Genomic DNA, 55,034 nt, shown 5'->3' with positions numbered 1-55,034 from the left:
AAGCCCGCCTGCGCAGATGGTACTGCATTTTGTGGGAGAGTATGTCGCCGCCTTCTTTTGAAAACCCTTCATCAATCGATGAAGGGTTTTTTGTTTTATCTGAACTTGATTCAGATTCTTTTGTTTTGCCTCAAAGTTAAGAAGGCACGAAGATTTGGCAAAAAATTAAATAGATTTGAATGGATACTGACAATCTTTCATGATAGTGCATTGATTACATTTTGGATTGGTTGGGCGACAGATTTCTCTTCCAAGAAATGAAATTGCCATTCCGATTTCGTTCCAGATTTCAAGAGGAAGGATTTTCATGAGTTGTTTTTCGATTTTGATGCCATCTTTACTGTTGTCAGTTAGGCCAATTCTTGGAGCAACTCGGATGACATGTAAATCCGCTACGATTCCTTCTGCATTTTGGTTAGTTTCGCGAAGAATTACATTGGCCGATTTTCTACCGATGCCTTTCAGAGCAATTAGATTTTCAAGATTTTTTGGTATATTTTTATCTTCTTTGACGGTTTTAGCGATTTCAATAAGCCAATTAGCTTTTGTTCCAAAATTTCTCACTTTACTAATGAAAGGAAACAACGATTCTACATTTGAAGCGGCTAATACTTCCATATTCGGAAAGTTTTTGAATAATTCAGGTGCAATTTTGTTGATATTGGCATCTGAATCTTGAGCAGAAAGCACAACCATGACCAGTAATTGATAAGGATTTTGGTAGTCCAATGGATGTTTTTTTCCTTTGTATTGGTTAATTAAAGGAGTTAGTTTTTCTTTCCAATTAGGTGTTTCTTCAAAAAGATTCATAGTTTACTCTTTAAAATCTATCGATAGCGAATTCACACAGTAACGTATTCCGGTTTCAGTTGGGCCATCATCGAAGACATGACCAAGATGACCGCCGCAGGTTGAACAAAGAATTTCGGTACGAATCATTCCGAGGGAAGTGTCTTTGATGTATTCAACTTTTCCTGGAATGGATTGATCGAAAGATGGCCAACCACAATGTGCGTTAAATTTTGTTGAACTTTCAAATAGAGCTTCTCCGCAACCGGCACAACAATAAGTACCTTTTTCAAAATGAAGGTTATATTGTCCGGTGTGTGGGAATTCTGTTCCTTTTTTGCGAAGAATTTTATATTTTTCTAATCCTAATTGAGATTTCCATTCTTCTTCTGTTTTTTGGACTTTGTAACTCATTTGGTTTTAGGTTTAAATTTAACAGAAACGGAATTGGTACAAAAACGTTTTCCGGTTGTTTCTTTTGGACCGTCGTTAAAAACGTGACCGAGGTGACCGCCACAGTTAGCACACATGACTTCAACTCGAGACATGCCAAAACTATAGTCATTTTCATAGATTACAGAACCTTTAATGGCTTGATCAAAAGAAGGCCAACCGCAGTCGGAATCGAATTTGGTTTCAGAGGTAAATAATGGATTTTCACAGGCTGCACAAACGTATTGTCCCTCTTCAAAATGATTCCAATATTCACCGGTGAAAGCACGTTCTGTTCCTTTTTTACGCAATACTTCGTATTGTTCGGGGGTGAGTTCGGCTTTCCAATCGGCTTCGGATTTTACAACTTTAAATGGTTTTTTAGTTTCCTTTTTTTGGCCTTGACAGGCGGTTAAAGTAAAAATTGACAGGATTAACATTAATTTTTTCATAGTTTTTTATTTTTTGCCACGGATTACACAGATTAGCACAGATTTATTAAATTTACTTTGAATAATCAAAACTTTGAATAACTATTTGACTATTCACTCTTTGTTAGCACTTATTTCTAGCCCGGATAGTAGCGGAAACCCCGCAGGACTGAAAGCTAATTTTTCTTCGCTTTTTGGGGCGACCAACGGAAGCCACGAAAAAGTGGTAGAAAAATAGCTTGAAGGCCGAGGAGTTGCAGCGAATAGCCGGATTAGCTCCTGATAAATGAAATTATTTCTTCGATTACTTTTTCGTTTCCAAGTATTTTTCGATGTCCTAATTTTTTGGTTATCATTAGTTTACTGTTTTTTAGATGACTGTGAATACTGTGTGCACATTTTACATTTACATCTGAATCGTCTTCGTCATGAATGATTAAAACCGGTGTTTCAAAATTTTTTGCTACCACTGAAGTGGAATAATTGTTCATGGATTCGCCGAATTTCTGTTCAAAATGTTCACGCATTCGATTGCCGATTTCGGGTTTGAGCTGTAATTTTTCAATAAAATCGGTTATAATATCCTGAATCAAATCGCCGCTTCCTATAATTACGGCTTTTTTGACATTCAGGTTTTGTTTAATAGCATTGATAATGGACATGCCACCTAACGAATGACCGATGGCATATTCAAAAGGTCCGAATTGTTTGTCTAGTTCATGAATACTCGCAATAAATTCGGTCATAATCGACGAATTGCCTTTGCTTTTTCCGTGTGCCGGAGCATCGAAACTGATGATTGAATAGCCATTTTCGATGAGATGATCGGCAATTTTGACTAATTGTGTGCCACGACCTGACCAACCATGAACCAATAAAATTTTTTTTGAACTGTTCCCGTATTGGTATGTTTTGATGGTTTTATTGATAGACGGAATCAAAACATCGTTTTGAACACTTTGTTTGTCCATTTGAAATTCGCGTTTCGGAATCTTATATTTTATGGGAGTTGTAAAAAGTTTTGCTGCAAAACGAGTAGCCAATTTTGGTGAAATTGCTTGTAAAAATTTAGCGGTTAATAGAATTGGTTTCGGAATCTGCAAGGATTGATTGTCAGATTTGGTTTTTTTTGACATTTCAATAAATTTTATGGCAAGGTATGATTTAAAATTATTTTTTATAAATTTAGAGTTCATAAAAATTACTTAAAATGCAAAATCAGACGCGTATCATTATTGAAAGTGTGAAGCCTCAGTTAGATGGAGGTTCTTTTTATATTAAACGTATTGTAAATCAAAAAGTTATTGTATCAGCTCACGTTTTTGCCGACGGTCACGATGTAGTCGAATGTTGTGTGAAATTTAAGCATGAAAAGGATAAAAAGTGGAGTGAAGTACGCATGATTCCTACTGAAAATGACGAATGGGAAGCCGAATTTACGGTTGAAAAGCAAGGTTATTATTCCTATTTTATTGAAGGTTGGGTAGATTATGCGTTAAATTGGCAGCATGGAACGGAACGAAAGATAAATGATAATCAGCATGTAAAATCGGAGTTGTTGGAAGGTGCAGAGTACTGCCAAGCGATTTTGAAAGAGGTAACAAAAGAGGAAAAAGCATATTTGAATTCCGCCATTAAAGCGTTTCAAGATGCCAAATTATATGATTCAGCGATAGCCATTGCGTTATCGGATGAATTGCATCAGATTTTTAAAAAATATCCGACTAGAACGTTGGCGAATTCTTCTGCGGAATTGAAGGTGTATGTAGATAGAAAAAAAGCGTTGTTTAGCACTTGGTATGAATTTTTTCCACGTTCGGCTTCGGAAACACCCGGAAAACACGGAACGTTTAAGGATTGTGAGCGATTATTGCCACGTGTAGGCGAAATGGGTTTTGATACGTTGTATTTTCCGCCGATTCATCCGATTGGAGAAGTAAATCGCAAAGGAAAAAACAATGCTACAACGGCTGAAAAAGGAGATGTCGGTTCGCCTTGGGGAATTGGTTCCAAACATGGCGGACATAAATCAACGCATCCGGAATTGGGAACAATTGATGATTTTAAATCATTGGTTAAAAAAGCCCAATCGATGGGAATTGAAGTAGCGATGGATTATGCATTGCAAGCCGCTCCCGATCATCCGTATGTGAAAGATTTTCCGCAATGGTTTAAATGGCGACCGGACGGAACGGTTCAATATGCTGAAAATCCACCAAAAAAATACCAAGATATTCAACCGATTTATTTTGAAAGCGGCGATTGGAAAAATTTGTGGAAAGAGTTGTTAGACGTTGCTTTATTTTGGGTTGAGGAATGTGGAATTCGTGTTTTCCGTGTCGATAATCCGCACACGAAACCCTTTTATTTTTGGGGATGGTTGATTGGCGAGATTAAGAAAAAACATCCGGATGTGTTGTTTTTGTCGGAAGCTTTTACGCGTCCGAAAATCATGAATGAATTGGCAAAACAAGGTTTTACTCAATCGTATACTTATTTTACATGGCGAAATACAAAAGCGGAATTGATTGAATACGTAACCGAATTAACCCAAACGGAACAAAAAGAGTTTTTCCGTCCGAATTTCTGGCCCAATACTCCGGATATTTTGCCTTTTGCATTGCAAACCGGAAATGAATCGGTTTATTTACAGAAATACTTTTTAGCCGCAACATTGAGTTCAAGTGTTGGAATTTATGGTCCGGCTTATGAATATTTGGTTCATCAACCAATGGCAAAAGGTAAAGAAGAATATTTGAATTCTGAGAAATACGAAGTATATCATTGGGATTGGGAAGCGAAAAATAAGTTGACAACGTTAATTACACGTATCAATCATATCAGAAAACAACTGGAGTCGTTACAACAGACGAATAACATTGTTTTTTGTAAAACGGATAACGAACAATTGATTGCGTATTATAAATTTAATGATGCTAAAACCGATCATACGTTGATGGTTTGTAGTTTGAATGCACAAAATCCATTGCAAGCCGTTGTTCGTTTGCCTTTGGAAGAAATTGGTAATCAACCGGTTAAAGTAACCGATTTAATTACCGGAAACAGTTATGTTTGGGACAGAGAATGGAATTTCGTGGAATTACATCCTGCTTTACCTTTTCATTTATTTAAAATTGAACGCTAATGAATACCACTAACCAAGATACTTTTACGAGTACATTTGAATTTAAAACCGAGTGGGCCACTTGCTTTGAAGACGATGATTTTATCAAGGTTTTTTCATCGGATATTTTAGAAAATTATATCATCAACAAAAGGTGGTATGGCGGAAAAGCGAGTACGTTAAAGTACATCGAGGTGGTGGATCAGTTTAAGATAACTTCAAAGAAAAATACCTATTATGGCGTTTTGTTGGAAGTAAATTTCAAAGAAGCTTTTTACCAACATTATTTTATGCCTTTGGCTTTTATGGCTAAAGAAGAATTAGATACAAGCACTGTTATTGCTCCTGTTGTGATGGGAAAACAAACCGGTTATTTAGTTGATGCTTTACATCAAGAAGATTTCCGTAAATTGTTGTTTGATAATATTGTAAAGTCAAAAGAAACACCCGGATTGAAATTGGTTTTTCACAAAGGTTCATCCATTGAAAAAGAAGAATATCAATCTTCTCGTTTTATGGGATTGGAGCAAAGTAACACATCAATCATTTACAACGATTCGTTTGTGTTGAAGATTTTCAGAAGAATTTATGTCAGCACAAATCCCGATTATGAAATCAGTCGTTTTTTAACGGAACGAATGCATTTTGAAAATACACCACGCTATACCGGAAGTATTAATTTGGCTTTGGCCGAAGGAAATATTACGCTCGGTTTGATGCAAGAATTGGTTTCCAATCAAGGTGATGCGTGGAAATTTATGCTCGAACAAATTGACGGTGTTTTTGATAATTTGAAACGCAAAAAAATCAAAATCGATAAATTGCCCGATATAGTGATGTTTAAGCGGTTGCGAATTAATGAAATTCCGCCCGAAATTATTGATTGGGTAGGGTTGAGTCTGTTTTTGCGTATTCAAACATTGGCTTTGCGAACGGCAGAAATGCATATTGCTTTGGGAAGCGATATTCATGAAACCGCATTTACACCTACCACTTACAATGGCGATTATACCGTTTGGTTGAAAAACCGAATGTTGTATCAATTTCAAAACCGATTGAATATCATTGAAAACAGTTTGCATAAATTGGACGGATTGGCGTTGGAATTGGCTCATCAATTTATGGAAAATAAAAAGTTAGTCCGAAAACATTTTGTCGATTTCGATTGGACGAAGATGAAATCAGAGCGAATTCGCATTCACGGCGATTATCATTTGGGACAAGTCTTAGTGAATGGCGATGATTTTTATATTTTAGATTTTGAAGGTGAACCGGAAAGCACCATCCGTGACCGAAAAGTAAAACAACCACCGTTGAAAGATGTAGCCGGAATGTTTCGTTCGTTTCATTATGCTATTTATGCGACGATTTTTAACAACAAAGAAAAATATCCGTTTGAACAAGAAGAGTTGTTTAAAGCCGGAGAAATTTTGTATAAATATTTTGTGGGAATCTTTTTGGAAACCTACATTGAAAAAGCTCAATCCGGCAATTTAAACATAGGTTATAACCACGAAATCGACTTCTTGTTGAGGTATTGTTTATTGGAAAAAGCAGTTTACGAGTTGGGTTACGAATTGAATTCAAGACCGAGATGGGCGGTGATTCCGTTGAGGGGGATTCAGAGTATTATGAATTATTAAAGAAAATATGGAAGAAAAAATAAAAGACATTTTTAATAACATTAAAGAACGACTTTCAAATCCATTTTTGTTTTCTTTTTTAATTGCATTCTTGGTTTGTAATTGGGAGATTACTCTATCAATATTTTACAACGATTATAATCAAATTAAAGCTGAGGGCTGTAAATCAATTTTTGAATTTGTTAGAAATAGATGGGATAATAATGGAAAATTATTAATTCCAATTGTTGTTGCTTTAGGTTATACTTTTGTTTTTCCAATATTCAGAAATCTTGTGAATGCTTTTCAAACTTGGATTATTAAATGGGGTGAAGAATGGAATTTAAAAATTTCTAAAAACAGTAAAATTGGAATTGATAAGTACTTAACTTTAAGAGATAATTATATTGAAAAAACAAAAAGTTTAGAAGAAATTATAGAGAGCGAAAGTAAATTTTTAATTGAATTAGATGCTAAAAATAAAGAAGTTGATAAATTAAAAAATGAAAATTCATTAATTCAACAGAGAATTAATGAAGCAAATACTTTCTTATCTACATATAAAAACACCCAAATTATTAGAGGGAATTGGAATTTTACAAAGTTTGATAATGATAATAAAGTTGTAGAAAGTTATAAATACCAAATTAATGAAGATAAAATCTTAATAATAAACAATAAATCTAGTTATTTTCAATTTGAAATACTACATTTTTATTATTTACCATTTGAAAAAAAGATTCAGTTTATTAAGAAAGTTCGTAATTTTAATGAATTAAAAATTAAAGAAAAAGATGAATATTTCGTTTGCGATTTAACATATTCAAATTCACAAAAACTTACTGGTACCGAAAATGGTTTTAAAGTAGAATATGTCAAAATTAAAAATGAAACCCAATTCTAAAAAAATAAATATGAACCAAGTACAACCACATTCCTTATTCACCGATTTTGACATCGCCTTATTCAAAGCCGGAAAACATTTTAGATTATACGAAAAATTAGGAGCTCATCTCACGGAGGTCAACGGCGTAAAAGGCGTTTATTTTGCCGTTTGGGCACCGTCGGCACGATCGGTTTCCGTGGTGGGCGATTTTAATTATTGGATTCAGGGCGAACATCCATTGAATGTGCGTTGGGATGCTTCCGGCATTTGGGAAGGGTTTATTCCCGGAGTGGATAAAGGAACGAAATACAAATATAAAATTCAGTCCAATAACAACGGAATTATCACTGAAAAAGCCGATCCGTTTGCGTTATATTGCCAAAAACCACCGGAAACGGCGTCAGTTATTTGGGATTTGGAATACAAATGGAAAGACAAAAAATGGATGGATTCCCGAAAGGATAAAAATGGGTTAGACAAACCGTATTCCGTGTATGAAGTGCATTTGGGTTCGTGGAAACGCAATTTAGAGCAAGATCGTTCGCTCACTTATTTAGAATTGGCGGAAGATTTGGTGAATTATGTCAAAGAAACCGGTTTCACACACGTGGAATTTATGCCGATTATGGAATATCCGTATGATCCTTCTTGGGGTTATCAGTTGATTGGTTATTTTGCTCCAACTTCCCGATTTGGAAAACCGCAGGATTTTATGTTTTTGGTGGATAAATTACACCAAGCCGGAATTGGCGTGATTTTAGACTGGGTTCCGTCGCATTTTCCCGACGATGCTCACGGTTTAGGATTTTTTGATGGTTCTAATTTGTATGAACATCCCGATAGAAGAAAAGGCTATCATCCCGATTGGAAAAGTTTGGTTTTTAATTACGGTAGAAATGAAGTGCGTTCGTTTTTGATTTCCAATGCCTTGTTTTGGCTCGACCATTACCATGCAGATGGGTTGCGAGTGGATGCCGTAGCTTCAATGTTGTATTTGGATTATTCCAGAAAAGACGGAGAGTGGGAGCCGAATATTTTTGGCGGAAGAGAAAATTTAGACACGATTAGTTTCTTAAAAGATTTTAATGAAGCGGTTTATTCTAATTATGAAGGAGTTCAGACGATTGCCGAAGAAAGCACATCGTTTCCGATGGTTTCCAGACCAACTTCAGTAGGCGGATTAGGCTTTGGAATGAAATGGATGATGGGATGGATGCACGACACGTTGCAGTATTTCAAACGCGAATCGATTTACCGAAAATACCATCAAAACGATTTGACATTTTCGATGACGTATGCGTTTTCTGAAAACTTTATGCTTCCGCTTTCGCACGATGAAGTAGTGTATGGTAAAAAATCCATTTTAGGACGAATGACAGGCGACGAATGGCAGCAATTTGCCAATTTACGTTTGCTTTACGGCTATATGTTCACGCATCCGGGAACGAATTTATTGTTCATGGGTGCTGAATTTGGTCAACGTTCCGAGTGGAAATTTGACGGAAGTTTAGACTGGCATTTGCTCAATTATGGCTTTCACGACGGCATCAAAAAATGTATTTCAGATTTGAATGAATTATATAAAACAAATCCGGCTTTGTCCGAAAAGCAATTTAGTCCCGAAGGATTTGAGTGGATTAACTATTCCGACCATCAAAATGCGGTGTTGAGTTACATTCGTAAAGGAAATGATGACAAAGATAATTTGATTGTAGTTTGCAATTTCACGCCGGTTGTGAGAGAGAATTATCGCATCGGATTGCCTTCCAAAGGAAAATTGACAGAAATTTTCAATTCTGATAAAGTGGAATATGGTGGAAGCGGTGTAACCAACAAAAAAGCCATCAAAATAGAAAAAGAACCTTGGAACGGAAGAGATTTTTCGGCAGAGTTGACATTGCCACCTTTGGGAGTTTCGGTTTTTAAGGTTTCTTTGAAGTAGAATATTTTTAATTATTTTGAATCATTAAACCTGACAGGTTTTTAAAACCTGTCAGGTTTAAATCCCTCTTAGCTAGAGGGATTTTCATTTTATCCATAACCGCAAACGTTTGAGTTAATAAAACCTAAAATTAAAAACAAATAAATAGGTTCAACTTTGTAAATTTGAACATTATAACCCAAAAGTATGATTACAAATACCGAACTAGAATACAAAGGTGATCAATTTCCTTCTAAGATAATTTCCTTTAACCAAGATGTTGATAACGTCTTTTTTTATACCGAAAATAATGTGGTTTTAAAGATTACGATTCTTCGCGATAGTATGATTCGTTTTCGTTATACGACCAAAGGTTATTTTAACAAAGATTTCTCGTATGCTATAGATAAAGGTCAATCGCATGGCTACAATGAATTGAATGTTGAAGAACAGAAATCTTTTTTTACCATTACCACCAGTAAAATTGTTTGTAAAATCAATAAAGAAAATGCAAAAGTTTCGATTTTTGATTTAGAAGGTTTTCAAATTTTGGATGATGAAATTGGTTTCCATTGGGAAGAAAGTTATGAATTCGGTGGAAACATCGTAAAAATGAGCAAGAAAGCCAATGATGGCGAATGTTATTATGGGATGGGCGATAAAGCCACCCATTTAAACTTAAAAGGAAAACGACTTGAAAATTGGGCTACCGACCAATATGCTTTTCATCGCGATCAAGAGCCGTTGTATAAAGTTGTACCCTTTTATATTGGATTACATCACAACAAAGCTTACGGAATCTTTTTTGATAATACGTTCCGAACGTTTTTTGATTTTTGTCATGAACGCAGAAATGTAACTAGTTTTTGGGCCGAAGGAGGGGAGATGAATTATTATTTCATTTATGGCCCGAAAATGAAAGATGTGGTCACAAATTATACTCATCTTACCGGAAAACCGGAGCTTCCGCCGATGTGGACGCTAGGTTATCATCAATGTAAATGGAGTTATTATCCGGAAAGTAAAGTCAAAGAAATTACTTCAACCTTTCGGAAATTACAAATTCCGTGTGATGCGATTTATTTGGATATTGATTATATGGAGGGCTTTCGTTGTTTTACGTGGAGCAAAGAATATTTTCCGGAACCCAAACGAATGGTAGCAGAATTAGCCAAAGACGGATTTAAAACCGTGGTAATCATTGATCCCGGGATTAAAATTGATAAAGAATATTGGGTTTATCAAGAAGCGTTAGAAAAAGATTATTTCTGCAAACGAGCCGACGGACCGTACATGAAAGGAAAAGTTTGGCCGGGTGAATGTAATTTTCCTGATTATACCAATCCTGAAGTTCGCGAATGGTGGGCCGGTTTATTCAAAGAATTGATTTCGGATATTGGCGTAAAAGGAGTGTGGAACGATATGAACGAGCCAGCCGTTATGGATGTTCCCGGAAAAACTTTCCCGATGGATGTGCGTCACGATTACGATGGAAATCCGTGTAGCCATCGAAAAGCTCATAATATTTACGGAACGCAAATGGCCAGAGCAACCTATGAAGGTGTGAAACGATTTGCTTATCCCAAACGACCTTTTATTATAACACGTTCGGCTTATTCAGGTGCTCAGCGTTATACTTCCTCTTGGACGGGTGACAACGTAGCTTCTTGGGAACATTTATGGATTGCCAATATTCAAATGCAACGCATGTCGATAAGCGGAATGGGTTTTACCGGTTCAGATATTGGTGGTTTCGCTGAACAACCTTCAGGCGAATTGTATGCTCGTTGGATACAATTAGGCGTATTTCATCCGTTTTGTAGAACACATTCCTCAGGAGATCATGGCGAACAAGAACCATGGTCATTTGGGGAGGAAGTAGTTAATATAACCCGAAAATTTGTGAATCTTCGCTACCAATTACTTCCTTATTTGTACACCATGTTTTGGAAATATGTGAACGAGGGAGAACCGATGTTAAAACCATTAGTGTACTATGATCAAGAGGATATACAAACCTTGTATCGAACAGATGAATTTATATTTGGAAATCATATTTTAGTTTGTCCGATTTTAGAGCCCAATGCTTTAGGTCGCCGAATGTATTTACCCAAAGGAAAATGGTATAATTATTGGACGAATGAATTGGTGGAAGGAAAAAGAGAATTATGGGTAGCAACCAATTATGATCAAATTCCAATTTTTATCAAAGAAGGAGCGATTATTCCAAAATATCCTGTTCAACAATACGTGGGTGAAAAAGAGTTTGAAGAAATAACTTTAGATGTTTACTATACTACCGGTAAAGAAAAAACTGTTTTATATGAAGATGCTCAAGATGGCTATGATTATAACAAAGGACGATTTTCATTACGGACATTTAATTTAACGGGGAAAGAAAAAGAGTTAATCATTCAATTGCATAAAGAAGGGGAGTTTATTACAAACTACAAACAATTCAAAATCAATTTAATAGGTTTGCCGTTTAAAGTTTCTTCAATTGAATTGGATAACGAGAAGATTTCTTTAGCATCAGTTAATTTTGATGGAAATAATAGTTTAACGGTTGATAAATTCTTTACAGAATTACACATTGTTGGCAAATAGATTACTAATTTTGTAAAATTATTAGCCTAATTAAATATAAAATGAAAAGAATTTTTGCCTTTTTTACGTTTAGTGCTTTGGTGCTAGCGATGGGATGTGCTACGAATCCCTTAACCGGAAAAAGTACGTTAGCTTTGGTGAACAACAGTTCAATTTTTCCTTCCGCATTTCAACAGTATGACACTTTTTTGAAAGAGAATAAAGTGGTTACCGGAACAACAGAGGCCAAAAGAGTTGAAGCTGTTGGTATTAAAATTAAGCAAGCTGCAGAAAAATGGCTTGCGGCAATTGGTCACTCCGATTATCTGAAAGATTATCAATGGGAATACAAATTGGTGGAGGACAACGCGGTGAATGCATGGTGCATGCCCGGAGGAAAAATAGTAGTTTATACTGGAATTTTACCTGTTACAAAAGATGAAGCCGGTTTAGCAACAGTAATGGGGCACGAAGTAGCTCATGCACTTTTAAATCACGGGCAGCAACGCATGAGTGCCGGAATATTGCAACAAGCCGGAGCAGTTGGAGTTGGTTTGGCAGTTAGTGAAAAAAATCAACAAACCCAAGCTATTGCGATGACCGCTTATGGAGCAGGTTCGCAAATGTTTGGAATGCTCCCTTTTAGCCGAAGTCACGAAAGTGAAGCCGATAAAATTGGTTTAATTTTGATGGCCATTGCAGGTTATAATCCGGAAGCATCCGTTCCTTTTTGGGAGAGAATGGGAGCGGCGTCAGGTGGTCAAGCTCCTGCAGAATTTATGAGTACTCACCCTTCGCACGACACAAGGGTTTCTAATCTAAAAAAATGGATTCCCGAGGCGAAAGCGGAAGCTGCAAAGTACGGTGTCGTTTTCAAATAAAAAATAGTATCTTCGAAGCTGTTCTGAAAAGAGCAGCTTTTTTTATGACCAAAAATTTCAATTATGGCAACACTAACAAAAGGAAGTAAGAAATTAACCAACGCTTGGGCATTTTATGACTGGGCTAATTCGGTTTATCCATTAGTTATTTCATCTTCTATTTTTCCGTTGTATTATGGCTTTTTATTTCCGAAAGAAAATCCGAATATCCTTTTTTTAGGGTATGAGTTTAAAAGTACGGCACTCATTAGTTTTGTCACAGCGTTTGCATTTTTATGTGTTGCTTTTATTTCTCCCATTTTATCAGGAATTGCAGATTTTGCAGGAAATAAGAAACGATTTATGCAGTTTTTTTGCTATTTAGGAGCCTTGTCGTGTATTGGAATGTATTGGTTTACAGAAGAGAATATCTATTTTGGAATAGTCTGTTTCTTTTTCGGATTGATTGGTTTTTGGGGGAGTCTAGTGTTTTATAATTCGTATTTACCTGATATTGCTCATAAAGAACAACAAGACAGTTTGAGTGCAAAAGGCTATTCGATGGGATATATCGGAAGTGTCATTTTATTGGTCATTAACTTGATAATGATATTAGGAAAAGAGGGAGAAGAAGCTTTACAAGCGATGCGAATGGCATTTGCGATGACCGGAGTTTGGTGGATTCTCTTCGCTCAATATGCTTTTTGGCATCTTCCGAAAGGAAATAAAAATGCAGATAAAATTACTAAAGATGTTGTTTTAAACGGATTTCGAGAGTTAAAAAAAGTTCAAAGTCAGTTGTATCAAAACCTCAGACTTTACCGTTATTTAGTTGCTTTTTTCGTCTATAGTATGGCGGTTCAAACGGTAATGTTAGTGGCTACTTATTTTGGTGAACAAGAAATCAATTGGTCAACCGATAGTGAGAAAACAACAGGATTAATCATTAGCATTTTAGTAATCCAATTGGTTGCTGTTTTGGGTGCAACTTTAACATCCAAAGCTTCTGAAAAATTCGGAAACATCACAACTTTGATTGTGGTTAACGCCATTTGGGCTATCATTTGTGTGTTTGCTTATTTTGTAACCGAACCAATTCATTTTTATGTCACAGCCGGATTTGTGGGATTAGTAATGGGCGGAATTCAAGCTCTTTCTCGTTCAACGTATTCAAAATTTTTACCAAAAACGGATGATACGGCTTCGTATTTTAGTTTTTATGATGTAGCTGAAAAAATCGGAATTGTAATTGGAATGATTATTTACGGAACAATTGATCAAATCACCGGAAGCATGCGAAATGCCATTGTGTTTTTAATGGTTTTCTTTGTAGCTGGATTATTATTGTTGCTTAGAGTACCAAAAAATACTGCTTCCGAAGTAGAATAATTTCGGAAGCAGTGATTAATTTCATATAATTAGCATTATTGGTGAAGTATAACCACGAATTCACAAATTATATTTATGGTATAAATCAATTCATCTTTGATGAAAATTCGAATTAATTGAATAAAGAGATAAACAAATTCGGGAATTCGTGGCTACTTAAAAATGATAAATTTAAATCATCTTAATTTTCCCGGAACCGGCCACTTTCGTGTCGATTTTTTTTGGATTTCCTTTGTATTCAATATCCCCTGAACCGGCTACTCTGGCTTCAATAAATTCTGAGCAGTTTGTTGAAATATTTCCTGAACCAGAAACATTTACCTTGCTGTTTTGTGTTGTTAATTCAAAGGCTTCGATGTCACCCGAACCGGCAACACTGGCCTCTAAGTTTGCGGTTTTTCCACTCAATTTTATGTCACCGGAACCCGATAAACTAGCTTCAATAGTATCGGAATCAAGGGGTAGAGTGATATCACCGGAACCTGCTAAGGATACTTTAAAATTAGTAGATTTAATTGTAAAATCCGCTACAATATCGCCTGAACCGGCTAAGCTAACAGCCGAAATATCTTTTACAGGAACAATAATTTCTATTTTTTTTCCTTTGGACGGATTGAGACTATATCCTTTTTCAGTTTTTATTTTAAGATCAGAACCATCTGTTTCAATGATAACATATTCCAGAAGATTTTCTTCCCCTTTAAGGGTAATTTTACCTTCATTTCCCTCTATTAATGTAACATGAAAAGCTCCGGCAACACCGATGGCATCGTAGTCAGCTGTTGTGACGTTTTTAGAAATTACAGTACCGTTTCCTTTGATTTTTTCTTGTCCCCATTGTGCTGAAATGAGTGAGACAGTTAGTAAAGTTACTAATGTGATTACTTTTTTCATTTTGATGATTTTTGATTGATTAATTAATTAGATAAATTTAAGTTTACATTGCCATAATTTGATGAAATTGTCATTTTATTGGCTCCGCTTTTTTTGTAATAACCTTTGTATGATTTGGACGAATGTGTTTCTACTCTCGCAGTATATTCCAAAGGAGCTTCACTATTAAAATTGGCGTATTTAGTTGAAACGTCAAAGTCAAAATGATAATTGACACTGTGATTCACTTTAATATTAGTGTAACCCGCTGCAATGGATATATTACTGGCTTTTGCTGAAATGCCGTTCAATGAAAAATTGCTGTAATTGGTTGTTAACTTCAAATTGTTTTCAATTTCATCAATTTTAATGGTGAGGTAATTTCCACTTCCTTCAACATTATTTACTTTTCCCATGGCAATTTTTCCGTAATTACTGTCGTATTTTAAATTATTGCCATTCAATACAGTCACATCGGTGTAGCTCGTATTTAAATCTAAATTGGAAAAGGAACCGATAGTTAATCCGGAGTATTTTGCATTGATTACGGCATTTTTCAAACTTTCGATGGTTGACTTTGTACAGTAATCAATTTTAATAGTATTGGAAGAATTATTCAATTTTCCCAACGAAATTTTCCCGTATTTACAGAGGATGTCACTGCTTCCATTTAAATCATGTGTAACAATGTTACCATACTGGTTTTCAATTTTCACGTTTCCGTTTTTCGGAATTTTCACTGTATAATTCACTTCCATACTGGTTCTTCTGCCGGAGCTGCTTACACTTCCAAATATAGTTTTAGCTGAATAAAGACTTTTTGTTCCACCAAATTCAATTGAAATGGAAGCTAATTTTTTATCCACCCAACTTTCACTATCACCACTCACTGTGATGACCACATCAATTTCAATTTTATCTTCGTCCCAAGTAGTTACAAATACATTTCCGTATTTGTTGTCAATATCAACAGTAGCATCTGAATTAACGATAACTGTTTTTTTAGCGTTTTTTTGTTTGGTGTATTTTCCGTTATGTTCGGTGGCAAATCCGGAAAGAGCTACAAAACAAATTAGTATAAAACTATATAGATTTTTCATTTTCTATGTTTTTTTGATGAGTAATGATTTCAATTTTTTTGATGACTTCTTCCAAGAATGAAATTCGCGTTTGAAAATTTAATATCATGGCATGAAGCAATTGTTTGGTGTCGCCGTTTTTTTGTAATTCGTTGATGATTTTTTGATAATCTTGTTCAAATACGTTCATTTGTGTGAGAGCATCGGTGATAATTTGTTCCGTTTCCGGCGTTTGTTTTGATTTTAAATCGGTCAACTCTTTTTCAACTACAGAAGCAAAGTAATCGTGGGTTTCTTTGGTCTGTGCCGATGCATTCTGCCATTGATTAGTTGGCGTATTGTCATTTTTAAGTTGATAAAAACTGATAATTCCGGCAATCAATAGGAGCGAAGCAGCCAACGATAGCGGCATCAAATTTTTCTTTTTGGTTTGAACCGGTTCTGCGTTAAGTTTCTTCAAAAACCGTTCGGAATGACCTAACCGTGGTGTTTCGGTATCCCACTGATTTTCAAATTGACTAAACAATGTTTCAATTGAATCTTTTTTCTCTTTCATAGTCTTTTATTTTAATGCTAATTGCATTCGTAAACTTTCTTTTGCTCTGCTTAAAGTTGTTCTACAGTTGGCATAACTGATGTTAATGATTTCACAAACTTCCTCTAAATCATAGCCTTCAATTAAAACCAATGTCAAAATCATCCGATAACTTTCTTTCAGTTTTTGCATGGCATTTAGAACTTCTTGAACTTTTACATTTGTGTAATCAATGTTATCATTTTCAACTTCATCTTCAATTTTATAAGCTTTAGCTTCAAAATCATCATGATTGAAAAAGCTATTTTTTTTATAAAAATCAATGCTGTAATTAATCACAATTCGTTTTAGCCAAGCTCCAAAAGCGACCTCACCTTTGAATGTTTCGAGTTTATGAAACGCTTTCAAAAAAGCTTCTTGCATCACATCTTCGGCAAAATGTTCATCTTTCACAATGCGAAGAGCCACGTTATACATCGCTTTGCAATAGCGATTATACACTTCTAATTGTGCTTTTTGGTTATTTTGCTTGCAGAGCGAAATCAGTTGCTCAATATTTTCGTTAGCTAAACTCAATCTTCTGACTTTGATTTGATATAATGACAGACAGTTTTTTGAAATGTTACAGTTTTGTAAAAATAATTTATTAAAACCTATCTATTCCTACTAAACAATTTTTATATTTGAAAAATTTAATTTTCTTAACCTATGAAAAAGCAATCGTTTCTTGTTTATCTTTTCTTATTTTTTATAGCATTTTCATCTTCATGTTCTGATGAATTTGAGCCGGTTGATCCCGCTATACAGATTCCAAGCAATGGTGGTGGAAATAACGGTGGTGGAGGTAACAACGGCGGCGGTGGTAACAACGGTGGCGGTGTTTCAACTGGCGACTATTGGCCCATGACAATTAATAATCAGTGGATTTTTTCTCAATCGGGAGTTGATCAACCACCAATGAAAATTATTGGAACGGAACAATATAATGGGAAAACATATTACACCTATGACAATTTATTTGGTGTTTCTACGGCAGGTGATGAATTTGAAGGAATTATAGCTACTAGAAAGGAAAATGGTGTTTATTATTATTTAGTAGCTGTAAACATACCTTCTGTAGACGGATCTCCTGAAATTTCTGTTTCTCCATTAGAAATTATTGTTTTAAAAGATTTTTTAGAAGTCAATGAAACATGGACGCAAAATTTAACACAAACGACAACTATAACCGGTGTTCCGCCAATTACAACTGCGGTAAATATTACTGGAAAAGTCCTTGAAAGAGATGATACTCTTGAAGTTGGTTCAACAACTTTTGAAAATGTTATCAAAGTGGAAGTAATTCAAAATACCCAAGGTCAAGTGAACACAAATTACTATTGGTTCGCTAAAGATATTGGTGTAATTAAATATCAAAATATTATTCAAGGCACTAATACAACCAGTGAATTAGTATCTTATACAATAAATTAATCTATTTACAATAAATATTTAAAACCGTTTAATTTCTATTAGACGGTTTTTTTATGGCATGTATTTTGACTATTTAAAGTAAAGAAAATGCATTTCATCGTTTTTGTAAGTTTTTATAACTCATTATCAATAAGATGAATTATATTTGATATCTTTTATTAGAAAATTATTAATGACAAATTGACCCTATTTACTATATGTCAAACCACAATATCATAACTCTTGACAAAATGTCACTTCATGATTTCGATACCGAAGCCGATTTAATTCCGCTTCTTACACCCGAGGATGAAGAAGAAATGGCCAATGAAGAATTGCCCAATTCACTTGCTATATTGCCACTCAGAAATACCGTTTTATTTCCCGGTGTTGTAATTCCAATTACAGCGGGAAGAGATAAATCCATTAAACTGATAAATGATGCCAATGCTGCTGGAAAAGTAATTGGTGTAGTCGCACAAAAAGACGAAGATATCGAAGATCCTAAAAGAGAGGATATTCATCAAATAGGAACCGTAGCTCAAATTCTTCGGGTCTTAAAAATGCCTGATGGAAATGTTACTGTTATTTTACAGGGTAAAAAACGTTTTCAAATCAGTAAAATAATTTCTGAAGAGCCTTATATCAACGCCTTGATTAAAGAAGTTCCTGAAAAAAGACCGAGTGTAACAGACACAGAATTTGGAGCTATTATTGATTCTGTCAAGGAAATTGCAATAAAAATTATAAAGGAAAGTCCAAACATTCCAACAGAAGCTACTTTCGCTATCAAAAACATTGAGAGCCAATCTTTTTTAATCAATTTTGTTTCCTCTAATATGAATTTAGATGTAAAAGAGAAACAAGATTTGCTTTCGATGAATATTTTGAAAGAAAGAGCACTTTCAACTTTGCGGTACATGAACACCGAATTACAAAAGTTGGAATTAAAGAATGATATTCAATCAAAAGTTCGTGTTGATCTAGACCAGCAACAACGTGAATATTTTTTACATCAACAGATGAAAACTATTCAAGAAGAATTGGGTGGCGTTTCCTATGATCAGGAAATTGATGAAATGCGTGCAAAAGCGAAAGGTAAAAAATGGGACGAAAAAGTAGAAAAACACTTTGAAAAAGAAATTTCAAAACTGCAACGAACCAATCCGCAATCACCTGATTTTGGAATACTTCGCAACTATTTAGAACTTTTTCTTGAATTACCGTGGAATAATTTTTCTAAAGATATTTTCGATTTAAAAAGAGCTCAAAAAATATTAGATAAAGATCATTTTGGACTGGAAGATGTCAAAAAGCGAATCATCGAGCATTTAGCAGTTCTGAAATTGCGAAATGACATGAAATCGCCAATCATTTGTTTAACCGGTCCTCCTGGAGTTGGAAAAACATCCATTGGAAAATCTATTGCTAAAGCGTTAGGTAGAGAATATGTTCGTATGTCTTTAGGCGGTTTACGTGATGAAGCCGAAATTCGTGGACACAGAAAAACCTACATAGGAGCTATGCCGGGAAGAATTTTGCAAAGTTTAAAAAAAGCAGGAACTTCCAATCCGGTTTTTGTGTTAGATGAAATTGATAAACTGTCTGTTAGTCATTCCGGTGACCCTTCATCCGCTTTGTTGGAGGTGCTTGATCCTGAGCAAAACAAAGAATTCTACGACAATTTCCTTGAAATGGGATTTGATTTGTCGAAAGTCATGTTTATTGCCACATCCAACACTATGACAACTATTCAACCTGCTTTGAAAGATAGGATGGAAGTCATCAAAATGACAGGCTATACCATTGAAGAAAAAGTAGAAATTGCTCGTCAACATTTATTTCCAAAACAATTAAAAGAGCATGGTTTAACGTCTAAACATTTAACTATCGGAAAACGTCAATTAGAAAAAATAATTGAAGGATATACGAGAGAATCCGGTGTTAGAGCTTTAGAACAAAAAATTGCACAAGTGATTCGAAATGCAGCCAAATCAGTTGCAATGGAAGAGGAGTATAATGTAAAAGTAACAGATGAGGACATCATCAAAAGCTTAGGAGCACCACGTCTGGAAAGAGATAAATCAGAAGGAAATGAAGTGGCCGGTGTAGTGACAGGTTTGGCATGGACAAGCGTTGGTGGAGATATTTTATTTATTGAATCATTGATTTCCAAAGGAAAAGGAACGCTTACCTTAACCGGAAATTTAGGCACGGTAATGAAAGAATCGGCTACGATTGCTATGGAGTACATTAAATCGAATGCAGAATTACTAGGCGTTAATCAAGAAACTCTTCAAAATTATAATATCCATATTCACGTTCCGGAAGGAGCCACCCCAAAAGACGGACCGAGTGCAGGAATCGCCATGCTAACCTCGTTAGTGTCTGTTTTAACGCAAAAAAGAGTGAAAAAGAATTTGGCGATGACCGGTGAAATTACCTTGCGAGGAAAAGTACTTCCCGTGGGCGGAATCAAAGAAAAAATCTTGGCTGCTAAAAGAGCCAACATCAAAGAAATCATTTTATGTGCCGACAACAAGCACGATATTGATGAAATCAAAGCGGATTATTTAGATGGTTTAACCTTTCATTATGTGAGAGAAATGAGTGAAGTAATTGCACTCGCCATTACCAATCAGAAAGTCAAAAATGCTAAAACGCTTTAAATAATTAAGTAATTTTTAAAAGTTGGTGTTCAAAAAAAGCACCAACTTTTTTATGGGCTAATTTTTATTTTAAGATAAATTTACTGAGCAAAAAATAATATCTTCGCATTACCGTTATCATTAAGCTAACTGAGTTCCGTTTATAATGTTTAAAAACTTTTTACGTCTTTCCATTGTTCTTTTTTGTTCTGTGAGCTACAGCCAAATTGGTGGACAATCTGTGTATCAGTTTTTAAACTTAGTCACATCGCCTAGGCAAGCAGCATTGGGTGGAAAAGTGATTACACACTTTGATTATGACGTGAATGCCGGAATCTTTAATCCTGCCAGCATTAACAACGAAATGGATAATCACCTTTCTGTTAATTACGGAAATTATTTTGGCGAAATTACTTACGGTACAGCGGCTTACGCGTATACATACGACCGCCATGTGCAAACCTTTCATGCCGGTGTAAGTTATGTAAACTACGGAACTTTTGAAGGTTATGATGAAAACGGAACACGAACAGCCGATTTTTCAGGTAGTGAGGCCGCTTTGTCTTTTGGTTATTCTTATAATTTACCTTTCACCGATTTTTACATTGGAGCAAATGCTAAATTAATCACCTCCACATTAGAAAGTTATAATTCCTTTGGCGGAGCGTTGGATATTGGTGCGTTATATATTGATGAACGAAATGATATCAATTTTGCATTAGTCATCCGAAATATTGGAACTCAGTTTACAACCTATGCCGGAACGCAAGAAAAATTACCGTTGGAAATCTTAGCCGGAATTTCTCAAGAAGTTGAAAATGTTCCGATTCGTTGGCATATTACGTTAGAAAATTTACAACAATGGAATATTGCTTTTTCCAATCCGGCCCGTGCGGAAGGTAACTTAGACGGAGGTCAACAGGAAGAAAAAGTTTCTTTTTTTAACAATGCACTTCGTCACGTAATTTTGGGAGCCGAATTATTTCCCGGAAGAGCATTTAACCTTCGTATAGGTTATAATTTTAGGAGAAGTGAAGAATTGCGAATTGTAGACCAACGCCATTTCTCCGGAATTTCTGCCGGATTTAGTCTTCGTTTTAATAAAGTACGTTTTGATTATTCTTACTCCAGGTATACTGTGGCGGCTAATACAAGTTTGTTTGGGTTGATGATTAATTTGCAGTAATACTGGTTGCGGGTTGTGGGTTACGAGTTTCGGGTTAATAAGAAGCTATTAAAATCAGCGAAAATCAGCGTTTTGCAGAGCAAATCCGTTAAATCTGCGTTCTATTTTTACATTTCGGGCAGATTATTTTTTTTTACTACTTTGTTGCACTGAATCGTGTGAGGGATAGTAGCGGAAAGCCCACAGAGAGGAGGCACGACGAACGAGGACTTGTAGCGGATAGCCCGACCCGTAGCTTGCGGAGGGGCACACCCAAATTAGTTTAAAAGTTTAAGGGTTTAAGAGTTTAAAATGTTGAGAATTTTTGATTTTTGCAATTGCTATTGATTTTTGTATTTGTCATTGCTATTGATTTTTGAAAAGAACGTATCTTAGCCACTCAGAAACTTAGCGACTCAGCATCTCAGAAAATGAACAACATTACCATTGCCATCGACGGATTTTCTTCTACAGGAAAAAGTACATTAGCCAAGCAATTAGCCAACCATTTAGGTTATGTTTATGTAGATACGGGTGCGATGTACCGTGCCGTAACTTATTTTGCCATGCAACATAATTTGGTTTCGGAGGATTTTTTAGACAAAGAAGCTTTACTAAATAAACTACCGGAAATCAAACTTCATTTTGAGTTTAATGCCGAATTGGGTTTTGCTGAAATGTTTTTGAATGATGTAAATGTGGAAAATGAAATTCGCACCATTGACGTTTCTCGTTTGGTAAGCAAAATTGCCGAAATCTCTGAAGTCAGAGCTAAATTGGTTGAGCAACAACAAACCATGGGAAAAAACAAAGGTATTGTGATGGACGGTCGGGATATTGGAACAGTCGTTTTTCCGGATGCAGAATTGAAGTTGTTCATGACTGCGAGTTCTCACACAAGAGCGAAACGCCGTTTTGATGAATTGGCAGAAAAAGGGCAATTGGTCACGTACGAAGAAGTGCTTCAAAATGTTGAAGAACGCGATTATATTGACACTCACCGTGAAGACTCACCGTTAGTAAAAGCCGAGGATGCGATTGAAATTGATAATTCTACGTTGACCAAGAAAGAACAATTTGATTTGGTGGTGGAATTAATTCACAAATTTTTTGCCTAATTCTTTTTTGGTTTCCGGATTGCCGTTAATCATAATGTATTTTAAATTGAGCATGGCTTCATTTAGCTCTTTTTTCACTTCATATTGAAAGGTATATCGACAATTTCCAAGCGTGGAGGAGCCATAACCTTGATATATCAAATTCAGTGTGTTTCCAATAATTTGAATTTCTCCCAAATAGGAATAACCACAAAAACCGGCTGCATTAAACTGAATTAAGCAGTGATTATCTTTCAATTCAATACGTTCTATTTCTAACGATTTGACTTCATCTGAAAACTCAGCTTGTAAGGGTTGAACCGTAAACGATTGAAAATGCATTCCAACATTTTTGGCTTCTCTGATTTTTTCACTATGGTGTAAAATTACATTTCCTTTTAACTCATTGTGGGAAACAAAAGCAGTAGACTGTTCTTCAAAATGGGTTTGTCCCAGACTGATGAAAGGTAAAAAAAGCACAACTAATTTAAGTAGCAATCTTCTCATTTTTAGACTTTTTACATTCAAATGTAGAAAAGCAAAATAGTAAACCCTATTTTTTTCGTTCAAGTGTCAAAATAAACGATATAACTTTCGTTGATAATCAAATCAATACTTTCCATTTTTACGTATGTGATTTTTAGGAATCAATTTGTATTTTTGAACTCATCATTTTCTCGCAAAGACGTAAAGATGCGAAGATGCAAAAAAGCGAGCCATTACTTGGCGTCTCTGCGTCTTTACGAGAAAACAAAATAAAAACCATGAAAATCGTTATATCACCCGCTAAATCATTGGATTATGAATCACCAATTCCAGTAGATAAGGCTACTCAGTTTTGTTTCTTGAAAGAAGCTCAGCAAATCAATAATCAATTAAAAAAGCAAAAGCCAAAGCAATTGATGGAATTGATGGACATCTCAGATAAATTGGCCGATTTGAACTGGCAACGCAACCAAGAACGCGATTTGGATAATTTTAATTCTGAAAACTCACGTCAAGCGATTTATGCGTTTAATGGTGATGTGTATATTGGTTTGGATATTCACACTTTACCAACCGAAAAAGTTGAAGTTTTGCAAGACAAACTTCGCATTCTTTCCGGATTATATGGTTTGTTGAAACCGTTAGATTTAATGCAGCCGTATCGATTGGAAATGGGAACAAAATTTCCGATAGGAAAAAGCAAAAACTTATACGAGTTTTGGAAAGCGAAAATCACCAAGCAATTGAACAGCGAATTGCAAAAAGACGAACTTTTTATCAATTTAGCCAGCAATGAATATTTTGATGCGATAGATGTGAAAGCCTTAAAAGTTCCCGTCATCACACCCGAATTTAAAGACTACAAAGACGGAAAATTAAAAATGATTAGTTTTTTTGCTAAAAAAGCGAGAGGCATGATGGTGCGATATATCATTGATACCAATGCCGAAACTATTGACGATTTGAAAGGATTCAATTATGAAGGCTATTCGTTTGATGCTAATTTGAGCAAAGGGAATCGGTTGGTGTTTACGAGGTAGGTTTTTATCCTCACCCCCGCCCCCTCTCCAAAGGAGAGGGGAGACGAGATGTTGAAAACACTACTAAATTAGTAATATTAATCCGCTTTTATCCTTTTACAGCGAAGCTATCAAAATCCGTAAAATCTGCGTTTGCGAAGCAATCCGTTTAATCCGTGTTCCAATTAAAAGTTATTCTTTCACCTCCAAAACATACCCAATCCCGTGCACATTTGTTAGTTTAATACTTTCATCATCACTCAATTTTTTACGTAATTTGGAAATGTATGTATCCAAACTTCTTCCCACAAAAACACCGTGATCTTCCCATACTTTTTTGGAAAGCTCTTCTCGTTTGATGATTTTGTTGGGATTTTCTATAAATAGCGAAAGCAATTCCACTTCTTTTTTGGAAAGACTGATTTCATTTGAGGCCAATAGTAATTTGCTTTCTTCAGGATAAAACTGAAATTTGCCCAACGGAATTCCATCTTCGATTGTGGAATGAGGTTGTTTTGTTTTTTTTCTTTTTGGAAAGAAGATAAAAGCAGCTATTATACTTAATGACAAAAGCACTATCCAAATAGTATTAAAACTGGAAGTTGCTGTTTTTTCTAAAAAGCGTACTTCAATTGTATAGCATTTTTGTGGCATGTTTCGTCCGCCACAAGGAATAATATCTTTTTCAACGCCGGCATTTTTTAGAAAACTATACGCCACTTCCAAATCTTTACATTGTTTCACTTCCAGTTGATAATGTGAGGGAAGGTTGGCTTTTTGAAAACTTTCTTGCACAACTTTTACCAAAGTATCCGGAAAAATAGTCAGCTCTTTCTCAAAGGAAAGTTGAAATTTTGATTCTTCTACTTTTTGAACCGGCAATATCAGCGATGTGCTGTCTTGATTGGTTAACAAAAGTTTATTGCCTACATCTCGCAAAGCTATTTTGACTAATTCAGAAAAGGTTTCGTCTTTTTTATCGGAAGTTAAAAGCATGACAATTGATAAAATTGCTAAGCAAACACTACCGTAAAAATAAATTTTTCGTTGATTCATAAGTGATGCAAATAACAAACAATTTTGTGATTTTTTAAAACTGTTGACACTTCTTTTACATTTTTTTTGCATTTCAATGAATTGATTGGACTAGTTTTACATCAAGTTTGTTCGGATAGATGAATTTTATCTTACACACATACCATAATAATAAAAATAAAAAATGAAACACATTCAACTAACTATTTTTAAAACAAAAGCAATTTGTCTTTCATTACTCTATTCGTTTGGTATGACATCGTGTGCCGGGCAAATTGAAAAAAACGCTACACTATTAAAATTTATACCGGAACAAACGAAGATACATGCCGATAGTATAAGTGTAAAAGCAGAAACTTTGCCCGAGTTTAGAGTGAGCGTACATGACCAAGACTACCAAGGTAACCAACTTAGTGGCGTAGTTCGAACTGTTTTTCAAGACAGTAAGGGAAATTTTTGGTTTGGAACACAAGACGGTCTTTGTAGAAAAGATAAAAATGGACTTGTTTATTTTGATCTTAAAAATCGTACCGGTCAGGGAGTAACGGTACATGTTATACTCGAAGACAAAGCTGGTGCGATTTGGATTGGTTATAGCGGTGGAATTGCGAAATATGACGGAACGTATTTTACCAATTATCATGAAAAAGATATCCTGACAACTGGCGGACTTTGGAGCATGCTAATGGACTCAAAAGGAACGCTTTGGGTTGGAACTACTCAAGGTGTATTTACTTTTGATGGCAAAGCATTTACACCGTTTGAAATTCCGGAAGGAAAAGTAAATCCAAACTTTGGCGTTAGTACTTCTAAAATGATACACGACATTACCGAGGACAGCAAAGGAAATATGTGGTTTGCAACCAATGGAGGTGCGTATAGGTTTGACGGAAAGACATTGACAAACGTCTCCGCGAAAGACCAATTGCTTTCCAATTTTGTAAATCAAATTATTGAAAGAGCAGATGGGACGTTTTGGATTTCCACCGTAAACGGACTTTTTCTCTACGATGGGACTTCGTTTAAAAGCATCACTGAAAAATTATTAGGTAAGGATGTAGGAGTAGGCTGCATTTTTGAAGATAATATCGGTACGATTTGGTTTACTGCGAATAAGCATGATATCTATAATTATGATGGCAAAACATTTCAGAAAATTGAAGCTAAAATTAAAATAAGCGATCATACAGTATTGCCCTTTGAAGTTAACCAAGACCAACAAAAGCAAGAAGGTCATTTTTCACCTTTCCCATTTCAAATCTACCAAGACCGACAACAGCGACTCTGGTTTGTAGGTTTTAAAGGAGCGTATCGTTTTGAAAATAATGCCTTTGTGAATGTTACTAGAAATGGACCGTGGTAACGGTAATTATAAAATCAATTTTAATTAAAAATCTTTAAAATCATCAATCATGAACAACAGTTTCTTTTTCGGATTACTCCTTCTTTCGTTCAATTATAATTGTGCGGAGGTAAACTCACAAGACATGGCTCAAAACACCAAAGCGGTTGACAGCGTATATGTTGGTCCAACTCATTTTAGCGACGATTTAGTTCGGGAAGATCCGCTTTACACCGCTATCGTTCGCGTTGACAAACAAAGCGATAAAGAACATTTACTTTCCATTCAAATGAATTTAAAGCAGCATAGCTATTTTGTTTCGCCTACAGAACCCGGTTCTTTTACAGGAAAATTTACGATTGTACTTACTGAACCGCAACATGTACAAACTTATGGAGCAATAATCGAAAACCCTTTATCAAAAGTGGATGAAAACGAAGGTTTTGTAAAATGGGTTCGCCAAAACACCCATTACAAACAATCGTTAAAAGTACTAACCAAAGAAAATTTTGAAGTATCCGGACATATTCAATTTACAATTGAGCCACGTTGTACGTTAGAGAAAATACCATTTATTCTTTCGTATGTGGATGGAAAGTTGAGTGTGAAGATGGATGGGTGTTAGGAGTTGGCAGTTGACAGTCACAGTTTTCAGTCACAGTTTTCAGTTATTAGTTATTAGTTTTCAGTGGTTTTAGATATGCATTAAATCAATCAGTAATATGAAAAAAATCATTTCTATATTTATCTTAATGTTGGTATTAGTTGGCGGAATGGTGTTTAGCTTTACTCAGTTTAACAACAACTTAATTGCTAATTGTGAAATTAAAACGGAAACTCCTAAAAAGTCAATTCCAAAGCCGATTTCTGCTGATGAAAAGAAATCTGAACAAAAACAGACTAAAGCAGAAACATTAGAAATCGGTAAATCAGCTTCTGAACTTCATACTAAAATTTGGAGAATATTTCAAGACTCAAAAGGAAAGTACTGGTTTGGAAGTGATGGAAAAGGTATCTATTATTTAAACGGAAACGAGCTGAAACAATTTACAACTGTAGACGGATTAGTGAACGATTCAATACGTGATATTCAAGAAGATGTGGACGGAACTATTTACATCGAAACACACAAAGGCATAAGCAAGTTTGACGGAAGGAAATTTACCACTTTAAAAGTAATAAGATCGTCTGATAACCAATGGAAACTTGAACCGAATGACTTGTGGTTTGGTTTCTACGATGCAAACGATTTGTACCGTTATGATGGTGATTCACTTTACGAATTAAAATTACCACGACAAGATTTAAAAAAAGCGTTTGGAATTGACACGTTAATCAGCCCTTTTAATCGTTATAATCCTTATTCCGTTTATGGTGTAAATAAAGACAAAGACGGAAACATTTGGTTTGGAACGTTTATAGCTGGTGCTTTCCGATACGATGGAAAATCGTTTTTGTGGTTTGATGAAAAAGAACTTTCCACACTTCCGGATGGAAGAGTTCCAGCAGTTCGTTCAATAATTCAAGACAAAGATGGGTATTTTTGGTTGAGCAATTTTAAAAGCAAATATAAAATCGAAGCAAGCGGATCAGCGTATAAAAAATTAAAAGGAATTGAAAAAGACCATCCTCACTATTTCAATTCCGGATTATCAGATAATAAAGGAAATTTATGGATGGCAACCTATAGCGGTGGTGTCTGGAAATATGATGGAAAAACACTATCAAAGTTTGAAATCAATAGTGAAATAGAAGATGTTTTACTAGTTTCAATCTACCAAGACAAAAAGGGTATTCTTTGGTTAGGAACAGATAATGATGGCGTTTACAAACAAAATGGGGATAAGTTTGAAAAGTTTAAAGTGAAAAATAAAAGCGGCCAGTAATTGGGGTTTGACAGTTTCTTCTAAATTATTGATGTATTTTCAGCGTATTAATATAATTTGAAAAGATGATTTGCTGCGAAGTCAGAGACGCAGAGCAGTTTGCTATCAAAGTAGATTTAAGGGAGCAGAGATTTTGGCAGTTTTGCAATCGGCTTTTATTTCTTCATTATAACTTTAGTTTTAGGAATTTTTTTCACAACATTTTTTTTTGCTTTACGTGAAGCAATAAATTCACTAATTTCAATTCTTTCTTTTTCTGTTAAAGGAGGACTTTGAATAATAAAGTCAATACCTTTAGGTTCTTTTATTAAACTCATTTTTTAGGATTTAAAATATTTTTTCACTAATTTCTTTGAAGCCTCGGGTTCTATAATCATTCTTTGGTTTTTAAAATGAATTGCACCTAAACTTTCTTCATAATGCTTGATTAAGTTTGTTTTTGCAGTAAATGCAACAAATCCATCATAACCTTTTTGAAAAAAAACTTTACAAGCAAAAGCAACTAAATTTCCTGCAACGCCTTCATAAAGTTTATTTTTTCCGATATTAAAAGGAGCACTTTCAAGAAGATTTATATAAATATAATCTTGTTCAATAGTTACACTCAATAAACCTTGAATAATTTTTGAATTATTAACTATTGTCAATTTATATACTTCTTTTTGTATATCTATAAATTCTGATTTCCAATCAAAATTCCAATTATTTTTCTTTGTAATATTTTTTAAATCAATTGATGTCAATCTACTAACTTCAGTTTGAAAACTATCTCCAGAAATAGTATTCAATATTGAATCGGTTAGTTTATCAATTATAAAACTTTGTTCTATTTGCATTTTAACACGCATATGTCAAAAATACAATTTTTATTGCTTATTTGAAGTTAGTTTTAAAGTTTTTTTTGCGTTCTAATCAGCTGTAGGACTAAGGTTTGCAGAGCAGTGTGCTATAAAAGTAGACTTAGGTGAGCCTGGAGGAGCTGGGGTGAACTGGGTATTTTTGAAAAAATTATATTTTTCTGCCTTCGCTCATGTATTCAGATATATAATTTATAACTTTAGTAGAAAGAATTACAAATTCTTGAATATAAATTTTGAATTGTAATCCAAACTGATAAATTTCATCTTCATTCAAGTCATTAATTTGTTTACTTAACAGCAGAGCATCTTTAGTTTTGTGAGCAATTGTATTATTTCTGATTTCACGTAATAAACGTTCATTATCTTTTTTAAAAGTAGAAAATTTTTTATGCATTAATTTGAATTCATCCATAAGTTCAAGCATATTATTACGCTTTAACTCTGCTAAACAATTACTACCAATCAGAACTGCAGTATTATCTAGAAAGTCTAAAATCACTATAGACATTACTCTAGCAAATAGTTTTTTTTCTTGTTTTCTTTCAGCAAATCTATACTTTTCTACAAGTATAGTTAGGTCAATGGAGACTACATCTGAAAATATGCATAAATTTAGAAAACTATCATGTTTTGAATAATTATGTTTTTTGAAATCTTCATATATTTTAGTAAAATTATCTATGCTATATTGATCATCATTAATGTTTTTATCTATCGCAAGTTTAAGCTCCTTACGTAATTTATTAGTTTCTCGTTTGATTATTTGGTCTTTAAACCATTGTGAAAATTTCATAAATTTATTGATAAAATTTTTAAAATATACTTTGACCTCTAATGTATCAGTTAATTAAGTTTCTTGTTTAGTAGATTTATTTCAGATTATCAAATATAGTCAATTGTTGTTTTTATTTACTTTTTTTAAATTATTTACTTATTCATTCATCGAAATTTAATCTAATAGGTTTTCGGGATAATTCTCATTAATAATCTCTTCAATTGATTTTGAAGTTTCTTTAGAAATAATAGTATCAATTAGTGCTAAAGTTTCTCTATATTGAATTGCATCAGTGTTCTTATTTAACTTTACTTCAATGCCTAATTCTTTTATTTTACTTTCTATTTCATCAATATGTATTTTAAAAAATTCTTTTCGATGATTCAACATATTTATTTTTTTTGTACTAAATGCTTTATGCAGTTCGTTTTCTAGATTTGGTGCATCTTCGGAATAAATCATTGCGTGAATATCAAAATGAAATGGTACGGAAGCATTTCCTAATTCGTAAACTCTTTCAAGAGGTTCAAGTCTTCGCGTCATACCTATTTTATATACATTTTCTCCGAATGCTCCTAAATTAGAAATGATGTAAACATGACCTCTTTTTGTTTGTTGAGCCATTGAAATTGCTCGTTCTTTTTTCTGAATAGCTTCTAATAACTTAATTTCTAATTCTTCAATTTGAGCAACTAATTTTTTATGTTCATCACCTTCTGTATTATCTATACGCTGTTTGATTTTATCGATTGATTTTTGATAATTTATCTCCTCAATTTCGGCCTCTTTTTGTGCTTTTTCATATTCTCTTCGTGCTTTTTCTTCTTCTCGTAGAAGTTCCTTATTTGCTCGTTCTTCTTCTTTTTCTTTTTGTTTTTTTAGTTGATATTCATGTTCTAAACTTAATTCTTTTTGTTTTAAAATTTCATATTCACTATTAAAAGTGACTGAAAATGAATTTCCTTGACCTAAATCGTTTATTTGTTTGTATAACTTTTTTATTTGTTTAGAAAGTTGATTTACATTGTTCCATTTTGCTCTTGAAATTATATTTGAAGCTCCATTATTAAAAGCTAAATGCATTAATGAAAGAATTCTAGATTTAGCTAATTCAATATCAGCATAATATATGGTTTTTTGTAAAGACATTTCAAGGGCAGATGTTGTTCTGCTAATTGTCTCAGCCTTTTCAGAAATTGCAAGTTGAAGTTGAGAAGCAATTACAAGATTTTTATTTGTCAAATATTCTATTGAATAATCAAAATTATAAACAGGTTGATAAAGACCGTATTCAATTTGATTTCCTTTATCTTCAAATAAACTTAAATCTTTAATTAATTTTAAATATGTTTCTAACGAAGATTTATATTTTGAGTTAAGTTCATTAATAGATACTTCAAGTTTATTTATTTCTTGAGTTTTATATTCAATATCTTGATTCAATTGCGAAATTTTACTATTACAGAAATTTTCTAATTCCTTTTTTTTAGTTTCTAATTCCAAATTAATATCAGTAATTGGAGAAAGCTCTTTAAGTTTATCTTTCAAAGATTGAATCTCATTAAATTCTTTCTTTTTTAAAAAATCAAAAAATCCCATAAAATTTATATTTATTTTTTAATAGCAGTTTACTACTTCGTAATTTTTAAAATTAATATAAGAATTGAACAAAATACCAAACCTAGAATATTTTACTAGACATGTAAAGTTTACAATTATTTATACCATCAAATATAGTCAAAAACCTACCTCTCCCCACCAAAAATCTCCTTCACCGCTTCCACATAACTTCTCCGATTCTGAGCTTTTTTAATTATCTTCATGCTTTTTTTGATTAAGTATACTATTTAATTATACTTTCAAACTTTACTTCTTTGCTTAACATTATATTTGTTATTCTTTCATTGTGTTTTTTTAAGAATTTTTCAACTCTTCTCTTTTTGAAGAAACTACTTGGAATATTTTGTTCTAATTCACCTACGAATTCAAGATGTGTCTTCTGAAATTCTTTAATTTTTAGATCAATTTTTTTTATTATTTCTCTTTCTTGTAATTTGTTCATTTTATTTGTTCTGCCTATTATAAATACTTTATTTCTATCAAGTCGATTAAAAAAAAGATCGGCAGTTTCAGATATTACCTCTAAAATTAAGTTTGCAATTAAATCCTCATATGTTTTAAATATTTTTTCAAATTTATTTAGCTTTTTATCTTCTAATGCTTCAATTGCAAGAACTTGAAGAATTGGACGAATATCACTCATAAATGTATGATATGATAAAATGTAATTAGCATATGCAACACTTATTTGTTTGAAATTTGGTTTTTTAATTGATGTTAAAACAATTTCTGCTGAGCTATTCTCTTTGTACTTTTCAAAGTATGCATTTTCAGCTTCTTCAAAAGTTTTAAATGATTTTAAAATAGGAATCTCAGATTTTGATGCCTCAATTAAAAAGAAAGAATTTTTTTTATTTTCACTTGACCATCTTTTTTTTACTTCCGCATTATTTTTACGAAAAGTTTCACTAAGTACTGAAATAAAATTATATTTATCTAAAACTTCATAAATTAATTCTGCTTCATTTTTAGTCAGTTCTTTATCGCTAGACATTAAAGCATGAAATTGTCCAAATTTTTTATTTGATTCAAATCCTAGTTCTTTTAATCTTAAATCATATATTAAATCAGTTATTTCAATAAGTGTAGCCCAATTGTGATGATTTCTTGTTCGTAATTGAATTTCAATTCTTTTTTTTGATATAGGATCTTTCACATACATATGAATACTCTTATAACCTATGTCTCTCTTAATTTCATTAACATAGTCTCTAGTTTTTCCGCCTAATTCAAAATAGTTTTCAATAAGAGATTTTGCTTTATATACCTCAGCTTCATTATAAAAGATGCATCGAATTCCGCCAATATCTCCCATTCTACTTAAATCCATTTCTTTTTCTCGACCAAGTTTATTAATTATAGTATCTATTCTTTTTAACCTAAAGGCCAAAATACTTGATTGATGAACTTTATCCGCTAATTCTCGGGTTATATTAAAAACATTAACTAATGGTTTAGAAAATGAAATTCTAAACTCTTGTAATTCGTCTAACTCTTCTGGGGTTATTTTTCCTCCTCGAGCAGAAATATTTTCTCCTATTTTGTTTATTCTAGTATTTGAAACCATTTTATAATTGAACTTTTTTATTTCACCTTGAACAAAATTTAGGTGTTATTGATATTGTATATTTAAAATTTTATTTATTCTTCAAATATAATTTAAGGAAAAATAAATATAAGTACTAGTAAAAAAATAATTACTAACTAATCGTATAATCACCTCTCCCCACCAAAAATCTCCTTCACCGCTTCCACATAACTTCTCGGATTTTGAGCTTTTTTAATCTTTTTCAACGTCTTTTGTGGGTTGGAGAAGGAAGTGGAAAAGTATTCCCAAAAACCTAGCATTTTCAACCAACAAAAAAAGTTAATTGAAATAATCTCCAATTAACTTTTCATATTGTGAAAGTAGAATTTTAATACATTTTAATTTTATCTAAAGCTTCATCGGCTAGACTTTCTGTTAAACCTACCGAGCCGCTTGTTTGGATTAATTTACTTTTTAAAAAGTCTGGCAATCCGTTCAATGATTTATCGTCGTCGATGATAATGAATTTTTCATCCACATTTTTCGTGTTAAACCATTGCAAAAGTTCTTCTTTTCGATTCAAATGATTCGGATTCTTTGGAAGTCGCGTGATTTTATTTACGTTGATATTTCTTCGCTTAAAAATGTTGTTCCATTCTTTCAACGTGTATTTGTATTTGTGAGAAGTAGTCAATACAATATTGGCACTTGAACTAGAAATAATTCTATCAAGCGACCGAACGGCATTTGAACTGAACGCAGGGAAACCGTCTTCTAAAATTTCGGGTTTTCGCCATGCGTTGGCAGGTACCATCACTCCATCTATGTCTAAATATAGTAACATGATGCAAATGTAAAAAGTAATTCTTAAATGAATTCCTTTTTTCTTTTCAGATATAAATAAAAATCTAGCATTTACTTTTCCCCACCAAAAATCTCCTTCACCGCTTCCACATAACTTCTCGGATTTTGAGCTTTTTTAATCTTTTTCAATGTCTTTTGTGGGTTGGAGAAGGAAGTGGAGAAGTATTCCCAAAAACCTAACATTTTCATTTTGATAGGCGTGGGGCCGGAAAGAGCGGCATCGTATTCTTGGTAAATCGTGTCGTGGAATTCCTTGAAAATTTGCCAGCGGTTGCTTGGGTAGTCTGTCGAGTTGTTTTTAATCATACTTGGCAAGAACGGGTCGGCAATCAAACCGCGGCCAATCATGAAATGATCAATACTCGGGAAACGTTCCTGCATTTCTTTAAACTTCGCTACCGAAGTAATGTCGCCGTTGTAATAGAGTTTGTGACGCGTATTTTCGGTGCAGCGTTGAAAGGCTTCTAAATTCACACCGCCGTTGTACAATTGTTTCCCAATTCGGGCGTGAATGGCGATGTTTTTGATTGGATATTGATCTAAAATGGGGAAAACATCTAAAATTTCTTCAGGATGTTCGTAACCCATTCGCATTTTCATGGAAACTATAACATCGGTTTCATTGTGAACGCGGTTTAAAATATGGTCAATCCGCTGAGGTTCGCAAATTAGCCCGGAACCCATTCCTTTTTTGGTGACCATCGGATAAGGACAACCTAAATTCCAGTTCAGTTCTTTGTAACCCAACTCTTGAATGTATTTTACGACAAACAAAAACTCATCGGCATCATTGGTCATTACTTGCGGAATCAATTCGGAGACTTTATTGTTTTCGGGCTGCAAATCACGTTGGTAGGAATTTTTAATCACCAATTTTCCATCCAAACGAATATAAGGAGCATAAAACGTATCGATGCCACCAAAATAGTGATGAAACGCATTTCGAAATCTGAAATCGGTAAAACCTTGCAAAGGCGATGAAAGTAGGGTAGGACTCATGTTTGAAATTGAGTCGTAAAGATAAGCGAAAAGGAATTAATTTTATTCCAACTCAATTTTATCCAAAACCAATTGAAAGGATTCGTTCTTTTTGTTACCGATTAAAAAGACGATTTCTTCAAAAGAGTCACTATCAAAATTCGGTAAATTCAAGGTTTGTCCTCTAAACGAAGGATACAATTCACTCAGTTTAATTTCAATGGTTTCCCAATCGCCGGAAGTTTTAAAAGTTGTGATATACGAGTAATAGGAAGTTGCTTTGTCTTTGATTCTGAATTGATAGTTTTTTCCATCGCCTTTCAAACGAATGCGAACTTTACTGTCTTTGGTCACCTTCACTTTATCACATTGATATCGAACGGAGGAAAAACCACCATAATTTTCTAATGAAACGGTTCCGGCAAAAACGCCATTTCCATCCGCATCAATAGAAAAATTCCCTTGCGATAAACCGCCCATCACACCATCGTCAATGATTCGCCAATCGCGTGGGGAGGAGTTTTGGTTGAAGTCGTATATCATAGTTGTGTTAAAAATCGCCATCAGTAAAACGAAACCTATTTTCATCTTTTATGATTTTTTTATAAAAGTAAATGTAATTGGCTTTTGGTTAAACTGATTTAACAGACTTTTGTGCGGCGTTTAACACTAAATTTATTCCATTTCTTTCAAATTTAATACTTTTCGCAAAATCATTTCAAAAGTCGGTTCTGTCGGAAATGGCATGCTTGAATTGTATATTTTACCTTCGGTATCAATTAATATGAATCTAGGAATTGATTCAATGTTATAATCTTTCCTAAGTTTTTCCATATCATTGGCATGCAACTGCAAAACAGATTTTGATTTTAATTTGGCACTTAGATACCATTTTGTAATATCTTTATCTGTACTCAACGCAATAAATTGAATGTTTTCTTTTTTATATTTAATGGCCATTTTTTCAAAATATGGCGATTGAAATAAGCATGGACCACACCAAGTTGCCCAAACATCAATTACCACATATTTTCCTTTAAAATTTGCTAAACTAATGGGTTTTGAATCTAAATTGGTGGCTAAAATTTCATCAGCTATTTTTCCTCTTCCTAATCTTTCATAGGTTTTGAAAAGATGAAGAATACTTTTATTTAGTTTTGAATCAGTTATTTTATTAGCATAATTTTCAACTAATTGCAATCTGTTTTCAGAAGAATTTGCCTCTTTAATGTTATTTTTTAAATAATAAAATAGCAATCTGTTTTTGAATTGACTTGGTTCTAAGGTTGAAATGGCATCAATTTCTTTCAGATTTTTATCAATATCACGATCATCATTTTTAGTTAGTTCATAAAGTAAGTAGATCAAATAATTTTCGTTCCCAATCAAAGTCTCATCTTGTAAAGAAATTTTTGACTTCAAAGAGGCAATATCATCCGTTAGAACTGTTTTTTCGTTTGGAAATAATGCTTTTCTTTTATCAAGAAATTGATTAAGAAGATTAAGATATTCAACTGTAATTAATTTTTTTTCTTTTTCAATAAAATCTTGCTTTGGAGTATAATTATCAGCCGTTCTAAAGGTATTTGCTGCGTTGAACTTTTCTTCCCATTCATCATATAATTCCTCTTGAATTCTCTTTGAGTTGTCTAAATTGACATTTTCATTAATTTGATAACTTAAATAACTCCAACTAATACTGTTGCTTTTTTTATAATCGTTTTCGGGAAATCGTGTACCAAATAATTCCGTTTTTAATTCATTATTTTTAAATTCAATGGAAGCAAAAATACTATCATTCGAAGCAAATAATAAATCTACTGGTAAAGAATTATCAATGATTATTTTATAATTATCCAATGGAATTTTATTGCTTAAAACAGTATGAAATTTATTGTTTTTAATTTCTAAAGCGGCAAGTGTATCTTCAATAATTGGATGAATTAGATAGGCTTTCCCAAATTGTATATCACTTTTAATTTCACCGGCAATTATTGTTTTGTCATTTAATTTTACTTGATGAGTTTGTGAGAGAAACAAATAGGAAAATAGTGTAATTAAAAGAACAAATAATGAAAGTAGTACTCTTTTTTTTGTACTAAAAAATGCTCTGAAAATCGATTTAAAGCTATACCAATAGTAACCTAAAAACAAAAAGAAAGCTGTACCAATCAAACTGTTTTTTTCTGTAAATAAAAACCAATTTCCTACTTGGCTACCCTCCGGATACTTTGAAACTCTATTTAAAATTTCAAAAGGAAACCAGTCCGGTATCGTAACTAGATTTGATATAATTAAAAATCCTATCAACAGAAAAAAACCGATTAAAACCGACCAAATATAACTTGATATTTTTACAGCTAAGAAGTATTGAAAAGCAGTTAGATAAAGACTTGCAATAAATAATCGTATAAAAATGTGTAATAAATAGGTAGAAGGTATGCTAAAATCAGCCGCTTCAGGAGCTTTTGTAAACAGATAAATTAGATAAGTAGAAATAACACTAAAAAATAAGAAAGTGGAAATAGCGATAATATTGGCAATTAAAACAATGCAAAATTTGGAAAGGTAAATGGAAGTCTTTTGCAAAGGTGTAGTTTCCATCAGTTGCCAACCACCGTTTTTATGGTCTAATTGAGCTATTTTACTTGTAATTAGAATGATTAGTAATGGAAAAATAAAAACTGTGAATGAATCCAAAATATCATCCAGGTGTTTTGTGAAAATATTAAATGAAAAGGCAATAGGTTTGCTCGGCTCTTGATTAAGAACAACAACAATTGTATAAAGTAAAGGGATAATAAGACCAAAAATAAAACTGAGCGAATACAAGCCTGTGCCGCGTTTTTTTATGTGTTCGGCTTGAATGGCAGTAAATAAATTATTTATACTATTTTTCATTGTTAATTTTCAATTAAGTTCATGAACCATTCTTCTAATCCTTCAAGTATTTTAACTTCATAAATTAATGCACCTTCTTCAATTAATTTTTTGATAAAAGTTGGAATTTCATCTTTAGAATTCAAGACAACAGCAATTTTATTAGCCTCGTTTAATTCTGTTTTAACGCCATTTTCATCTAATTTTTTTTGCCAATCTGAAGCATTGTCAATCGTTATTTCAATTTTACATGTATTAAAACTTGTGGACAATTGATTCATTGTACCTTCAAATTTTAGTTTCCCTTTTGCAATGATACCAATGTGTGTACACATTTTTTCGATTTCACTTAGCAAATGACTCGACACAAAAATAGTTACGCCTTTTTCTTTATTTATTTTGATTAAAAGTTTTCTTATTTCAACAATTCCATTTGGATCTAGTCCATTAACAGGTTCGTCTAAAAACAACAATTCGGGCTCGCCTAAGAGTGCCATTGCAATTGCTAATCGTTGTTTCATCCCAAGTGAATATTGTTTTGCTTTTTGATTTTTAGCATAGGTCAACTCAACCAATTCAAGCACTTCATCAATTTTGTCAGGATTAATGTTTTTGACTTTTGCGATATACAAAAGGTTGTTATAACCCGATAAATGAAGATATAATGCAGGACTTTCCACTAAAGCACCAATCTTGGAAAAAATAGATGGGATTTGCTCATTCAAACCTTTTCCAAAAATTTTAATTGCATTGTTATCATCAGGAATTATTCCTGTTAGTAGTCGCATCGTAGTTGACTTTCCTGCACCATTTGGACCAAGAAAACCATAAATACTTCCTTTAGGAACATTGATGGATAAGTTTTCAATAATGCTTTTATGTTTTGAATATTGAAAATTAAGGTTGGTTGTTTGAATTATAATTTCCATTAAAATTTATTGATTTATGTAAAAGTAAGAAAAAATCCCAAATTCATAGCTTAGAATTTGGGATTTATAATTAGTTACTAAATAAATTACTATTTCTCTGTATTTGGTTTAGGATCCAACGAAACATCAGTAGATTTTACATTTTCGACTTTATCTTCACCTTTTAAATACGTTGGTAAGTTCAATCCGGCCATGTTAAACAAATCATTCAACGGCGGCACGGTTTTCATCATTCCTGAAACAAAATTAGCAGTAGATCTGTTTCCATCTCCATTGTTTCCTGAATCCCAAACGGTAATTTTATCAATTTTGATGTTTTTCACGGCTTCCACTTGTGTTTTAACCAACTCAGGAAGTTTTTCAATTAATAACAACTGGAAAGCTTTGGTTGGATCGCCACCGGCAGCATTCACCACTTCACGATAACCTTCTGCTTGTTTGGTTAAGATTTCATATAAACCTTTTGCTTCCGCTTCCATTTTCGCAAAAATTGCATCAGCTTCACCTTTAGCTTGTACTCTGATTCTTTCGGCTTCGGCTTGTGCGTCAATAATGGCTTTTTGTTTTGCAATTTCTGCCGGAATCACCACGTTGGCATTTTGTGTAGAACGTTCTCTTTCGGCACGAGCAGATTCTGCTTTTTGTTCGGCCACATAGGATTCTTCCAATGCTTTTGCTTGTTGCACTTTTTCTGAAGCTAAGGCAATACGCAATGCTTCGGCTTCTTTTTCACGACGGGTTGCATCGGATTGTGCAATGGCAATTTTCGCTTCGTTTTCTCCTTTAATTGCAATTGCATTGGCTTCGGATGTGGCTACACGCGTATCTCTTTGAGCTTCCGCTTTACCAATGCTTTCGTCTTTAAACGCCTCGGCAATACTTACTTCTTTATCTTTATTGGTGATGGCAATTTTCACATCACGATCTCTATGGGTTTCAGCAATTTGTACGTCTTTTTCACGATCGGCCATTGCTTTACCGGTTTCTCCGATTTTTTCTTGCTCAGCCACTGAAATTTTAGCTTCGTTGATGGCTTTGGCAGCAGCTTCTTTCCCTAATGCTTCAATATATCCGGATTCGTCTTTAATATCGGTAACGTTAACGTTGATTAATTTTAAACCGATTTTTTTCAACTCAGAATCCACGTTTTTAGAAATGTTGTCCAAAAATTTATCACGGTCTGAATTAATTTCTTCAATTGTCATAGTTGCAATTACCAAACGCAATTGACCAAAAAGTATATCTTTTGCTAACTCTTGAATTTGCTCCGGCGAAAGTCCTAAAAGACGTTCTGCAGCGGTATTCATGCTATCTGTTTCCGTTGAAATCGCAATCGTAAAACGACACGGAACATCCACACGAATATTTTGTCTGGAAAGAGCATTGGTTAAATTGGCTTCAATTGAAAGCGGTTTTAAATCCAAATACTGATAATCTTGAATTACAGGCCAGATGAAAGCACCACCACCGTGAACACATTTGGCAGAAGAACCACCCGTTTTTCCATAAATTACAAGAATTTTGTCTGAAGGACAGCGTTTGTAACGCGAAACTAAGGTAACGAATAGTACAAAGACAATAAAAACGGCAACTACAATAATAATTAATTGGGTCATAGGGTTAGGATTTAAAGTTTATCAACGATTAAAATATTATTTTCAACACTTTTAATTTTCACGAGGCTTCCGGTCGCTATTTTTTCGGAGGCTTCTGTCATGGCTTGCAATTCGTGAAACGAACCTTTTACACTGATTTGTACTTTGCCAACACCTGATTTTGATTCGGGAATTGTTAAATATACCGTAGCCGTTTGATTGATGGTATTTTCAAATTTAAACGAGTTGTCTTCTCCTAGTTTTAGTATTTGTTTGATAAGGAAAAAGAATAGTCCGATGAATATAATTCCCACAGCAACTGAGAGGATAATCAAAACAGTTTTGTTTTCGATGCTGTCATACAATGAAATACCGGTCCAACTGAAACCTAATAAAAAATTGATGAGGTTTCTAAGTGAAAACAATTCAAAAGGAGCATCTGCCGAATCGTGTCCTTCTGCTATATCAACATCTGCATCTGCACCGCCAAATCCTATAAAAGTTAAAACGGTTTGTAGTAAAAAGAATAAACTTGTTGGCAACGCAATGTACCAGTAGCTTTTTAATAACGGATCTAATCCTTCAAGAAATTCCATAAATTGAGTTTTGGTTTGGTTACAACTTTTATACGTGGACTTTTACAAAAAGTTACAATTATGATTAATTCTCCACCCAATTTGTTAAAATTTCTTTTCCAAAAGGAGTTAAAATACTTTCCGGGTGAAATTGCACGCCTTTAACATCTAAATGTTTGTGTTTGATGGACATGATTTGTTGTTCTTCATCAACCGAAGTTACTTCTAAAACTTCCGGAATTAAATCTGGATCCATGACCCAAGAATGGTATCGTCCTACTTGAATGTTTTTGGGTAAACCATTAAAAAGTTCATCTTCTGAAACAATAGTGATTTCAGAAGATTTCCCATGATGCACTTTGTTTAAATTAAGTAATTTACCACCAAATATTTCAGCTATTGCTTGAAGTCCTAAACAAACACCTAAAATGCTTTTAGAGTTGGAATAAGTTGTAATAACTTGTTTAAGCAATCCGGCATCAGAAGGTAATCCCGGACCGGGTGAAAGCAATATTTTATCGAATTTTTCAAGCTCCTTTAATTCAAATTCATCATTTCTATAGACCGTAACTTGGCAATTCAAATCTTCTAAATAATGAACCAAATTATAGGTAAAACTGTCGTAATTGTCAATGATGACTACTTTTTTCATATGATAAAATTCGAAAGTAAAAATAGAAATAAATTAAGCTATAAAACAAAAAAAATCCCGATACTTTCGCATCAGGATTTAGCAATTTTTCCCATTATTTTTTTAGTAAACTAATGATACGGTTAATTCAAATTCATCGTTGATCGCTTTATCACCTAAGTTGTCAAAAAAGCTTCCTGAACCATACTGAATTCCATATTTAGTTCTATCCACTTTAAATGCAGCTCTGGCTGTTCCGTTTCCGATAGCTAAATCAAAAGTTACCGGTAATGTTTTACCTTTGATAGTTAAATCAGCTGTAACAGTATAAATATCACCGCCTTTAGCAGCAATGGTTTTAAATTCTAAAGTTGACGTAGCAAATTTATCCACACCAAAGAAATCATCGGCTTTCAAATGACCTTCTAGTTTTTCTTTACCTTTACCAGCTTGCAAATCTGCAACAGTTATTGAAGTCATGTTTACTTCAAAAGAGCCTCCTTTTAATTTTTTTCCGTCAAAAACCAATGTTCCTGAGTTAAAATTGATTGTTCCGTCATGTTGTCCGGTTACTTTTTTTCCAATCCACGTGATTTTACTTTTTTCTACGTTGATTTTTTTGTTTTGAGCAGTCGCTGTAAATGTGGTAGCCGCTACGAATAATGCCAAGGTAATTGTTTTTAAATTTTTCATTGATTTCATTGTTTAAGGTTATTGATTATAAATTGATAAATAATTCATTTTTGGGCTTACGCACTTTTGCATAATGTTGTGTGGCATCTTCTTTATGACGATAGCCAATGGTAGCTAGTAGAGAAGCATGTAATCCTAATTCGGGAAATCCTAAAATTTCATTCACTTTTTCCGGCTCAAAACCTTCCATCGGTGTTACATCTATTTTTAATTCTGCCGCTGCATTCATTAAATTCGCTAAAGCCAAGTAAGTTTGTTTAGAGGTCCACACATTGCGTTGTTCTTCCGGTAAACCTGTAATTTTCATTTTCATAAAATCGGCATAGGCTTTCACACTTTCAACAGTAATTCCTCTGGTTTCCGCCATAAGATGGATATAACTGTCAATCTCAGTTTCACCAAAGTTAGTAATATTTGCGAAAACAATCAGCTGTGAAGCATCTACAATTTGGGATTGACCCCATGCAGCAGGCTGAATTTTTGCTCTTAACTCAGGATTTTCGATTATAAATATTTTATACGGTTGTAATCCGTATGAAGAAGTACTCAATTGAATTGCCTCTTTCAATGTTTCTAAATCTTCCGAAGAAATTTTTTTGGACGCATCGAATTTTTTGGTAGCATAACGCCATTTTTGATTGGTAATAAAGTCGCTCATTTTTTTTAAATTAAATCGTTCTGTATTTTTCTAATAAATTGTTCAAATTTTCTAATTCTTCAGGAGATAAATTAAAACTAAATAATTTTTCGTGTGCTTCAATTTTTGGGTCTAATTCAGTTAATAGTTTTAATCCTTTTTCAGTAATGGTGATTTCCATTTTGCGTCTGTTTTGTTCACAAACTTCTCTGTTTACTAAACCTTTTAAAAGTAGTTTATCAACCAATCGGGTTGTGTTGCTTGTTTTAGCAATCATGCGTTCTTGAATGACGCACATGTTGGCAGGCTTTCCTTTTTGCCCACGGAGAATTCGTAACACATTAAATTGTTCAACAGACAAATCAAAGGATTTTAAAATCTCATTAAATGCATCAGCAATCACATTTTGAGTGAACATGATGTTTAACACAGTCCGCTTTTCAATGCTGATGGGTGAATTGGATTTGATGATTTCTTCTATCTTCATTTGTAATTACAAAATTTGTACGTACAAATGTAATTCTATTTTTTAATTGTATATACAAATGTCTATTAAATTTTTGTTAAAGATTTTTAAGAGGGACGAGGAAGGTTTAATTTTATATAATAATCCTTAGACGATGCAAAATTATAAAAGTTGTATAGTTTTAATTATAGTTCATTTTTTTATTACACTGAATGGCTTTACACAGAATAAGCCATTAAAAATATATGAAAAAGATGGAATTACTTTGAAATCCTATAACTTTGATGGATTGCAACCGTTTTTGAATCAAGAGAATGACACCCTTTATGTGATTAATTTTTGGGCAACATGGTGTGTTCCTTGTGTGAAAGAATTACCTCATTTTGAAAAAATGAATAAAAAGTACAAAAAAGAAAAGTTCAAAATGATTTTGGTAAGTTTAGATTTTCCCAAAATGATTGAAAGTCGCGTGATTCCATTTATTAAAAACAAAAATTTACAAGCCGAAGTTGTAGTGCTCAATGATCCCGATGCCAATACTTGGATTGAAAAAGTTGCAAAAGAGTGGTCAGGAGCCATTCCTGCAACAATTATTTATAGAAATGAAAAACGTAAATTTTATGAGCAATCGTTCACAGAAGAAGAATTAGAAACAGAAATAAAATCATTCATCAACTAAAATTAAAACTATGAAAAAGTTTAAAATTGCCCTTTTAGTGCTTGCTGCCGGATTGATAACGGCTTTTAACACAAGTAAATCTGCCGGTTACGAAATTGGTTCGATTGCCACCGATTTTTCCCTAAAAAATGTAGATAATAAAATGGTTTCGTTAAAAGATTATAAAGAAGCCAAGGGCTTTATTGTCATTTTTACCTGCAATCATTGTCCATATGCTATTGCTTATGAAGACAGAATTATTGATTTAGATAAAAAATACAAAAAGTTAGGTTATCCGGTGATTGCCATCAATCCAAATAATCCTGAAAAACAAAAAGACGATAGCTTTGAAAAAATGAAAGTGAGAGCCAAAGAAAAAGGATTCACTTTTCCTTATTTGTTTGATGATGGACAAAAAATTTATCCGCAGTACGGTGCAACCAAAACACCTCATGTTTATGTTTTACAAAAAACAGACAAAGGAAATGTGGTAAAATATATTGGTGCAATCGACGATAATCATAGTGATGAAACAGCTGTTGAACAAAAATATGTTCAAAATGCCGTAGATGCCTTATTAAAAAATCAAGAAGTGAAAGTAAAAACAACCAAAGCGATTGGTTGTTCTATAAAAGCATAAGAAAAGGTTCTAAGTTGCTAAGGTACTAAGGAACTAAGTTAAATTTACTAGATTTGCCTTTTTATAACCTTAACACCTCAGCACCTCAGTACCTTAGAACCTTAGCACCTTAGAACCTTAGTCCTTTAGCACCTTAAAAAATATGAATCTACAACAAGAACAATGGTGGGCCGATGCCCAAAGCGACGAAAACGCCGTTATTTTAGATGTGCGTACACCGGAAGAATTTGAGCGAGGAATTATTCCAAATGCCATCAACATAGATATTTATAAAGGACAAGGCTTTATTTATAGCTTGGAAGAATTAGATAAATCAAAAACTTATTACGTTTATTGCCATGCCGGAAGCCGCAGTGCAAAAGCGTGTCAAGTTATGCAACAACTCGGTTTTGAAAAGACATATAATTTACTCGGAGGTATTTCTGAATGGAACGGACCGGTGGTTGAAGCGAACTAATTTTGTAGAAAATACATTTTTATAACATTTTTTTTCCTATTTTTATAATCCAAAAACAAATAATTTGATGATTATGAAAAAAAATGTAGGCAACACTGATCGCTTTGTTAGGGTAATGTTTGGCATTATTCTGCTAATTCTTTTTATGTCCGGTGCCATTGAAAATAATTTGGTGCAATGGATTGTTTTAGGCGTAAGTTCAATTTTAATCATTACGGCTTTTGCCACATTCTGTCCGCTTTATGCTTTGGTTGGAAAAAGTACCTGCGAAGTGAAGAAAAAGAAATAAATCGCATAATAAATAAAAAATACAACCACGAATTTCGTGGTTTTTTTATGTAAAAAAGTAACAGAAAAACGAAACGATTTCCTATTTTAGCCATTCGATACATTTATATTTATGATTACAGAAGCACAATTTCAAAACGAACTTCAACTCATCATACAAAACGGAATACGAGAAGATATCGGGGAGGGCGATCACAGTTCATTGGCTTGTATTCCTTCTACCGCTCAAGGAAAAGCAAAACTTTTGGTCAAAGACAAAGGAATTATAGCAGGCGTAGAATTTGCAAAAATGATTTTTAACCATGTGGATGCCGATTTAAAAGTAGAAACCTTTATTCAAGATGGAAGTTCAGTAAACTACGGTGACATTGTTTTTCATGTTTCGGGAAGTTCGCAATCGATTTTAAAAGCGGAACGATTGGTACTCAATTCGATCCAACGCATGAGTGCGATTGCCACCAAAACTAAAATGTATGTGGATTTATTGGAAGGAACCTCCACTAAAGTACTAGATACCCGAAAAACTACTCCCGGATTTCGGGCAGCAGAAAAATGGGCGGTAAAAATTGGTGGTGGTGAAAATCATCGCTTTGCCTTGTATGATATGATTATGCTAAAAGACAATCACAATGATTTTGCCGGTGGAATTTCAAAGGCAATTCAAAAGACGAAAGATTATTTATCTGAAAATAAATTGGATTTAAAAATCATTGTTGAAGCTAGAAACCTTGATGAAGTAGAGGAAATTCTCAACAGTGGTGGTGTTTATCGTATTTTATTAGACAATTTTGATTATGAAATGACTAAGGAAGCAGTTGCTTTAATTGGCAACCAATGCCTCACTGAAAGTTCAGGTAACATCAACGAAAAAACCATTCGTCATTATGCAGAATGTGGGGTCAATTACATTTCATCCGGTGCTTTGACGCATTCGGTGTATAATATGGATTTGAGTTTGAAGGCTTTTTGAGGGGGTGGGAGTACTCAGTCGCAGTTTCAGTTTTCAGAAAATCCGTGAAAATCAATTATAACGAAGCTATTAAAATCTTTTGAAAGCAGCGTTTTGCGAAGCAAATCCGTTAAATCCGCGTTCCAAAACAAAAATGTACATAAAATAAATTGACTTAGACAAAAACATGTCATTAGAAATAGAACAAAAACTTGAAAAAATACCGGTCATTAACCACGTAGTTCGGTTAATGAAAAGCATCAAACTGCCCTGGTTAGAAGGTTTGTCATTCTATGATTTAATGGAATTATACATCATCGGAATTGCACAAGGAGCGTTTTCGTATCGTGCCGGAGCCATTGCCTTTAGCTTTTTCATGGCTTTGTTTCCGTTTGCATTGTTTATTTTAAACTTGATTCCGTTTATTCCGATTGAAAATTTTCAAGACGATTTTTTACAATTTGTATCCGAAGGAGTGCCACCCAATACTTTTGAAGCAATTAAAACCATTATTGATGATATTTTAAATAACAGCTACAAAGGACTTCTTTCATCGGGTTTTATTCTTTCCATCTTTCTAATGTCAAACGGAATTAATGCCATTTTAGGAGGATTTGAAACGTCTTATCACATCACTATTTCGCGAAGTTTTATTAGACAATATATTGTTGCATTAGGGATGTCACTTCTTTTTTCAATCATTCTAATTGTAACGGTTGCGGCTATCGTGGTTTCTGAGGTAATTATTCAAAAAATACAACTCCACGAAATGGTTGATGCTAATATTTCCTTGATAGAAATTACCCGTTATGGTTTTGTTATTTTAATGATTTTAATCACAACTTCTTTACTGTTTAAGTTTGGAGCAAAAGAAACCTCAAAGATATCTTTTATTAGTATAGGTTCGGTTTTTACTACTATTTTGATTCTTTTATCTTCGTATGTTTTCGGAATTTATGTTGTAAAATTTGCCAAGTATAACGAACTTTACGGCTCTATCGGAACGCTTTTAATTTTAATGTTTTACATTTGGATTAACTGCATGATTCTGCTACTTGGTTTTGAATTGAATGCCACCATCAACAAGTTAAAAAGGAAAAATCTTTTTGATTAAGTGCTTTTTAATGAATTAATTGCCTGATTATGTTGCACTTCGTCGAAGTTATTTTGCCTTTAGCACTCGATAAAACCTTTACTTATCAAGTTTCGGAAGCTGAGTTTAAGTATATTAAACCCGGTATGCGAATTGCCGTTCCGTTTGGGAAAAGTAAAATGTATACGGCTCTTGCCATCGAAACCCATCAAAATCCGCCCACCTTATACGAGGCCAAAGAAATTCATCAGATTTTAGATGAAAATTCAATTGTAAATGATATACAATTAAAACATTGGCAGTGGATTGCGTCGTATTATATGTGTTCCATCGGAGAGGTTTATCGAGCAGCGTTACCTTCTGGATTTTTGTTGGAAAGTGAGACGGTAATTTCATTAAAGCAAGGTGAATTAGTTGATGAAAAAGCTTTATCCGATGATGAATTTTTAGTATTTGAAGCTCTTCAACACCAAAGTTCTCTAAAAGTGAGTGATGTTATTTCAATTCTCAATAAAAAGAATGTCTTTCCGGTTCTTCAAAAATTAATTGATAAAAAGGTAGTGGCTCTTCAAGAAGAAATGCACGAAACCTATAAACCTAAATTAGTAAGATATATCAAACTTCATCTGAATTACTCCACGGATGAACGTTTGAATGAACTATTGAATTCCATCAAAGCAGAAAAACAAAAAGAACTTTTATTAAGTTATTTTCAGCTAAATGCTACGGAAAAGAAACCAATTTCTGCGAAACAACTAATTGATTTTGCGTCGTCCAACTCCAGTGTATTAAAAAAGTTGATTGAAAAAGAAGTATTTGAAGAATACCACCTCATTCAGGATAGAACAGATTTCAATGAAGCTGAAAATGCTAAACACCTTTCATTAAGTCAATCACAACAAAAAGCTTTGGATGAAATCAAGAACCATTTCGCAACCAAAGATGTTTGTTTATTACACGGAGTGACCTCTAGTGGTAAAACAGAAATCTACAGTAAACTTATTCAAGAAACGATGAAAACCGGCAAGCAGATTTTATTTCTTTTGCCCGAAATTGCACTCACTACGCAATTAGTTTCTCGTTTGCGAAAGTTTTTTGGTAATAAAGTTGCCGTTTTCCATTCCAAATACAGTAACAATGAACGAGTGGAGGTGTGGAATCAGGTTTTGCAAAATTCTACCAAAGCACAAGTGGTTATTGGAGCACGGTCAGCCATGTTTTTACCTTTTTCCGATTTGGGTTTAGTGATTGTGGATGAAGAACACGAACAAAATTTCAAACAAACTGATCCGGCTCCACGTTATCATGCTCGGGATGCCGTGACGGTTTTGGCTAAATTTCATCAAGCAAAAGTGCTTTTGGGTTCGGCCACACCAAGTTTGGAAACCTATTATAATACACAAAGTCAAAAATATGCGTTGGTTGAGCTATTTGAACGGTTCAATAATACGCCCTTGCCGGAGGTTATTTTAGTAGATTTAAAAGACAAGTATTTCCGCAAACAAATGAACGGTCATTTTAGTGATTCGTTGATTGAAGAAATTACTACTGCGTTGTCATTAGGCGAACAAGTAATACTTTTTCAAAACAGAAGAGGGTATGCTCCTTTGTTGGAATGTATGACGTGTGGACACATTCCGCAGTGCCCGAATTGCGATGTGAGTTTAACCTATCATAAATATAAAAACCAACTTCGATGTCATTATTGCGGCCACTCGATTGCCAAACCGACCAATTGTCATCAATGTTCCAGTGTGGATTTAACCACAAAAGGTTTTGGAACGGAGCAAATTGAACTGGAATTGGCTACACTTTTCCCAAACAAAAAAATCCTGCGAATGGATCAAGATACTACAAGAGGAAAATTTGGATATGATACCATTATCGATAAATTCCAAAATCGAGAAGTTGATATTTTGGTTGGCACACAGATGCTTGCCAAAGGTTTGGATTTTGACAATGTAAGTTTGGTTGGGATTTTAAATGCAGATAATATGCTTTATTTTCCAGATTTTAGAGCTTTTGAACGCAGTTATCAAATGATGGCTCAAGTGTCGGGTAGGGCAGGAAGAGCGGAAAAAAGAGGAAAAGTGGTGATTCAAACCTATAATCCAAGCCACAATACGATTCAGCAAGTAACACACAATGATTATAAAGGAATGTTTAAAGAACAATTGTATGAGCGACAAATCTTTAAATATCCGCCTTTTTTCAAGCTTATTAAAATCACACTTCGTCATAAAGAATATGAAAAAGTGAAAGAAAGTTCAATGTGGTTGTACCAAGTATTGAGTCAACATCTCAAAATGCCTGTCTTAGGACCGGAGGAACCTGCTGTGAGCAAAATCAGAAATGAATATATCCGAACAATCGTGATTAAAATTCCGGATACGGTTTCGCCACAAAGCACAAAAAAAACTATCCAGAAAATACTGAATAGTTTTGATGTTATTTCGCAATATAGATCCGTGAAGCTTGTAGTAAATGTTGATTTTGGTTAGGCAATTGCTAAAGCTTTCTTCAAATCGTCTTTTTTGTTCCGGCTTAAAGGAATTTTGGTTACACCAATTTCGGCAAACTTACTATTGAATCGTTCAATTTTATCAATGTTCACGATAAATGATTTGTGTACACGAAGGAATCGGTCTTTAGACAAATCATTTTCAAACGATTTCATGGTAGAAAGAACCAAGTTGCTGTCTTCGTCGGTTACTACTTTTACATAGTCACCATACGCTTCAATCCACTTAATTTTAGAAGTGAATACTTTTAATTTTTTTAGATTACTTTTAATAAAGATGTAATCGCCTTCTTCTTCAGAAACTTCATTTCTCAATTTGTGCATATCGATTGCTCTTTTAACAGCAGAATCGAAACGATCAACAGAAATTGGTTTTTGTAAGTAATCGGTGGCATCATAATCAAAAGCTTTCACGGCATAATCCGCTTTTGAAGTGATAAAAATGATTTGTGGTTTGTTTTTTAAACCATCAAGAAAATCGAAACCATTAATAATGGGCATTTCGATGTCAAGAAAAATAAGGTCAACAGAGTGTATCGACATACAGCTCTTTGCTTCAATAGCGTTAGAGAAATCACCCACAAGATGCAAACTTTGGTGATTATTCACTAACTTGGTGATGATCATTCTTTGGATAGAACTGTCATCGACTACGACACAATTTAGTTTCATAATTCGATTTATTATAGATTTGGTAGAGCAAACGTAGTGCATTTCATCGATAAAAACTAATTTTTTTCGAACTTTTTTACCTTATGTCGATTATTTGTGCATTATACTTGGTTATTAAAATTAAATTCTTACTTTTGCACCCAATTTAACAATTTTAAAGTAAATTATCATGAATCATTATGAAGCTGTTTTCATCTTGAATCCCGTTTTATCTGAACAACAGGTAAAGGAAACAGTAAGCAAATTCGAAGATTTTCTTACGTCCAAAGGGGCACAGATGGTATCAAAAGAGGATTGGGGGCTGAAAAAATTAGCCTACGAAATCCAACACAAGAAAAGTGGTTTTTATCACTTATTCGAATTCAAAGCACCTGCGGAAAGCATCTTAAGTTTTGAAACAGAATTAAGACGTGACGAGAGAATTATGCGTTTCTTAACTGTAAGTTTAGACAAACACGCTATTTCTTGGGCAGAAAGAAGAAGAGAAAAATTAAAAGTTAAAGCGTAATTACTATGTCAACAATCGAGCAATCAGCAAAAGGAAAAAAAGAAGGAGATATCAGATATCTTACTCCTTTGAACATAGATACGAACAAAATCAAAAAATACTGTCGTTTCAAAAAGTCAGGTATTAAATACATTGACTATAAAGATGCAGACTTTTTATTGAAATTCGTAAACGAGCAAGGTAAAATTTTACCAAGACGTTTAACAGGAACTTCTTTAAAATACCAAAGAAAAGTGTCAGTTGCTGTAAAAAGAGCTAGACATTTAGCATTAATGCCTTATGTGGCGGATTTATTAAAATAATCATTAATTAAGTTGTTGTCTCGTTGTTACTCAACGAGACTAACTTCTACAAAAAAGGACATCAACATGGAACTAATCTTAAAACAAGACGTTCAAAATTTAGGTTTTAAAGATGATATCGTAACGGTAAAACCGGGTTACGGCAGAAACTTTTTAATTCCACAAGGATTTGCTGCTCTAGCAACTCCTTCTGCTAAAAAAGTATTAGCTGAAAATTTAAAGCAAAAAGCTCACAAAGAGCAAAAATTAGTGGATGATGCTAAGAAATTAGCAGAGACATTAAAAGCTTTGGATATCAAAATTACTGCAAAAGCAGGTGGTGAAAAATTATTTGGTTCAATTACCAACATCGATATTGTTGAGGCTTTAGAAAAAGCAGGACACGCTATCGATAGAAAATTTGTCACTTCAGGAACTGTAAAAAGAACAGGAAAATACAATGCAACCGTTCGTTTACACAGAAACGTTGTCATTGAATTGCCTTACGAAATTGTTGCCGAGCAATAATCATCAACAACAATAAATATAAAAACCTTGCTTCGGCAGGGTTTTTTTTATTTTGAAAAATACCAACGATTGTAGCTCTTATAATTAGTAACTTGTTTAAATTTGTGCCATGGCTCAATTTATTAAAATTTATTCCGAGAATCCAAACGAAGCGGCTATTGCAAAAGTAGTACGCGTATTAAAAGAGGGTGGGTTGGTTATTTATCCCACTGATACGGTGTATGGTTTGGGATGCGATATTACCAACACCAAAGCTTTGGAACGCATAGCCAAAATAAAAGGGATCAAACTCGAAAAGGCAAATTTTTCGTTCATTTGCCATGATTTAAGTAATCTTTCCGATTATGTTAAACAAATTGATACGCCTACTTTTAAGATTCTAAAACGAACATTGCCCGGACCTTATACATTTATTCTTCCCGGAAATAACAATCTACCAAAAGAATTCAAAAAAAAGAAAACAGTTGGTATTCGTGTTCCGGATAATAACATTGTGCTTGAAATCGTAAAACAACTTGGTAATCCAATAGTATCTACTTCTATTCATGACGACGATGAAGTGTTGGAATATTCTACCGATCCCGAACTCATATTTGAAAAATGGCAAAACCTTGTTGATGTTGTAGTTGATGGTGGCTATGGTGACAATCAACCTTCCACCATTATTGACTTATCGGAAGGTGAACCGGTTGTGATTCGTGAAGGCAAAGGAGATAGTGATATTTTTTAAGTATATATTTTACCATTTTTTAACCGCTTTTAATTTTTAATCCGTTTTATATGAAATTCATCTGCACGCTATTCCTTTCCTTACTTTCTTTACTAGTATTTTCTCAAACAGACAGTACCAAAGTAGCTTTTGTTTCCTATTGGTCTGTAGGCGACAGTTATGATTTTAAAATTACAAAAATTATCAAAAAATGGGACAAGGATAATCAAATGAAAGAAGAAAATCAATCGTATATGGCTAATTTTACGGTTATTGATTCAACGGCAGATTCCTACACCATTCGATGGAGTTATGAAAACGAACTCAAAGACACCTATCAAATTCCTGATGAACTGGCAGAAAAATTTTCTAAGTATTCTGTGACTGAAATTATTTATAAAACCTCAGAAGTTGGAGACTTTGTTGAAGTTGTAAACTGGAAAGAAATCAGTAAAACCATGAAAGACATGTTTAACGATTTGATTTCCGTCTTAGGTAAAGATAACAAAAAGCTTAAAAAACAACTCGAAGAAACGTTACAACCGATGCAAGAAATGTACAGTTCTAAAGAAGGTGTAGAGGGTATAATTTTAAAAGAATTGCAATATTTTCATTACCCAATGGGAGTTGAGTTTGATTATGCCGAACCTTTTTTATATGAAGATGAATTGCCAAATCTTTTGGGCGGTGAACCCATCAAAGGAAAAGGGAAATTAACCTTCAGCAGTGTTGACCATGAAGAAGGCTTTTGCATCATGAAACAAGAGCTAAATTTAGATCCAGAGGATACTAATAAATTAATACGCGATGTTTTCAAAAGAATGAAAATTGAAAATGACCAAGCAGATAAAATGCTTCAAAATGCGATTTTCACAATCAACGATAACAATGTTTTTGAGTATTATTTCAACCCGGGCATACCACATAGAATTGAAACTTTACGTGAGATGAATATTGATATTAATGATACAAAAATGAGACGTACGGAACAATTAATTATCGAGTTGCAGTATGATGAGGAAGAATAGTTTAAATTCTTTTAAAAATCGAAAGGCCATCATTGCTGATGACCCTTCAATAACTATTGGTTTGAAAAATGCTTAGTTTTTAACAAACTTTTGATTAAAACTAAGATCGTTAAGGGTTGTATTTAAAATATACATACCACTGTTTAATTCTGTTATATCAATAGCAGTTGGAGTAGTAACGGTTTTCACTAGTCTTCCACTCAAATCGTATATAGTTGCACTGAAATTTTCATAATCAAATGGGATAGAAAGATTTATAGTTTCTCTAGCTGGATTTGGATACAATGAAATTGTATTAAGGCCAAAACTATCAACACTTAATGGTATTTCCGGTAGAGGAATTAAATCACCACCTGTAGCTAAAGCCACCCACAATCCGAAAGCAGGACCATCGCTGTTTACAGAAGGATCTAGGAAGCCACTAGCTAAAACAGTAATGGCAGCACCATCTAACCCTAAAGTTTGCAATGGAGCTTGGTAAGAAGCTACAGTTACAGTTCCTGTTTCATCACGAACGTCTAATGTGAAATCAAGATTTGGTAATTCTAAATAACCATCAAAATCAGGGAAAGAAATATTATCTACAATTGTTCCCGCCGGTTCAGAAGTTTCTACTACATCTACCGTTGGAGCATCAGGCGAACCATGATTTACCAATACATCAGTGTTTGCAGCATTTGAAGCCGCTTCACGACCTTGAGCAAATACATTGATGGCAAAGTTTGGACCAACTGAATATCCGGTTGGGCTTACGATTCCGTTGGCTACTAAGATATAGGTTTCGCCTTCTTCTAAAGTAGCAGTTAGGTTGTATAAACTTTCAGATGAAGAAGTACTTGTCGACGGAGCTACGTCAATACTTAATTCAACTCCGGCCGGTACATCGATAAATGGAGTGGCCGTTCTAAAAGCAAAATTATCTAACAATAATTCATCATTCACATATACATCCACCAAAGCCGCAGCTAAATCAGGTGAGTTGTGAATAGCTTGTAAACGAGCAGTTGGTGTTTC

Annotated in this window: 56 protein-coding genes; 28 read left to right on the top strand and 28 right to left on the bottom strand. The window is 33.8% G+C overall.

Annotated elements, in window-relative coordinates:
• Positions 1-165: 165 nt before the first annotated feature.
• Genes nth through msrB (ACIQ0M_RS07205) form a run of 3 tightly spaced genes read right to left on the bottom strand, consistent with a single transcriptional unit; the run spans position 166 to position 1,673 of the window.
• Positions 166-810 carry an endonuclease III domain-containing protein gene (gene nth, locus ACIQ0M_RS07215; RefSeq protein ID WP_396151183.1) on the bottom strand — a complete coding sequence of 215 codons (645 nt, stop codon included), beginning with the start codon at positions 808-810 and terminating at the stop codon, positions 166-168.
• Positions 811-813: 3 nt separating this feature from the next.
• Positions 814-1,203 (bottom strand): peptide-methionine (R)-S-oxide reductase MsrB, encoded by a 390-nt coding sequence (gene msrB, locus ACIQ0M_RS07210; RefSeq protein ID WP_396151181.1) that lies wholly within the window; start codon positions 1,201-1,203, stop codon positions 814-816.
• The gene (gene msrB / locus ACIQ0M_RS07205) at positions 1,200-1,673 is read right to left on the bottom strand and encodes a peptide-methionine (R)-S-oxide reductase MsrB (protein ID WP_396151180.1); all 474 of its coding nucleotides are present in this window, start codon (positions 1,671-1,673) and stop codon (positions 1,200-1,202) included. The genes msrB (ACIQ0M_RS07210) and msrB (ACIQ0M_RS07205) overlap by 4 nt, the downstream gene beginning before the upstream one ends.
• A gap of 73 nt (positions 1,674-1,746) precedes the next feature.
• On the opposite strand from msrB (ACIQ0M_RS07205), the gene ACIQ0M_RS07200 reads away from it, so the two are divergent.
• The gene (locus ACIQ0M_RS07200; protein ID WP_396151179.1) at positions 1,747-1,890 is read left to right on the top strand and encodes a hypothetical protein; all 144 of its coding nucleotides are present in this window, start codon (positions 1,747-1,749) and stop codon (positions 1,888-1,890) included.
• A 34-nt stretch (positions 1,891-1,924) separates the two neighbouring features.
• Here the strand turns inward: ACIQ0M_RS07200 and ACIQ0M_RS07195 are convergent, their stop codons facing one another.
• A complete protein-coding gene (locus ACIQ0M_RS07195; protein WP_396151178.1) occupies positions 1,925-2,788 on the bottom strand; it encodes an alpha/beta fold hydrolase in 864 nt (287 codons plus the stop codon).
• 74 nt (positions 2,789-2,862) lie between these two features.
• Between ACIQ0M_RS07195 and ACIQ0M_RS07190 the strand changes: the two genes are divergently transcribed.
• The 7 genes from ACIQ0M_RS07190 to ACIQ0M_RS07160 all read left to right on the top strand — a co-directional run bounded on the left by ACIQ0M_RS07190 (position 2,863) and on the right by ACIQ0M_RS07160 (position 14,040).
• Complete coding sequence (locus tag ACIQ0M_RS07190) at positions 2,863-4,797, top strand: alpha-1,4-glucan--maltose-1-phosphate maltosyltransferase (protein WP_396151177.1); 1,935 nt, start codon at positions 2,863-2,865, stop codon at positions 4,795-4,797.
• Positions 4,797-6,419 (top strand): trehalose synthase, encoded by a 1,623-nt coding sequence (locus ACIQ0M_RS07185; protein WP_396151176.1) that lies wholly within the window; start codon positions 4,797-4,799, stop codon positions 6,417-6,419. Before ACIQ0M_RS07190 ends, ACIQ0M_RS07185 begins: the two co-directional genes overlap by 1 nt.
• 7 nt (positions 6,420-6,426) lie before the next feature.
• Positions 6,427-7,302 (top strand): hypothetical protein, encoded by an 876-nt coding sequence (locus ACIQ0M_RS07180; RefSeq protein ID WP_396151175.1) that lies wholly within the window; start codon positions 6,427-6,429, stop codon positions 7,300-7,302.
• Between the two features lie 10 nt (positions 7,303-7,312).
• Positions 7,313-9,226 carry a 1,4-alpha-glucan branching protein GlgB gene (gene glgB / locus ACIQ0M_RS07175; RefSeq protein WP_396151174.1) on the top strand — a complete coding sequence of 638 codons (1,914 nt, stop codon included), beginning with the start codon at positions 7,313-7,315 and terminating at the stop codon, positions 9,224-9,226.
• 186 nt (positions 9,227-9,412) lie between these two features.
• The gene (locus ACIQ0M_RS07170) at positions 9,413-11,812 is read left to right on the top strand and encodes a glycoside hydrolase family 31 protein (RefSeq protein ID WP_396151173.1); all 2,400 of its coding nucleotides are present in this window, start codon (positions 9,413-9,415) and stop codon (positions 11,810-11,812) included.
• Between the two features lie 41 nt (positions 11,813-11,853).
• On the top strand, positions 11,854-12,672 hold the full coding sequence (locus ACIQ0M_RS07165; protein ID WP_396151172.1) for a M48 family metallopeptidase: 819 nt from the start codon (positions 11,854-11,856) through the stop codon (positions 12,670-12,672).
• A gap of 63 nt (positions 12,673-12,735) precedes the next feature.
• Positions 12,736-14,040, top strand: a complete 1,305-nt coding sequence (locus tag ACIQ0M_RS07160; RefSeq protein WP_396151170.1) for an MFS transporter — start codon at positions 12,736-12,738, stop codon at positions 14,038-14,040.
• A gap of 171 nt (positions 14,041-14,211) precedes the next feature.
• Here the strand turns inward: ACIQ0M_RS07160 and ACIQ0M_RS07155 are convergent, their stop codons facing one another.
• From ACIQ0M_RS07155 to ACIQ0M_RS07140, 4 genes are read right to left on the bottom strand one after another with little or no spacing between them, the layout of a single operon-like run.
• Positions 14,212-14,934 (bottom strand): head GIN domain-containing protein, encoded by a 723-nt coding sequence (locus ACIQ0M_RS07155; RefSeq protein WP_396151169.1) that lies wholly within the window; start codon positions 14,932-14,934, stop codon positions 14,212-14,214.
• A gap of 23 nt (positions 14,935-14,957) precedes the next feature.
• Complete coding sequence (locus ACIQ0M_RS07150) at positions 14,958-16,013, bottom strand: hypothetical protein (protein ID WP_396151167.1); 1,056 nt, start codon at positions 16,011-16,013, stop codon at positions 14,958-14,960.
• Complete coding sequence (locus tag ACIQ0M_RS07145) at positions 15,997-16,548, bottom strand: anti-sigma factor (RefSeq protein WP_396151165.1); 552 nt, start codon at positions 16,546-16,548, stop codon at positions 15,997-15,999. The genes ACIQ0M_RS07150 and ACIQ0M_RS07145 overlap by 17 nt, the downstream gene beginning before the upstream one ends.
• A gap of 6 nt (positions 16,549-16,554) precedes the next feature.
• The gene (locus ACIQ0M_RS07140) at positions 16,555-17,103 is read right to left on the bottom strand and encodes an RNA polymerase sigma factor (RefSeq protein WP_396151164.1); all 549 of its coding nucleotides are present in this window, start codon (positions 17,101-17,103) and stop codon (positions 16,555-16,557) included.
• Between the two features lie 132 nt (positions 17,104-17,235).
• Between ACIQ0M_RS07140 and ACIQ0M_RS07135 the strand changes: the two genes are divergently transcribed.
• The 4 genes from ACIQ0M_RS07135 to cmk all read left to right on the top strand — a co-directional run bounded on the left by ACIQ0M_RS07135 (position 17,236) and on the right by cmk (position 22,910).
• Positions 17,236-18,000 carry a hypothetical protein gene (locus ACIQ0M_RS07135; protein WP_396151163.1) on the top strand — a complete coding sequence of 255 codons (765 nt, stop codon included), beginning with the start codon at positions 17,236-17,238 and terminating at the stop codon, positions 17,998-18,000.
• 197 nt (positions 18,001-18,197) lie between these two features.
• Positions 18,198-20,648 carry an endopeptidase La gene (gene lon, locus ACIQ0M_RS07130; protein WP_396151162.1) on the top strand — a complete coding sequence of 817 codons (2,451 nt, stop codon included), beginning with the start codon at positions 18,198-18,200 and terminating at the stop codon, positions 20,646-20,648.
• Between the two features lie 145 nt (positions 20,649-20,793).
• On the top strand, positions 20,794-21,813 hold the full coding sequence (porQ, locus tag ACIQ0M_RS07125) for a type IX secretion system protein PorQ (RefSeq protein ID WP_396151160.1): 1,020 nt from the start codon (positions 20,794-20,796) through the stop codon (positions 21,811-21,813).
• Positions 21,814-22,223: 410 nt separating this feature from the next.
• Positions 22,224-22,910: a (d)CMP kinase gene (gene cmk, locus ACIQ0M_RS07120; protein WP_396151159.1), complete on the top strand. Its 687-nt coding sequence runs from the start codon at positions 22,224-22,226 to the stop codon at positions 22,908-22,910.
• Here cmk and ACIQ0M_RS07115 read toward each other — a convergent pair.
• Complete coding sequence (locus tag ACIQ0M_RS07115) at positions 22,887-23,396, bottom strand: hypothetical protein (protein ID WP_396151158.1); 510 nt, start codon at positions 23,394-23,396, stop codon at positions 22,887-22,889. The genes cmk and ACIQ0M_RS07115 overlap by 24 nt on opposite strands.
• Before the next feature lie 257 nt (positions 23,397-23,653).
• On the opposite strand from ACIQ0M_RS07115, the gene yaaA reads away from it, so the two are divergent.
• Positions 23,654-24,415: a peroxide stress protein YaaA gene (gene yaaA / locus ACIQ0M_RS07110; protein ID WP_396151157.1), complete on the top strand. Its 762-nt coding sequence runs from the start codon at positions 23,654-23,656 to the stop codon at positions 24,413-24,415.
• A gap of 171 nt (positions 24,416-24,586) precedes the next feature.
• Here yaaA and ACIQ0M_RS07105 read toward each other — a convergent pair whose 3' ends face one another.
• Positions 24,587-25,450: a winged helix-turn-helix domain-containing protein gene (locus tag ACIQ0M_RS07105; RefSeq protein ID WP_396151156.1), complete on the bottom strand. Its 864-nt coding sequence runs from the start codon at positions 25,448-25,450 to the stop codon at positions 24,587-24,589.
• A 163-nt stretch (positions 25,451-25,613) separates the two neighbouring features.
• On the opposite strand from ACIQ0M_RS07105, the gene ACIQ0M_RS07100 reads away from it, so the two are divergent.
• The 3 genes from ACIQ0M_RS07100 (at position 25,614) to ACIQ0M_RS07090 (ending at position 28,657) form a co-directional block, all read left to right on the top strand.
• Positions 25,614-26,792 (top strand): two-component regulator propeller domain-containing protein, encoded by a 1,179-nt coding sequence (locus ACIQ0M_RS07100; protein WP_396151155.1) that lies wholly within the window; start codon positions 25,614-25,616, stop codon positions 26,790-26,792.
• A 49-nt stretch (positions 26,793-26,841) separates the two neighbouring features.
• A complete protein-coding gene (locus ACIQ0M_RS07095) occupies positions 26,842-27,396 on the top strand; it encodes a hypothetical protein (RefSeq protein WP_396151154.1) in 555 nt (184 codons plus the stop codon).
• Positions 27,397-27,493: 97 nt separating this feature from the next.
• Positions 27,494-28,657, top strand: a complete 1,164-nt coding sequence (locus ACIQ0M_RS07090) for a two-component regulator propeller domain-containing protein (protein WP_396151153.1) — start codon at positions 27,494-27,496, stop codon at positions 28,655-28,657.
• A gap of 155 nt (positions 28,658-28,812) precedes the next feature.
• Here ACIQ0M_RS07090 and ACIQ0M_RS07085 read toward each other — a convergent pair whose 3' ends face one another.
• The 16 genes from ACIQ0M_RS07085 to ACIQ0M_RS07010 form a co-directional block, all read right to left on the bottom strand.
• Entirely contained in the window at positions 28,813-28,974 is a 162-nt protein-coding gene (locus tag ACIQ0M_RS07085) for a hypothetical protein (RefSeq protein WP_396151152.1), read from the bottom strand.
• A 3-nt stretch (positions 28,975-28,977) separates the two neighbouring features.
• Complete coding sequence (locus ACIQ0M_RS07080) at positions 28,978-29,505, bottom strand: hypothetical protein (protein ID WP_396151150.1); 528 nt, start codon at positions 29,503-29,505, stop codon at positions 28,978-28,980.
• Positions 29,506-29,665: 160 nt separating this feature from the next.
• Complete coding sequence (locus tag ACIQ0M_RS07075) at positions 29,666-30,310, bottom strand: hypothetical protein (protein ID WP_396151148.1); 645 nt, start codon at positions 30,308-30,310, stop codon at positions 29,666-29,668.
• 156 nt (positions 30,311-30,466) lie between these two features.
• On the bottom strand, positions 30,467-31,891 hold the full coding sequence (locus ACIQ0M_RS07070; protein ID WP_396151146.1) for a DUF4041 domain-containing protein: 1,425 nt from the start codon (positions 31,889-31,891) through the stop codon (positions 30,467-30,469).
• A 244-nt stretch (positions 31,892-32,135) separates the two neighbouring features.
• Complete coding sequence (locus tag ACIQ0M_RS07065) at positions 32,136-33,479, bottom strand: RelA/SpoT domain-containing protein (protein WP_396151144.1); 1,344 nt, start codon at positions 33,477-33,479, stop codon at positions 32,136-32,138.
• A gap of 349 nt (positions 33,480-33,828) precedes the next feature.
• Positions 33,829-34,284 (bottom strand): HAD domain-containing protein, encoded by a 456-nt coding sequence (locus tag ACIQ0M_RS07060; RefSeq protein ID WP_396151142.1) that lies wholly within the window; start codon positions 34,282-34,284, stop codon positions 33,829-33,831.
• A gap of 71 nt (positions 34,285-34,355) precedes the next feature.
• A complete protein-coding gene (locus tag ACIQ0M_RS07055; RefSeq protein WP_396151141.1) occupies positions 34,356-35,303 on the bottom strand; it encodes a tRNA dihydrouridine synthase in 948 nt (315 codons plus the stop codon).
• A 42-nt stretch (positions 35,304-35,345) separates the two neighbouring features.
• Positions 35,346-35,870 (bottom strand): CIA30 family protein, encoded by a 525-nt coding sequence (locus ACIQ0M_RS07050; protein WP_396151138.1) that lies wholly within the window; start codon positions 35,868-35,870, stop codon positions 35,346-35,348.
• A gap of 87 nt (positions 35,871-35,957) precedes the next feature.
• Positions 35,958-38,183, bottom strand: a complete 2,226-nt coding sequence (locus ACIQ0M_RS07045; RefSeq protein ID WP_396151135.1) for a redoxin family protein — start codon at positions 38,181-38,183, stop codon at positions 35,958-35,960.
• Between the two features lie 2 nt (positions 38,184-38,185).
• Positions 38,186-39,091, bottom strand: coding sequence for an ABC transporter ATP-binding protein (locus ACIQ0M_RS07040; RefSeq protein ID WP_396151133.1), 906 nt, complete (start codon positions 39,089-39,091; stop codon positions 38,186-38,188).
• 89 nt (positions 39,092-39,180) lie between these two features.
• On the bottom strand, positions 39,181-40,707 hold the full coding sequence (locus ACIQ0M_RS07035; protein WP_396151131.1) for a flotillin family protein: 1,527 nt from the start codon (positions 40,705-40,707) through the stop codon (positions 39,181-39,183).
• A gap of 11 nt (positions 40,708-40,718) precedes the next feature.
• Positions 40,719-41,282 carry a serine protease gene (locus tag ACIQ0M_RS07030; protein WP_396151129.1) on the bottom strand — a complete coding sequence of 188 codons (564 nt, stop codon included), beginning with the start codon at positions 41,280-41,282 and terminating at the stop codon, positions 40,719-40,721.
• 64 nt (positions 41,283-41,346) lie between these two features.
• Positions 41,347-41,913 carry an anthranilate synthase component II gene (locus tag ACIQ0M_RS07025; RefSeq protein WP_396151126.1) on the bottom strand — a complete coding sequence of 189 codons (567 nt, stop codon included), beginning with the start codon at positions 41,911-41,913 and terminating at the stop codon, positions 41,347-41,349.
• A 102-nt stretch (positions 41,914-42,015) separates the two neighbouring features.
• The gene (locus tag ACIQ0M_RS07020) at positions 42,016-42,585 is read right to left on the bottom strand and encodes a YceI family protein (RefSeq protein ID WP_396151124.1); all 570 of its coding nucleotides are present in this window, start codon (positions 42,583-42,585) and stop codon (positions 42,016-42,018) included.
• A gap of 25 nt (positions 42,586-42,610) precedes the next feature.
• Positions 42,611-43,243, bottom strand: coding sequence for an NAD(P)H-dependent oxidoreductase (locus tag ACIQ0M_RS07015; protein WP_396151122.1), 633 nt, complete (start codon positions 43,241-43,243; stop codon positions 42,611-42,613).
• Between the two features lie 10 nt (positions 43,244-43,253).
• On the bottom strand, positions 43,254-43,709 hold the full coding sequence (locus ACIQ0M_RS07010; protein ID WP_396151120.1) for a MarR family winged helix-turn-helix transcriptional regulator: 456 nt from the start codon (positions 43,707-43,709) through the stop codon (positions 43,254-43,256).
• Between the two features lie 133 nt (positions 43,710-43,842).
• Here ACIQ0M_RS07010 and ACIQ0M_RS07005 point away from each other — a divergent pair, with 133 nt between their 5' ends.
• From ACIQ0M_RS07005 to priA, 7 genes are all read left to right on the top strand, one after another.
• Complete coding sequence (locus ACIQ0M_RS07005; RefSeq protein ID WP_396151119.1) at positions 43,843-44,367, top strand: TlpA disulfide reductase family protein; 525 nt, start codon at positions 43,843-43,845, stop codon at positions 44,365-44,367.
• 10 nt (positions 44,368-44,377) lie between these two features.
• On the top strand, positions 44,378-44,986 hold the full coding sequence (locus ACIQ0M_RS07000) for a thioredoxin family protein (protein ID WP_396151117.1): 609 nt from the start codon (positions 44,378-44,380) through the stop codon (positions 44,984-44,986).
• A gap of 142 nt (positions 44,987-45,128) precedes the next feature.
• A complete protein-coding gene (locus ACIQ0M_RS06995) occupies positions 45,129-45,443 on the top strand; it encodes a rhodanese-like domain-containing protein (RefSeq protein ID WP_396151115.1) in 315 nt (104 codons plus the stop codon).
• A 73-nt stretch (positions 45,444-45,516) separates the two neighbouring features.
• Positions 45,517-45,732: a DUF2892 domain-containing protein gene (locus ACIQ0M_RS06990; RefSeq protein WP_396151113.1), complete on the top strand. Its 216-nt coding sequence runs from the start codon at positions 45,517-45,519 to the stop codon at positions 45,730-45,732.
• 111 nt (positions 45,733-45,843) lie between these two features.
• Positions 45,844-46,701 carry a carboxylating nicotinate-nucleotide diphosphorylase gene (gene nadC / locus ACIQ0M_RS06985; protein WP_396151111.1) on the top strand — a complete coding sequence of 286 codons (858 nt, stop codon included), beginning with the start codon at positions 45,844-45,846 and terminating at the stop codon, positions 46,699-46,701.
• A 166-nt stretch (positions 46,702-46,867) separates the two neighbouring features.
• Entirely contained in the window at positions 46,868-47,794 is a 927-nt protein-coding gene (locus ACIQ0M_RS06980; RefSeq protein WP_396151110.1) for a YihY/virulence factor BrkB family protein, read from the top strand.
• A gap of 29 nt (positions 47,795-47,823) precedes the next feature.
• The gene (priA, locus tag ACIQ0M_RS06975; RefSeq protein WP_396151109.1) at positions 47,824-50,274 is read left to right on the top strand and encodes a primosomal protein N'; all 2,451 of its coding nucleotides are present in this window, start codon (positions 47,824-47,826) and stop codon (positions 50,272-50,274) included.
• On the opposite strand, the gene ACIQ0M_RS06970 is transcribed toward priA, so the two are convergent.
• Positions 50,271-50,966, bottom strand: a complete 696-nt coding sequence (locus ACIQ0M_RS06970) for a LytTR family DNA-binding domain-containing protein (RefSeq protein WP_291095176.1) — start codon at positions 50,964-50,966, stop codon at positions 50,271-50,273. The two genes, priA and ACIQ0M_RS06970, sit on opposite strands and share 4 nt — an antisense overlap.
• A 169-nt stretch (positions 50,967-51,135) precedes the next feature.
• Here ACIQ0M_RS06970 and rpsF point away from each other — a divergent pair, with 169 nt between their 5' ends.
• The 5 genes from rpsF to ACIQ0M_RS06945 all read left to right on the top strand — a co-directional run bounded on the left by rpsF (position 51,136) and on the right by ACIQ0M_RS06945 (position 54,020).
• On the top strand, positions 51,136-51,474 hold the full coding sequence (rpsF, locus tag ACIQ0M_RS06965; protein ID WP_396151106.1) for a 30S ribosomal protein S6: 339 nt from the start codon (positions 51,136-51,138) through the stop codon (positions 51,472-51,474).
• A 5-nt stretch (positions 51,475-51,479) separates the two neighbouring features.
• Positions 51,480-51,776, top strand: coding sequence for a 30S ribosomal protein S18 (rpsR, locus tag ACIQ0M_RS06960; RefSeq protein WP_026711263.1), 297 nt, complete (start codon positions 51,480-51,482; stop codon positions 51,774-51,776).
• 66 nt (positions 51,777-51,842) lie between these two features.
• Complete coding sequence (rplI, locus tag ACIQ0M_RS06955; protein ID WP_396151104.1) at positions 51,843-52,283, top strand: 50S ribosomal protein L9; 441 nt, start codon at positions 51,843-51,845, stop codon at positions 52,281-52,283.
• A 109-nt stretch (positions 52,284-52,392) separates the two neighbouring features.
• Positions 52,393-53,013: an L-threonylcarbamoyladenylate synthase gene (locus ACIQ0M_RS06950; protein ID WP_396151102.1), complete on the top strand. Its 621-nt coding sequence runs from the start codon at positions 52,393-52,395 to the stop codon at positions 53,011-53,013.
• A 50-nt stretch (positions 53,014-53,063) separates the two neighbouring features.
• The gene (locus ACIQ0M_RS06945; protein ID WP_396151100.1) at positions 53,064-54,020 is read left to right on the top strand and encodes a hypothetical protein; all 957 of its coding nucleotides are present in this window, start codon (positions 53,064-53,066) and stop codon (positions 54,018-54,020) included.
• A 72-nt stretch (positions 54,021-54,092) separates the two neighbouring features.
• Here the strand turns inward: ACIQ0M_RS06945 and ACIQ0M_RS06940 are convergent.
• A partial coding sequence (locus ACIQ0M_RS06940; RefSeq protein ID WP_396151098.1) for a DUF4397 domain-containing protein occupies positions 54,093-55,034 on the bottom strand: 942 nt, incomplete at its 5' end.

Origin of the sequence: Flavobacterium sp. (assembly GCF_044339515.1) — a bacterium.
In the GTDB taxonomy this organism is placed as follows: Bacteria; Bacteroidota; Bacteroidia; order Flavobacteriales; family Flavobacteriaceae; genus Flavobacterium.
Note: the sequence above shows the minus strand (reverse complement) of the source record. Positions and strands in the feature narration are given on the sequence as shown.

Excerpts from the sequence above, each read along its gene's own strand:
- msrB (WP_396151181.1), bottom strand. The coding sequence starts at position 1,203 with ATGAGTTACAAAGTCCAAAAAACAGAAGAAGAATGGAAATCTCAATTA.
- cmk (WP_396151159.1), top strand. The coding sequence starts at position 22,224 with ATGAACAACATTACCATTGCCATCGACGGATTTTCTTCTACAGGAAAA.
- ACIQ0M_RS07030 (WP_396151129.1), bottom strand. The coding sequence starts at position 41,282 with ATGGAATTTCTTGAAGGATTAGATCCGTTATTAAAAAGCTACTGGTAC.
- ACIQ0M_RS07195 (WP_396151178.1), bottom strand. The coding sequence starts at position 2,788 with ATGTCAAAAAAAACCAAATCTGACAATCAATCCTTGCAGATTCCGAAA.
- ACIQ0M_RS07095 (WP_396151154.1), top strand. The coding sequence starts at position 26,842 with ATGAACAACAGTTTCTTTTTCGGATTACTCCTTCTTTCGTTCAATTAT.
- ACIQ0M_RS07160 (WP_396151170.1), top strand. The coding sequence starts at position 12,736 with ATGGCAACACTAACAAAAGGAAGTAAGAAATTAACCAACGCTTGGGCA.
- ACIQ0M_RS07075 (WP_396151148.1), bottom strand. The coding sequence starts at position 30,310 with ATGAAATTTTCACAATGGTTTAAAGACCAAATAATCAAACGAGAAACT.
- porQ (WP_396151160.1), top strand. The coding sequence starts at position 20,794 with ATGTTTAAAAACTTTTTACGTCTTTCCATTGTTCTTTTTTGTTCTGTG.
- yaaA (WP_396151157.1), top strand. The coding sequence starts at position 23,654 with ATGAAAATCGTTATATCACCCGCTAAATCATTGGATTATGAATCACCA.
- ACIQ0M_RS06945 (WP_396151100.1), top strand. The coding sequence starts at position 53,064 with ATGAAATTCATCTGCACGCTATTCCTTTCCTTACTTTCTTTACTAGTA.
- ACIQ0M_RS07155 (WP_396151169.1), bottom strand. The coding sequence starts at position 14,934 with ATGAAAAAAGTAATCACATTAGTAACTTTACTAACTGTCTCACTCATT.
- rpsF (WP_396151106.1), top strand. The coding sequence starts at position 51,136 with ATGAATCATTATGAAGCTGTTTTCATCTTGAATCCCGTTTTATCTGAA.
- ACIQ0M_RS07035 (WP_396151131.1), bottom strand. The coding sequence starts at position 40,707 with ATGACCCAATTAATTATTATTGTAGTTGCCGTTTTTATTGTCTTTGTA.
- ACIQ0M_RS07115 (WP_396151158.1), bottom strand. The coding sequence starts at position 23,396 with ATGAGAAGATTGCTACTTAAATTAGTTGTGCTTTTTTTACCTTTCATC.
- nth (WP_396151183.1), bottom strand. The coding sequence starts at position 810 with ATGAATCTTTTTGAAGAAACACCTAATTGGAAAGAAAAACTAACTCCT.
- ACIQ0M_RS06950 (WP_396151102.1), top strand. The coding sequence starts at position 52,393 with ATGGCTCAATTTATTAAAATTTATTCCGAGAATCCAAACGAAGCGGCT.
- ACIQ0M_RS07165 (WP_396151172.1), top strand. The coding sequence starts at position 11,854 with ATGAAAAGAATTTTTGCCTTTTTTACGTTTAGTGCTTTGGTGCTAGCG.
- ACIQ0M_RS07145 (WP_396151165.1), bottom strand. The coding sequence starts at position 16,548 with ATGAAAGAGAAAAAAGATTCAATTGAAACATTGTTTAGTCAATTTGAA.
- msrB (WP_396151180.1), bottom strand. The coding sequence starts at position 1,673 with ATGAAAAAATTAATGTTAATCCTGTCAATTTTTACTTTAACCGCCTGT.
- ACIQ0M_RS07085 (WP_396151152.1), bottom strand. The coding sequence starts at position 28,974 with ATGAGTTTAATAAAAGAACCTAAAGGTATTGACTTTATTATTCAAAGT.
- ACIQ0M_RS06990 (WP_396151113.1), top strand. The coding sequence starts at position 45,517 with ATGAAAAAAAATGTAGGCAACACTGATCGCTTTGTTAGGGTAATGTTT.
- ACIQ0M_RS07005 (WP_396151119.1), top strand. The coding sequence starts at position 43,843 with ATGCAAAATTATAAAAGTTGTATAGTTTTAATTATAGTTCATTTTTTT.
- ACIQ0M_RS07135 (WP_396151163.1), top strand. The coding sequence starts at position 17,236 with ATGAAAAAGCAATCGTTTCTTGTTTATCTTTTCTTATTTTTTATAGCA.
- ACIQ0M_RS07070 (WP_396151146.1), bottom strand. The coding sequence starts at position 31,891 with ATGGGATTTTTTGATTTTTTAAAAAAGAAAGAATTTAATGAGATTCAA.
- ACIQ0M_RS06995 (WP_396151115.1), top strand. The coding sequence starts at position 45,129 with ATGAATCTACAACAAGAACAATGGTGGGCCGATGCCCAAAGCGACGAA.
- lon (WP_396151162.1), top strand. The coding sequence starts at position 18,198 with ATGTCAAACCACAATATCATAACTCTTGACAAAATGTCACTTCATGAT.
- ACIQ0M_RS07100 (WP_396151155.1), top strand. The coding sequence starts at position 25,614 with ATGAAACACATTCAACTAACTATTTTTAAAACAAAAGCAATTTGTCTT.
- ACIQ0M_RS07020 (WP_396151124.1), bottom strand. The coding sequence starts at position 42,585 with ATGAAAAATTTAAAAACAATTACCTTGGCATTATTCGTAGCGGCTACC.
- ACIQ0M_RS07040 (WP_396151133.1), bottom strand. The coding sequence starts at position 39,091 with ATGGAAATTATAATTCAAACAACCAACCTTAATTTTCAATATTCAAAA.
- ACIQ0M_RS07190 (WP_396151177.1), top strand. The coding sequence starts at position 2,863 with ATGCAAAATCAGACGCGTATCATTATTGAAAGTGTGAAGCCTCAGTTA.
- ACIQ0M_RS07045 (WP_396151135.1), bottom strand. The coding sequence starts at position 38,183 with ATGAAAAATAGTATAAATAATTTATTTACTGCCATTCAAGCCGAACAC.
- ACIQ0M_RS07025 (WP_396151126.1), bottom strand. The coding sequence starts at position 41,913 with ATGAAAAAAGTAGTCATCATTGACAATTACGACAGTTTTACCTATAAT.
- ACIQ0M_RS07150 (WP_396151167.1), bottom strand. The coding sequence starts at position 16,013 with ATGAAAAATCTATATAGTTTTATACTAATTTGTTTTGTAGCTCTTTCC.
- rpsR (WP_026711263.1), top strand. The coding sequence starts at position 51,480 with ATGTCAACAATCGAGCAATCAGCAAAAGGAAAAAAAGAAGGAGATATC.
- ACIQ0M_RS07080 (WP_396151150.1), bottom strand. The coding sequence starts at position 29,505 with ATGCGTGTTAAAATGCAAATAGAACAAAGTTTTATAATTGATAAACTA.
- ACIQ0M_RS07180 (WP_396151175.1), top strand. The coding sequence starts at position 6,427 with ATGGAAGAAAAAATAAAAGACATTTTTAATAACATTAAAGAACGACTT.
- ACIQ0M_RS07000 (WP_396151117.1), top strand. The coding sequence starts at position 44,378 with ATGAAAAAGTTTAAAATTGCCCTTTTAGTGCTTGCTGCCGGATTGATA.
- ACIQ0M_RS07060 (WP_396151142.1), bottom strand. The coding sequence starts at position 34,284 with ATGTTACTATATTTAGACATAGATGGAGTGATGGTACCTGCCAACGCA.
- ACIQ0M_RS07170 (WP_396151173.1), top strand. The coding sequence starts at position 9,413 with ATGATTACAAATACCGAACTAGAATACAAAGGTGATCAATTTCCTTCT.
- ACIQ0M_RS06980 (WP_396151110.1), top strand. The coding sequence starts at position 46,868 with ATGTCATTAGAAATAGAACAAAAACTTGAAAAAATACCGGTCATTAAC.
- ACIQ0M_RS07015 (WP_396151122.1), bottom strand. The coding sequence starts at position 43,243 with ATGAGCGACTTTATTACCAATCAAAAATGGCGTTATGCTACCAAAAAA.
- priA (WP_396151109.1), top strand. The coding sequence starts at position 47,824 with ATGTTGCACTTCGTCGAAGTTATTTTGCCTTTAGCACTCGATAAAACC.
- glgB (WP_396151174.1), top strand. The coding sequence starts at position 7,313 with ATGAACCAAGTACAACCACATTCCTTATTCACCGATTTTGACATCGCC.
- ACIQ0M_RS07090 (WP_396151153.1), top strand. The coding sequence starts at position 27,494 with ATGAAAAAAATCATTTCTATATTTATCTTAATGTTGGTATTAGTTGGC.
- nadC (WP_396151111.1), top strand. The coding sequence starts at position 45,844 with ATGATTACAGAAGCACAATTTCAAAACGAACTTCAACTCATCATACAA.
- ACIQ0M_RS07055 (WP_396151141.1), bottom strand. The coding sequence starts at position 35,303 with ATGAGTCCTACCCTACTTTCATCGCCTTTGCAAGGTTTTACCGATTTC.
- ACIQ0M_RS07185 (WP_396151176.1), top strand. The coding sequence starts at position 4,797 with ATGAATACCACTAACCAAGATACTTTTACGAGTACATTTGAATTTAAA.
- ACIQ0M_RS07010 (WP_396151120.1), bottom strand. The coding sequence starts at position 43,709 with ATGAAGATAGAAGAAATCATCAAATCCAATTCACCCATCAGCATTGAA.
- ACIQ0M_RS07105 (WP_396151156.1), bottom strand. The coding sequence starts at position 25,450 with ATGAATCAACGAAAAATTTATTTTTACGGTAGTGTTTGCTTAGCAATT.
- ACIQ0M_RS07065 (WP_396151144.1), bottom strand. The coding sequence starts at position 33,479 with ATGGTTTCAAATACTAGAATAAACAAAATAGGAGAAAATATTTCTGCT.
- ACIQ0M_RS06970 (WP_291095176.1), bottom strand. The coding sequence starts at position 50,966 with ATGAAACTAAATTGTGTCGTAGTCGATGACAGTTCTATCCAAAGAATG.
- ACIQ0M_RS07050 (WP_396151138.1), bottom strand. The coding sequence starts at position 35,870 with ATGAAAATAGGTTTCGTTTTACTGATGGCGATTTTTAACACAACTATG.
- rplI (WP_396151104.1), top strand. The coding sequence starts at position 51,843 with ATGGAACTAATCTTAAAACAAGACGTTCAAAATTTAGGTTTTAAAGAT.